Source organism: Mycobacterium paraense, from assembly GCF_002101815.1.
GTDB lineage: Bacteria > Actinomycetota > Actinomycetes > Mycobacteriales > Mycobacteriaceae > Mycobacterium > Mycobacterium paraense.
On sequence record NZ_LQPM01000008.1, the window covers coordinates 1 to 57,671 of the forward strand.

Below are 57,671 nucleotides of genomic sequence, written 5' to 3' on the forward strand. Positions count from 1 at the left end.
CCGGTCGGCCCGACACCCGGCGGCTCACCCGTACCCCGGGCGAACACCACCTGGACGTCCGGGCATTGGGCGGAGGCGAAGGGGATGGCGGGCGCGAGGACCGAGGCGCTGAGCCCGGCCGCCGCGACCGCCGCGGAACCAAGGAAACGAGGGAGTTGACGTGCGATCATGCCGCAATTGTGCCCATGTGAACCGTCGACTAAACAGAGATTTTTCTGACAAATGTTTCAGAGTCGTAAATTGGCCCGCCGGCTCACTTCGCGACGGCCCGGACCGGGCGATATGCGGGCCAAGGGGCGGGCCCGTAGCCCGGTGTGGTCTGCTAGCTGTAGCCCGAGTCGAGGCGCGTGGTCAAGCCAGAGCCGCACCCTCGGCACGCAATTCGGAGTGAATGCGGCAGCGAACGTGAACGTGAACGTGATAGCACAGCCCTTCCAGCGAGTCCTGGCGGCGGCCACCGACCGAGTGGCCAACCCGGCGCGGGTCTCGGACCCCGACAAGCTGCGCGAGACCGTATCGGGCAAGACGGTATTGGTGACGGGCGCGTCCTATGGAATCGGCGAGGCGACGGCCCGCACGATGGCCGCCGCCGGAGCGACGGTGCTCGTCGTCGCGCGGTCGGCGGACAAGCTGGAGGATCTCGCGGCGGCGATCAACGCCGGCGGCGGCCGGGCCATCGCCTTTCCGACCGACCTCACCGACGAGGCCGCCGTCAGCGCGCTCGCCAAGCAGATCACCGAGGACCACGGCCCGCTCGACATCGTGGTGAGCAACGCCGGCAAGTCGTTGCGCCGGTCGCTGCACGACCAGTACGACCGCCCGCACGATTTTCAGCGCACCATCGACATCAACTACCTGGGGCCGATTTGGCTGCTGCTCGGGTTGTTACCGGCCATGCGGGAGCGCGGTTCCGGGCACATCGTGAACGTCTCGAGCGTCGGGGTGCGCGTGGCCCCCGGGCCGCAGTGGGGCGCCTACCAGGCGTCCAAGGGTGCGTTCGACCGCTGGCTGCGCAGCGTGGCGCCGGAGTTGCACGTCGACGGCGTGGACGTCACGTCGGTTTACTTCGCGCTGGTCCGCACCCGCATGATCGCACCCACGCCGGTGCTGGGCCGGCTACCCGGCATGTCTCCGGACGAAGCGGCCGACGCCATCGCCAAGGCGGTCATCGAGCGGCCCCGCACCAACGAACCCCCCTGGGTGTGGCCGGCCGAGCTGGCGTCGGTGCTGCTGGCCGGGCCCGCCGAACGCGCGGCCCGGTTGTGGCACCGCCGATTCTTCGCGAATTCCGATGCGCGCGAGGGCGCCTCGTGACCGGGTTCGCCTCCCAAGAGGGGGTGGTCGCCACCGCGGCGCGGGCGCTGCTGCGGTCCGGACTGCTGGGCCCGCCCTCCCCGGCCGCGGTGGTACGGGTGATCCGCGAGGCGCGGCGCGGCGGCACGAATCCCTACACGCTGTTGGGCGTCACGGCGGCTCGGTGGCCAGACCGGGCGGCCATCGTCGACGACGACGGCGCCCTGACCTATCGGGAGCTGCGCTCGCAAGCCGAAGCGCTCGCCCGGGTGCTCTCCGACGGCGGCGAGGGACCCGGCCGGGCGGTCGGGGTCATGTGCCGCAACGGGCGGGGGTTCGTCAAGGCGTTCTTCGCGATAGCCCTCGTCGGCGCCGACGTCGTGCTGGTGAATACGGACTTCCGCACCGATGCGCTCGCCGCCGCGCTGAGCAGCCACCGGATCACCACGATCGTCGCCGACGACGAGTTCGCCGAGCGGGCGCGCGCCGCCCAGGGATCGGTCACCCTGCTCGATCCGGCCACGGTCGAGACGGGCGACGAGCGACCGCGGCCCCCGGTCGCCGCCCCGGGCCGGATCGTACTGCTCACGTCGGGCACCACAGGCAAGCCCAAGGGCGTGCCCCGCACCCCGCAGCTGCGTTCGGCAGTGGGCGTCTGGGTCACGATCCTCGACCGCACCGGGCTGCGAACCGGCTCGCGAATCTCGGTGGCGATGCCCATGTTTCACGGGCTGGGCCTCGGCATGCTCATGCTGACGGTGGCCCTGGGCGGGACCGTGCTGACGAATCGCCACTTCGACGCCGAGGCCGCGCTGGCGCAGGCGTCGCTGCACCGCGCCGACGCGTTCACCGCGGTGCCGGTGGTGTTGGCGCGCATCCTGGACCTGCCGGAGCGGGTTCGGGCGCGAAACCCGTTGCCCTACCTGCGCGTCGCGCTGTCCAGCGGAGACCGACTGGATCCCACCCTCGGGCAGCGGTTCATGGATGCCTACGGCGACATCCTCTATAACGGCTACGGCTCCACCGAAGTCGGCATCGGTGCGTTGGCGACGCCGGCCGACCTGCGGGAGGCCCCCGAGACCGTCGGAAAACCGGTCGCCGGCTGCCCGGTGCGCATCTTCGACAAAAACGACCGGCCCGTCGGGCCGCGCGTCACCGGACGCATCTTCGTCGGCGGCGAGCTGGCGAGCGAGGGCTACACGGAGGGCTCGGGAGAGGCCAAGGCCGTCGTCGAGAACATGACCAGCACGGGCGACATGGGCTACTTCGACAACGCCGGACGGCTCTTCATCGTCGGGCGCGAGGACGACATGATCATCTCCGGGGGAGAGAACGTCTACCCGCGGGCGGTGGAGAACGCGCTCGCCGAGCACCCCGACGTCGCCGACAACGCGGTCATCGGCGTTGCCGACGAGCGGTTCGGTCATCGACTGGCCGCGTTCGTGGTCGCGCGGCCGGGACGCAGCCTCGACCCATCGGCGCTGCGGGATTACCTGCAGGGCAGGGTGTCCCGCTTCGAGCAGCCCCGCGACATCAACATCGTCGACACCATCCCGCGCAACCCGGCCGGCAAGGTGGTGCGCAAGGAGCTATCGACCTGAGCCCGCCCACGCCTCGAGCTGCTTGGGTTCGAGCGCGGCGACCCGCTTGGCCAGCCAATTGGGCGCCAGCACCGACACCGCGGTGGTGCCGGCCGTCGCGCCGATCACGCCGGACCAGGCGACGGGGCCCAGCGGAGTGCAGCCGAAGAACTGGCTGACGCCGGGGGTCTGCACGATGGCGACCAGGACGCCGGCGCTGCCCAGCGCCGTGGCGATGACCAGCGGGCTGTGGCGCCGCGTCAGCAGGGTCTGCGCGAGCTGCGTGGTGACCAGCGCGGTGAGACCCATTGTCGCCGTGCGGCGTTCGGTGCCCGGGGTCCAACGGCCGATGGCCCAGGCGGCCGTCGCTCCGGCGGCGGTGACGGCGCCGCGGGTGACGATCTGGCGCATGAGGGGCGCGTCGAGGGACGGCGAGGGTTCGGACAGCGCCGCGAGCTGGAAGGCGCGCTGCAATTCCTCGGCGTCGCGGTCCGCGAGCTCCTCGTCCTCCTCGGGCTGCGGGTACTGCGGGGTAACGGCGACCGCGAGCGCGGGAAACATGTCGGTGAGCAGGTTCACCAACAGCAGCTGGCGCGTGCCCACCGGTGCGCGACCGGTCCCCAGCGCGGTGCCGATGATGGTGAAGAGCACCTCCCCCACGTTGCCGCCGACCAGAATGCTGACGGCATCCTTCACGCCGCCCCACATCCCGCGGCCCTCGACCAGCGCGTCGATCAGCACGCCGAGGTCGTTGTCGGTCAAGACGATATCGGCGGCGCCCCGCGCGGCCGACGAACCGCGACCGCTCACGCCGATGCCCACGTCGGCCATCCGGATCGCGGCGGCATCGTTGGCCCCGTCGCCGACCATCGCGACCGCCTGCCCGCTGTGCTGCAGCGCCGCGACGATCTGCACCTTCTGCTCCGGGCTGACCCGCGCGAAGACCTGGACGTCGGCGGCGAGCTTGGCCCGGGCGTCCTCGTCGAGGGCGGTGAGCTCGGCGCCGGTGATCTCGCGCGCGTCCGACGGCAGGCCGAGCTGGCGGGCGATCGCGCGGGCCGTCACCGGGTGGTCGCCGGTGATCAGCACCACCCGGCGACCGGCGTCGACCAGGGTCTCGATCAGGGGTCGCGCCGACGCCCGCGCGGTGTCCGCCAGGCCGACGTAGCCGACCAGTTCCAAGTCGTGCGCGGCGGCGTCGACGTTGTCGGCGTCGGTGTCCTCCTCGGTGGTCCCGCCGTCCCAGCGGCGCTGCGCCACGGCCAGCACCCGCAGGCCCTGTTCGGCCAGGCGCGTCACCAACGACTCCGCGTGGTCCTGGTCGGCGTCCGCATCGGCGAACCGGCAGCGCGGCAAGATCTGCTCGGGTGCCCCCTTGACCATCAACATCGGTCCCGCCGAGTTCGCGCTGCCGATCGAGGCGGAGTAGCCGCGGCTGGATTCGAACGGCACCTCCGCGAGGACCGTCCATTCCGGATCGCCGTGTCCGTCACGGGAATTGGCGGCCGTCAGGATGGCCTCGTCGGTGGCGTGCGCGTGGCCCTGCCCGTTGTGCGGCTGGGTGCACGCCCTCGCGGCGACGCGCAGCACCTCGGCGGCCTGTGGGTCGTCGGCCTCGGGCAGCGGGCCCCGCACGCTGGTCCCGCGCGGCACCGCGGAAACGACGCGCAGGTGGTTCTCGGTGAGCGTCCCTGTCTTGTCGAAACACACCGTCTGGACCCGGCCGAGCGCCTCGATGGCGCGCGGCGTGCGGACCAGCGCCCCGCGCCGTGACAACCGCTGGGCCGCCGCCAGCTGCGCCAGGGTGGCCACCAACGGCAGGCCCTCGGGAACGGCGGCCACGGCGATGGCGACGCCGTCGGCGACCGCTTGCCGCAGCGACCCGCGGTGCGCCAGCGCCAGCCCGGTGACCGCGGCGCCGCCGGCCAGGGTCAGCGGAAGCACCTTGCTGGTCAGTTCCCGCAACCGGGCCTGGACGCCCGCGGCCGACTCGACATCGGCGATCGCCGTCAGCGCCCGCTGCGCGGCGGTGCCGGCCCCGGTGGCGACGACGATCGCCCGGGCGCGCCCGGCGACGATGGTGCTGCCCTCGAACAGCATGCTGGCCCGGTCGGAGTCGGCGGCGGCGACGGGCTCGACCTGCTTGTCGACCGGCAGCGACTCGCCCGTGAGGAAGGACTCGTCGACCTCGAGGTCCTCGGCCACCAGCAGTCGTGCGTCCGCCGGGACCACTTCCGGCGCGGCGAGGTCAATGATTTCGCCCGGGCGCAGCGATTTCGCGCTCACCGTGACGGTTCGCTCGGTCGTGCGCGCCGCCTCGAGCCGGCGGTGCGCCGTCGCCACGGTGGGCAGCACGACGCGGCGCGCGTGCTTTTCCTGCTCGGCGAACAGCTCGGCCACCGCGGCCTCGGCGCGCAACCGCTGCACCCCGCCGGCGATGGCGTTGGCGGTCATCACGCCGGCCACCAGCAGCGCGTCGACATTGCTGCCGACGATGGCCGACGCCGCCGCCCCCACGGCCAGGATCGGCGTCAGCGGATCGGCGAGCTCGGCCCGCGTCGCCGACAGCAGCCGCCCGACCCGGGCCGCCGGACCCCGCAGCGGCGAGATGACCGGGTTGTAGGACAGGTCGTCGAGGACCTGGCGCCAGGGCGCGATTCCGGGTTCGACGGCGAGCGGTCGGGTGCGGCTGGTCAGCCGGGAGTAGACGATCTCGGGGTCCAGGGCATGCCAGGCGGTCAGCGGCTGCGGCGTCGGATCGGCCAGCCGCAACACCCTGCTGGCCGAGAAGGTCCCCTGGATCAGCGCGGCCGCGGCCGCGGCATTGACCGGGTTGAGCCAGCGCTGCAGGGCGAGCGGATTGGCCGAGCCGGGATCACCGGTCACCAGCAGCAGGCCGGCCAGGGTGCTGCCGCCCTTGGCGAGGCGCACCGCGGATTCCGTCGCCTCCCGGGCCACCGGCAGCGCCGACAAGATCCGCACCGCCGCCGCCAGATCGGTGCCGGTGATGATGTCCGCGGTCCACGGCGTCGCCGCCTGCGGATCGTCGAGGGCCACCCCGACGTCGGCGATGGCCAGCGCCGCCAGCGTGTCCGTCGACGCGAAGTCCCGGTGCAGCGCGGTGATCAGCAGCACCGGCCCGCGGTCCGTGCGCAGGTCGCGCACCAGCTGCAGCAACGGGGTTCCCGGCGGGTGACTCACCGCGACGCTGGCGGTCAGGTCTTCGGTGCCGGCGACGTGGCGCAGCACCACCCGCGCCCCCGTCCGGGCGGCGGTCTGCAGCAGCGGGATGGCGAACGGGTCGACCTCCCACCCCACGTCGACGCTGCCGACGCGTTCGCCGTCGACCACCAGGTCGGCGTGCTCGAGCCCCTGCGCGGGCGTCGCCGCCGGGTCCTGCGCGCGGACCCAGCGCAGGCGCGCCCCGGTGGCCGGCAGCTCGTCGGGGTCCGGCTCGGGCGCCTCCTCGCCGTGCAGCAGCGCGTCCGCGACCTCGTACACCCGGTCCTCGTCCCAGCCCGGGATGTCGCCCTGCGCCCGCAACACCGCGCGGTTGTCGCCCCGCAGCGCCGCCCCGTCGATGACGACCACCTTCACGCGATCCATCCGGCGCAACGCGCCGGGGTCGAGGACGAGTTGCCCGGCGTTGGCCAGCCCGCGGCCCAGCACCGCGGCGAACGCCTGCCGGCCCGCGTGGGCGGCTCGCGGCACGCCGGCCAGCAGCGCGCCGGCCGCGTCCTCGGTGCCGCCGCCGGCCAGCAGCGCGCCGGCCGCGGCGATCAACGAGGCGTTCGCCGCCTGATCGACGTACTCCTCCACCGGCCCGGCCATCGATCCCTTCGCGGTGTCGATGGCCGCGTCGATGGCGCCGCCGACCACGACGTGGGAAACCTCACCGGCCGCGGCGGCGGCCCAATTGTGCCGGGGCGCCTGCGTTTTGGGTCCCGCCGAGGAGATGACCGGAACCACCGGGGCTTGCGGCCGCTTCGGGGAGGCCAGCTCGGGCTCGCGCTCGCGCCAGCGCTGCCGGTGCGCCGACGCCTCGGAGATCTGCAGGCTGCGTTGCGCCAGATCGATCAGGGGCGTCCCCACGGCGTGGGTCAGCCCGTTGGCCAGCGCCGTCGAGGCGCTCAGCGCGATGTCGGTGCCGACGCGACCCAGCCGCGATTCCAGCACGGCCACCACCCGCGGCTGATGGTTGAGCAGGGCGGCCGCGGCGCGCGCGCTGCGCGGCGCGACGGGCAACCGGCCGAGCCAGCCGGTGACCGCCGCACCGATCGCCGCGACGTCCATCGCGGCCGCGGTCATCGGGACCAGGATCGCCAGCGGGTTGCCCGGGTCGGCGAACGGCGCGGTCCGGGGTGCCGACTTCGGACCCGTCAGATTCAGATCGGCGGCGACGTGACACACCGTGTCCTGCACCTCGTCGAGCACCGCGTCGCTGTCGGTCTCGCTTTCGAGTTCGACCACGAGCCGGCCGAGCGCGCCCTCGATGTGGGCGGCGGCCACTCCGGGAATCCGGCGAACCGGCTCCTCCACCACCGCCGCGTGTTCGTGCCAGCGGGGGAAAGGCAGCAGCGGATCGAGGTCGAAATGCACCCGCCGCCCGCTTCGCCAGCGCACCGGCGGGGTGACGTCGCGGGAGCCGTCGGATTCGGAGCCGACGCCGATTGCCCGGCCCGTCGTGTGGGCCATCGACTGAACCACCGGGCCGGCCAGTTCCACCACCGGGCTGGCCAGCATCTGCACCGCCCCCGCGGCACCGGCCGCGGTGGAGACGCCGGCCCGCACCACCTGCGCGGCCCCGCCGGTCACACCAGCGACGACGCTGGCCACGCCCGGAATCTTCACTCCGTCACCCTTCACCTACGTCTACCGCGCCTAATGATCCTGGCGCGTCACGGGCCTGTCCACAGCTGGGCTGCGTGGACGGCGCTCGATGACGCCGACGAGTGCGGCGCGTCATGATTCGCTCGGTTACCAGGGGGTGCAAATCGCTTCCTCGCAGAGAGGTTACCGGCTTGGAGCCCGGCCAAACCTGGCAGAACGATCGGGCCTCGAGAGGCGCCGGAGCGGTGCGACGGCGGACCGGCGTCGAGCCGGTCCGCAGCAACGACGGACTTCGCCTGCGACAATCGCACCGATCCCTCCATCGCCGCCTGAGCTCCCGACCGCTCGCGGCCGGATTCTGTTGGCGGAGGCGCTATTTCGAGCACGCGCCAACGGCGCATCGACGGCCCGGCCGAGCTGCGTTGGGGCGGAATCAATTAGCGCGCGCTCGCGGCGCCGGCCATTGCGATCAGCCTGATTCACAACGCTGTTTTGCGCGCGGTCGATCGATACCATCGGACCGTCGAAAGCCTGCCTCCAGCTAACCCGGCCGCGAAAGCGCGTTAGTCAGCGGTGATCGGCGACTTCTACGAGCCCGGTGATGGAGATGGAGGCGGCGATGACAGAGCCCCGGCAGGCGGCGGCGCCTCGGCGCAAACTGCGATTCCGCGTTCCCTGGCTCAACATCGTCGGTGTCCTCGCCATCGTCCTCGCGGCGGGCCTCATCACGGTGAAGAACCTGCAGGGCCACGCGTCGCCGAACCAGATTCTCAATGTCTCCTATGACCCCACCCGGGAGCTCTACGCGGCGCTCGACAAGTCCTTCGTCGAGCAGTTCCGCCGGCAGACGGGCGTCACGGTGGAAATCAAGCAATCGCACGGCGGTTCGGGGCGGCAGGCCGGCGACGTCATCGAGGGCAAGCAGAAGGCCAGCGTGGTCTCGCTCGCGTTGGTCAGTGACGTCGACGCGCTGCGCAAGCGCGGCCTGATCGCCCCCGACTGGCAGAAGCGCCTGCCGAACAACTCGATCCCCTACACGTCGACCATCGTCTTCGTCGTCCATCGGGGAAACCCGAAGGCAATCCACGACTGGCCAGACCTGGTCAAGGACGGCGTCGCGATCGTGTCGCCCAACCCGCGCACGTCGGGCAACGGCAAGTTGAGCATCCTGGCGGCCTGGGGTTCGGTGACCACGCGCGGCGGCACCGAGGCCCAAGCGTCCGACTTCGTCAGGTCCCTGGTGCACCACGTCGCCGTCGCCGACTCCGGCGCGCGCGGCGCCGCCATCAGCTTCGCCGTCGAGAAAATCGGCGACGTCCATCTGACGTGGGAGAACGAAGCCCTGCGCGAGGTCGCCGAAAACCGGGACGAACTCGAGATCGTCTACCCGCCGATCAGCATCCGGGCCGAACCGGCCGTCGCCTGGGTCGACGCCAACGTCACCGACAAGCGGACCGCGTCCTACGCCAAGGCGTACCTGGAATACCTCTACAGCGATGCGGCGCAGGAGACCATCGCCCAGCTGGGCTACCGGCCGGTGAAACCGGAGATCCTGGCCAGGCACGCCGACAAATTGCCCGACATCAAGCTCTTCCCGATCGGCGCGATCGCCGGCGACTGGAACGACGCGCGCCAAAAGTTCTTCGGCGACAACGGCATCTACGACACGGTCTCGGGACCGGCCCAGGCCAGGGCCGTGTCGGCACACTCGCGGCGAAAGGCCAAGCGGCCATGAGCGTTTCGGCGGTCCTGCAGGGTCTGAACTACGACACGACCAAGGCGCGCCGCGACGTCGTCGCCGGGCTCACCGTCGCGGCCGTCTCGCTGCCACAGAGCATCACCTACGCGCTGGTCGCCGGCGTCGATCCCAAATTCGGCGTGTACTCCGCGATCGTGGTGACCTTCGTCGCCGCGATCTTCGGGTCGTCCTCGCATCTCATCAACGGACCGACGAGCGCGATATCGCTTCTGGTGTTCAGTTCCCTGGCGTTTCTGGATCCTGAGAACCGCACCGTTCTCTTCGACGCGCTGTTTTTGCTCGGGGTGCTCGTCGGTGCGTTCCAGATCCTCATCGCCGTGTTCAAGCTGGGCGACCTGACCCGATACATCTCGGAATCGGTGATCATCGGATTCCTGGTGGCCGCCGCGCTCTTGATCGCGCTCGGTCAGCTGGGTAACGCGCTCGGCGTCAAGGACAAGGGCACCGGGCGGATGCCGGTGCTGAAACGCACCTACCTCACCCTGTTCGAGGGCGACGCCGTCAACTACCGCGCGCTGGTCCTCACCGTCACGACCGTGGCGTTGGCGGTCGGCCTGCGCTGGCTGGTCAAGCGGTACGGGCTCCCACAGCTGGACCTGCTGGCGGTGCTCATCATCGCGGCCGTCATCGCCTACGTGGCCGGGTGGTCCACCGCCAACAGTGGCGGCAACACGGCGGTCGCCCTCACCGCGAAAATCCCGCAAAGCCTGCCCACGCCGCACATTCCGGACGTCCAGCTCGGCGTGCTGGGCCAGCTGTCGGAAGGCGCGCTGGCGATCGCCTTCATCGGCCTGATCGAGGCGCTGTCGATCGCCAAGGCCATCGCCCACCAGAGCGGGCAGCGGATCGACTACAACCGGCAGATCCTCGCCGAGGGGCTGGCGAACCTGACCGGCGGCTTCTTCCAGTCGGTGCCGGGGTCGGGTTCGATGTCGCGCTCGCCGATCAACTTCCAGGCGGGCGCGGCCTCGCGGTTCTCCGGGGTGGTCGCTTCGGCCGGCGTCGCCGTGGTGGTGTTGCTGTTCGCGCCGCTGTTGCACTACATGCCGAAGGCCGCGCTGGCGGGCCTGCTGCTCATCACCGCCGCGCGCCTCATCGACTACAAGCGGCTGTTCTACATGCTGAAGGCGTCACGCTACGACGCGGGGCTGGTGGTCGTCACGGCGCTGACCGGCGTGCTGGTCGATTTGGACACGGCCGTGCTGCTCGGTGTCGCGTTGTCCATCCTGCTGTTCGTGCCGCGCGCGGCGAAGCTCAAGGCCAAGGAGTTGATCGTCACGCCCGAACGGGTGGTCCGCGAGCGCGTGGCCGGTGACCCGGTGGACCCGTCGACGATCATCTACGACCTCGAAGGCGAGCTATTCTTCGGCGCCGCACCGGAACTCGACCGCTACCTGGATGCGCTGCGCGACCGCGTCAAACGCGACGGCATCAGCTTCGTGGTGCTGCGGCTCAAGCGGGTGCGCCATCCCGACGCCGTCGTGGTCGAGCGGATCGAGCAGTTCCTGCGCGAGGAAACCGCGCGCGGCGTAACGGTTCTGCTGGCGGGCGTGCAACCCGACATGTGGACCGTGCTCAAGAACGTCGGCCTGGAGAAATGGTTCTCGGGCGAGCACGTCTTCCCCGAGGAGGACGAGGAGTTCTCGGCGACGCTGAAGGCCGTCCGCTACGCCCACGCCCAACTCGGCATCGACGAACCGCGCGAGCCGCTGCCGGCTGCCGCGGTTACGGGCAACGGGGATCGGCAGCGGTACTACTACCTCGTTTGAGTCGCCTCGCCAGTGGTGTTGGTGGACGCCCAAAAACAGGAATGCGCGGTAGCCGTCGACCGGCTACTCGCGCATGAGCGGTGCGGAACCTGCGCTACAAGATCCGGTGGTGCGCCCGGCCCACCTGGTAGCCCGCCGGGAAAGACTTCTCGATGACCTGTAGCTGGTGGTCCACTCTGGACTCGAGCTCGAGCACCACGCAGCTGTCGCTGATGGTTTTCGATTCGAGGACTATGTAGCGCTGACCACAATCGGTGATCGGGTCGCCCGAGTGCAATTTCTCGACCGGCACCGACTCCGGGGTTCCGTCCGCCTCCATCTTTGACACGTTAGGTCAATTCCGGGACTGAGGGAAGGAACTCTTCGCGAGCCGAACGTGGAGTTGTTTGACGGATGGCGCCGAAATCCCGCCAACAAGTCGACGCTCGGCGCATCAGCCCGGGCCGGCCCCGGGTTGCTTGAAGAACACGCTGACGTGAGAGATCAGGCCGTCGTCGTCCTGCTCGAAAAGGATGCATTCGGGCCACGTCGCGGCGACCCCGTCGATTTCGAAAGCCTCGGTCAGCTCGGCGTAGGACACCCGCGAGTCGACGTGCGAGATTCGCTGCACGTCCAGCCGGTGGCCCCGCAGGGTGGTGCAGACCTTGCGCAGGTAGGCGACGTAGTGCTGTTTGCCCTCGACGACGTCGCAGAACGGGCCCTCACGGACCAAGCCTTCGTCGGCGATCGTTGCGGCCAGGCCGTCCCAATCGTGTCCGGCCAAGCAGTCCAGGTACCGCTCGACGACTCCAGTCACGCCGGTGACTCCACGAAAAACACAGTAAGGCACGGCCGGGGCCCGCGAAATACGGCGAACCGGGTGAGAATGAGGCGATGAGCGGACCCAGCGCGCCGGAGTCGCCGGCCGAGGCCCCGAGTTGTTACCGGCATCCCGGGCGCCAGACGTACCTCCGCTGCAACCGCTGCGAACGGTACATCTGCGCGGACTGTATGCGCAGCGCGGCGGTCGGTCACCAGTGTGTGGAGTGCGTTCAGGAGGGCGCCAAAACGATTCGGCAACCGCGGACCCGCTTCGGCGGGCGCGAGCGATCGGGCACGCCGGTGGTCACCTATGCGCTCATCGCCGTCAACGTGCTGGTGTTCATCGTGCAGATGGCGGTGGGAAATCTGGAGAAGCAGCTCTCCCTGTGGCCGCCGGCCGTTGCGGACGGCCAGCTGTACCGCCTGGTGACCTCGGCGTTCCTGCACTACGGCGCGACCCATCTGCTGCTGAACATGTGGGCGCTGTACGTCGTGGGACCGCCGCTCGAAAGCTGGCTGGGCCGACTGCGATTCGGGGCGCTGTACGCGCTGAGCGGGCTGGGCGGCTCGGTCCTGGTCTACCTGCTGACGACCAACTCCGCGACGGCGGGCGCGTCGGGCGCGATCTTCGGCCTCTTCGGCGCCACGTTCGTGGTCGGCAAGCGGCTGGCCCTCGACGTTCGCTGGGTCGTGGCGGTCATCGTGATCAACCTGGTCTTCACGTTCGTCGCCCCCGCGATCAGCTGGCAGGGACACCTGGGCGGGCTCGTCACCGGTGCCGTGGTGGCCGCGGCCTACGTCTACCCGCCGAAGGAGGCCCGCAACCTGATCCAGGCCGCGGCGAGCGCGCTGGTGCTGGGCGTGCTGGTCGCGTTGGTCTGGTGGCGCACAGGCGTTCTCGTCGCGGAGTTGTACCAATGAGCTGGTGGGTCGCCCACACCGAAAAGACGTTGAGCGAAGACGTGCCCGCGGCGCCGGGCGACGTCCGCGATTTCTACGTGGACCTGGACAACATCAAGCTCGTGCACCCGTTGATCGTGTCCGTGCAGGCCACCTCGCGCACCGAAACGCCGGACGGTTACCTGCAGGCATACCGGGTGGTGGACCGGATCCCGTTGGGGCCGTTCACCATGCGGATCACCTACCGGGCGCGGCTGCACGTCCGCGCCGATGGCATCGTGACGACGGAGGCCGATCAGTCACCGGGGGTGCGGTTGCGCGGAACGGTGAGCTTCGCGCCGAGCGGCGGCGGCACCCGGATCACCGAGCGGATACGGATCGCCGCACCGCGGCCGCTTGCGCCGGTCACCAACCGCGAGGCGGTCAAGGCGCACGTCGAGATGCTGGCGGGCATCCGGCGCCACTTCGAATCCCACTAATCGGCTAGCCGCCGTCGAATTCGATGATCCCGCGGATGTTGCGGCCGTCGCGCAGGTCGGCGAACGCCTCGTTGATGTCGTCGAGCCGGTAGTGGCGGGTGACCAGCTCGTCGAGCTTCACCGCGCCGGCCTGATACAACGACAGCAACATCGGCACGCTGGTGCGGGGATTCATCCCGCCGTACAGCGCTCCCCGGAGTTGTTTGGCCGACAGCGTCATCTCCTGCAGCACCAGCGGAATCGGCGGCTCGGTGAACGGGGTGATGCCGGTGAGCACGCAGATCCCGCCCTTGCGCAGCAGCGACATCGCCAGCGGAACCAGCTCCGCGCGCACGACGCCGGGGCAGACGACCACCCGGTCGGCCATGACGCCCGCGGTGATCTCTTTGACCAACGGCATCGCCTCCTCGGCGGAGGCCGCGGTATGCGTGGCGCCGAAGAACTTCGCCGAATCCCGCTTGGACTCCACCGGATCCACGGCCACGACGTATTGCGCGCCGACGGCGCGCGCACCCTGCAGGGCGTTCATCCCGACCCCACCGGTGCCGATCACGACAACGGTGTCGCCGGGCTCGGTGCCCGCCGAGATCGTCGCCGAGCCCCAGCCGGTGCTCACCCCGCACGACACGAGCGAGGCGGCGTGGAACGGGATCGCGTCGTCGATCTTGATGACGGACCGCTCGGAGAGCACCGCGTATTCGGCGAACGTGCCGAGTTGCCCATAGGCCAACAGGTTTTCGTCGCCGAGATGCCGGCGGCACGTGCCATCGGTGGGCATCTCCTTGCTGAACAGGCTGGCGCCGATATCGCAGATGTAGCTCTGACCGTTCACGCAAAACCGGCAATTTCCGCACGCGGGAATGAACGAAAGCGCCACCCGGTCCCCGGGCCGCACCGTCGTCACGCCCGGGCCGACGTCCTCGACGACGCCGGCGCCCTCGTGGCCGCCGAGTAGCGGAAACCAGTCCGGCGCCGGCTGACCGCTCGCGGCCAGCGCCTCCGGCGTCGGCACCACATCGCCGGTGAACAGGTGGTCGTCGGAATGACACACTCCGGCAACGGCCATTCGCACCAGGACCTCACCGCCGCGGGGCGGGTCCAGCTCGATGTCGTGGATCTCCCAATCCCTGCCCACGCCCCGAATCACAGCGGCACGACACTTCATTGCGTCCTCCATTCCGACGTCAACGCAAACTCCGACAGATACTTCGTCGAGCTCCAGCCGCCGTCGACGACGATCGTCTGCCCATTGATGAAACTTCCGCCCGGCGAGCACAGGAACGCGACGGTGCTGGCGATGTCGTCGACGGTGCCCAGCCGCTGGTGCGGGGTCATCTCGGTGTTGATCTTGCGGAATCGCTCGTCCGCCAAGCGTTTCTCGACCATCGGCGTCATCGTCACACCGGGGGCGACGGCGTTGCAGCGGATGCCCGACGCCCCGTACTGGCAGGCGATGTGCGTGGTCAACGCGGTCAGCCCGCCTTTGGCCGCGGAATAGGCGCCGCCGCGAAGCCCGCCGATGACGGCGAACGTGGACGTGATGTTGACGATTCCCGAGCCCGGCCGCATATGAGGCAGCACGTCACGCGCGAGCCGAAATGGCGCCCGCAGCATCAAACCCAGGAAGTAGTCCAGGGTTTCGTCATCGGTTTCGTGCAGCGGCTTGGGGCTGCCGACCCCGGCGTTGTTGATCAGGAAGTCCACGTGGCCCCAGCGAGTGACCGCGAGATCCACGATGCGTTGCGGCGCGTCGTCGTCGGTCAGGTCGACGGCGAGCGTCGCGACGCGATGCGGATCGCCGACGGCCGCTGCCAGCTCGGCCAGGCGGCCTTCGTCGCGGCCCGCTCCGACGATCGCCATGCCCTGCTCGGCGAGCTTCGTTGCGCATCCCAGCCCGATGCCGCTGCTGGCTCCCGTGACGATCGCGACCTGCATCTCACCCATCCTTAGTCAGCCCCACTGAGCGCGGCTCGGATCTGATGCTTCAGTATCTTCCCGGCGTCGTTTTTCGGAAGCGCCTCCCAGATGACAACTTGTTCCGGCGCTTTGAATTTCGCGACGCCCCTGCTCTCCAGGAGCGACAGGAGGCTCGCGACGTCCGGCCTCGCCGTGCCCGCGGGCACGATCACCGCGCAGGCCCTTTCCCCAGTGCGTTCGTCGGGTAGCCCAACGACGGCAATCTCCGCGATGCCAGGGTGCGCGGCGAGCAGATCCTCGACCTCCTTGGCGGAGATGTTCTCGCCGTTGCGGATGATCACGTCCTTGGCCCGCCCGGTCACCACCAGGTAGTGCTCGTCGATCCAGCGCCCGAGGTCCCCGGTGCGGAAGAACCCCGCCGCATCGAACGCGCCGGCGTCGTCCTCGGGATGCCGGTACCCCAGCAGCATCTGCGGGCCGCGCACGCAGATTTCCCCGTCGCCGGGCGGCGCGGCGTCGTGCGCGGTGAGCTTGATCTCGGCGATGCCGGGCCTCCCGTCGGTCGCCGCGGCCCAACCGGCTTCGTCGCGCCGGGGCGCGCCGACCGTCGCCACCGGCACCTCCGTGCAGCCGTACACCCGGGTGACCACCGCCTGCGTGAAATACCCTGCGGCGCGGCGGATCAGCGCGGGCGACACGGAGGCGCCGCCGCAGATGAACACCTTCAGGTCCGGCAGCCGGGTGCCGGCGCGCTCGGCGGCGGACAACAACTGCTGCAGGAACGGCGTCGCCCCGGCCATGTGGGTGCACCGCTCGGCGCTCATCAGCGACACGGCCGCCGCGGAATCCCAGCGCTCCATCAGCACCGCGGTGGTGCCCAGCAGCAGGGGGCATTCGAACGCATAGATCGAGCCGCCGATGTGGGCGATCGGCGAGGGGACCAGGAATGCGTCGCCCGCAGAGATGGCCCAGCTGTCGCTGATCTGACAGATCAGCGCATGCACCGAGTTGTGGCTGTGCAGCACGCCTTTGGGTCGGCCGGCGGTGCCGGAGGTATAGAGGATCATCCGCACGGCGTCGGGGTCCAGCGCCGGCAGCGCCGCGGCGTCCCCTTGATACCCGAACAAAGCCCGGTACGGCGTGTGGTGACCGGGCTCGCCGCGCAGCACCACCACTTCGGGGGCCGGGCGCAACGCGGCGGAGACGCGTTCGAGCATCGCCGCGTAGTCGTAGCCGCCGAAGCGGTGCGGGACGAAGACCATCGCGGGTGTGGCGTCTTCGAGGATCACACGCAGGTCGTGGTCGCGCAGCGACGGCAGGATCGGGTTCACCACCATGCCGGCCAGCGTCGCGCCTAGGTAGATGACGGCGGCCTCGTGCCAGTTCGGCAGCATGAACGACACGACACTTCCGGCGGGCATCCGCGACAGCAGGGCGTGCGCCAACTCGTTGGCCTTGCGGTGGAGCGTGGCGCAGTCCAACCGAGTGTCCCCGTCCACCACCACCGTTCGCTGCGGTGCGGCCTGCGCCGCCGCGCGCAGCGCATCGGCCAGCGTGGTGTGCACCCACAACCCACGGCGGTACGCGTCCGCCGCGAGTGCCGTGTCGTGGTGCGTCCGAGCGATCACCGCCGCGTCGCCTCAGTCCGCATCGTTCACGCGGCGCATGGTCATCGCGTAACGAAAACTCGACGACAGGTGCGTGTTGATCGTCACCTGAGCGACCTCGCCGTCGGAGGTCTTGTACGTCCGGCGCATCTGCAGCGCCGCGGTGCCCGGCTCAACTCCCAGACCGTCGGCCAGCTCCCGGGGGAGCAGCACGGCGGCGATTTCCTGGCGCAACTCGGCGATGCTCACCCCGAACAGGTCCTCGATCAGCGGGAAGATCGGCCCGGTGTGGCGCTGCAGGAGCCTGCCGACCGCGGCGAACGTGCGGTTGATGTAGTACTCCGTTCGGCACAGCGGCACCGACGCGCCGTCGGCCCGCCGGTAGCCGCGCACCGACAGCCACTGGGTGCCGACCTGAAGCCCGGTCCGATCGGCGAGTTCGGCATCGATCGTCACCATCTCGTTGGACTCGATGGTCAACTGCGCGCCGGCGGCGAACGCGAGCAGATCGTCGATCGACATCGTCTCCTGCGCATAGGAACTCGACGCCGGCCGGGGCACCACCCGGGTGCCCGCGCGCGGCCGCGACGCGACGAGGTTGTCCTCGCGCAGCCGGCGCAGCGCCTCGCGGACCGTGTAGCGGCTGACCGCGAATCGCTCACACAATTGGTGTTCGGTCGGTAGTTGCGAGCCCACCGGGTACACGCCGTCGACGATCTCCTTGCGCAGGGTGCGCGCGATCTGTAGATAGCGGTGCTCGCTGGAGAGGGCTTGCGACATCAGCGGCCGCCCCGGGAGCGGCGCAGTGCCAGGACGCTGCCGTCACCGTCGGCCGCGACATAGAGCGTCCCATCGGCGGCGGCGGCGACGCCGGCGAACGGGCCCTGCGGGCCGGAAAACGGCGGCATGCCTTTCAGCGGCTTGGGCACCACGCCCGCTGGGGGGCCGACCGGTAGGCCCGACGCGACGGTCTGCCGGGTCCCGCTGTTCATATCGAACGCGATCAGTTCCTTGGCGCCGGCGTCGACGACGTAGAGGAGGCCGTCGCGCACGCAAATGCCCTGGGGGCGTTGCAAGTCGGTGACCGCGGTGTCCATCCGCGACCCGTCCACCCTGACCACCCGCCCGCCGCCGGCCTCCGCCACCAGGCAGGCCCCGTCCGAGGTGACCGCGACACCGACCGGCTCGCGCAGGCCGGTCGCCAGCTCTTCGACACCTCCCGAGCGCAGCGACAGCAGCCGCCCCGTGCCCAACTCCGCGAACACCACGCCGCTCGGGCTCAGGGCGACACCATAGAGCTGGTCGAAACCGTCCGCCAGCACGTCGGTTTCGCTCGCCTCCGGCCGGTAACGGGCGACCTGGCCGCCCGACGTCGTGACGACGAACTCGCCGGGTCCGCTTGACTCGACGCCGCGCAGAAACCCGGGATAGCCGGGGCTGAACAACATTCCCACGGTGTGCAGGGAGCCGTCGGGCAGGGCGGCGTAGAAGTAGGTGCCGTCGGCGATGAAGAGCCGCCCGTCGTGGCCCACCGCCAGGTCCATCGGCCAGTTGAGCCCGCCCGGCAGCACGGATCGCGTTGTGCCGTCCGGCGATACCTCGGTGATCTCGCCGGTGAAGTTGGATACGAACAGCCGGTCGCCGACGAACGTGCAGTTGTCCAGGCCGGGATTGAGCTGGGCCAGCAGGCGCCGTTCGCCGTTGCGGGGATCGATGCGCAGCACCTGTCCGCTTGCCACCTGCGTCGAGACGATGTGGCCCTGCGCGTCGAACTTGACCGAGTCCGGCACGCCGAGATCGCCTGCGACACAGTGCGGCTCGCCCCCGTCGGGGTCGATTCGCCAGATCTCGTTGGCACCCATCACCGGGAAGTACAGCAGGCCGTCGGGCCCGACCTCCATCGCGTTCGGTGACGGCACGTTCTCCAGGAGCACCCGCGGCGGTCCACCCGCCAGGTCGAACTCGAGCAGCCGCCCACCCTCGCGGCATTCGCCGACGAACAACCGGTCCCGATAAAAGGTGATGCCGTTGGCCGACGGCACGTCGTCGCGCAGCACGCGCGTTCGACCGCCGGTGTCACGCGCGCTGACCCGGCCGTCCATCACCTCGGTCGCGTAGAGATTGCCGGCGGCGTCGAACGCTACGTCGTCGGGCGCGACGATGTCGCCGCCCTTGGGGCTGGCGGTCGTCAGCTCCCCGGTGCGGTGGTCCAGCGCGCTGATCTGACTGCCGGTCACCTGGGCGATGTAAATGCGGCCGTCCGGGCCGGTGCGCAAGCCGTTGGCGCCGAACAGCCGGCTGGGCGGCGTGACCCGCTCGATCTCCCACCCCTCGGCCGCGTCGAGTGGCTGTGCCACCGGATAGCGCGAGGGCTGCGTTGCGCTGGCCCGTGAAATGGACATGCCCTGCCAAGGTCCTTCCGTCAGCCGATTGAGCTGGACGTTATCAACTCCTCGTAGTCCAGACAATAGGTGCCAACTCGGCCGGTCTCGGCCTTGACAGCCACCTTCGCCGATGGGAATAGTGTTCTCCAAACGACAGAACGCAGTATTTTGTCCAGACAAAGCGGCAGGTCTGTGGGCGGCCGGCGTTGTCTGAGGCAGGGAAAGCAGGGCATGGACGATCGCGACGATTTTCTGGGGCTCCGCGGTCGCGTCGTGGTGGTTTCCGGCGCCGGCGGTGGCGGCATCGGCACGACCGTCACGACCATGACCGCCCGGGCGGGCGCCACGGTGATCGCGGTGAGCCGGTCGAAGGAAAATCTGGACGAGCACATCGCCCCGCTGGCGCACCAGGGCCTGGCGGTGATTCCCGTCGCCGCGGACGTGTCGACCGAGGAAGGCATCGCCGCGGTCATCGACCAGGCACGGCGCGTCGACGGCAGCCTGTACGGCCTGGTCAACGTCGCGGGCGGCGCCCAGCCGGCGACGTGGATGCCGTCGACCCGGGTGACGCGAAGCGACTGGCGCAAGATCTTCACCGACAACCTCGAGACGGCGTTTTTCATGAGCCAGGCCGTCGCCGCCGAACTGGTCGAGCAGCAGCTCCCCGGATCGATCGTGTCGATCTCCTCGATCAGCGGCATGAACACCGCGCCGTTTCACATCGCCTACGGGACCGCCAAGGCCGCCGTCGCCGCGATGACCCGCACCATGGCGCTCGAACTGGCGCTGGCGCGCATTCGGGTGAATGCCGTGGCGCCGGGCGTCACCGAGACCGCGGCGTCACGCACCTACGTCGACGACGACCCGGACCGCGACAGGCAGGCGATCGCGATGGGCCGGCGCGGGCGGCCCGAGGAACAGGCCGGCGCGATCCTGTTCCTGCTCTCGGAGCTGTCCAGCTACGTCACGGGCCAGACGCTGCTGGTCGACGGCGGCCTCGACCTGAGATGGAGCCATCTGGCCGCCGACAACACCTCCTTGTTCCTCAAAGACGAGTCCTTCCGCGCGGCAATGAGGAGGATGCGATGACGGATCTGGCCAAAGACGTGAATACCGCGGCGGCCGAGGAACTCTCGAAACCGATGACGATCGGCGTCGACGCGTACATCAGCGAGGACTACGCCCGCGCCGAGCGCGACAAGCTGTGGCGAAAAGTCTGGCAACAGGTAGGCCGCGTCGAGGAGCTGCCCGAGGTGGGCAGCTACCTGACCTACGACATTCTCGACGACTCGATCATCGTCGTGCGCACCGCCGACAACGAATTTCGCGCGCACCACAACGTCTGCATGCACCGCGGCCGGCGCCTCATCGACACACCCGAGGGCGCGAAAAACGCCCGCGGCCGCGCCCGCAAGTCGTTCGTCTGCGGTTTCCACGGCTGGACCTACGGCCTGGACGGCGCGTGCACGCACATCCGCGAACAGCAGGACTGGCAGGAAGCGCTGACACCGGAGAACACTCACCTGGCGAAGGTCCACGTCGACACGTGGGGCGGCTGGATTTTCATCAACATGGACACCGACCCCGAGCCGCTGGCCGACTACCTGTTTCCCGCCGCGAAGATTCTCGACCCGTTCGGGTTGGAGAACATGCGCTACAAGTGGCGCAAGTGGTTGAACTTCGATTGCAACTGGAAGGTCGCGCTGGAGGCCTTCAACGAGACCTACCACGTCTACACAACCCATCCGGAGTTCAACAAGTTCGGCGAATTCAAGGGGTGGGCCAAGGCGCAGGGCAAGCACAGCAACATCGGCTACGACGCGCCGGATGACATGGAGGCCACCAAGTCCAAGATCCGGCTGGGCACGGGCGACCCGCGCATTTCGACCGCAGAGATGCAGATCTACACGATGGAGGAAACCAACACCTCCACCACGGAGACGCTGGTGAACGCCGCCAAGCGGTTGGTGGACGAACTGCCCGAGGGCACGCCGCCCGACAAGGTGCTCGAGCACTGGCTGTCCTCGGCGCGCCGCGACGACGAGGCCCGCGGCGTGGTCTGGCCGACGATCCCGCCCGACATCCTCGGGCAGGCGGGTACGGCGTGGCAGATCTTCCCGAACTTCCAGATCGGTCAGGGCCTGACCGTCGCGCTGTGCTACAGCGCGCGCCCCCATCCCAGCTACGACCCGAACAAGTGCATCTTTGAGGTGTCGGTATTCGAGCTGTACCCGAAAGACCAAGAGCCGCAGACCGAATGGGAGTACACACCGGTGGGCGACCCGCGCTGGCTGTCGGTCCTGCCCCAGGACTTCTCCAACATGGCCGCCGTGCAGCAGGGCATGAAGTCGCTGGGCTTTCCGGGCACCAAGCCCAACCCGTACCGGGAACGCAGCACCGTCAACCTGCACTACCAACTGTCGAAGTACATGGGCACCGGTGAACCGAAAGAGATTCGATGACGACCTTCGACAGCTGCGGACCAACCGACGTCCCGCAAGACATCGACATCGACGCGCTGCGCGAGAAGTACCTGCACGAGCGCGACAAGCGGCTGCGTCCCGAAGGATCCAAGCAGTATCTGGAACTCACCGGCGATTTCGCGGAATTCTCGGAGGTGGATCCGCACACGCCGGTGACCCCGCGCACGCCGATCACCGAGGACATCGAGGTAGCGGTTCTCGGCGGTGGCATCGCCGGCCTGCTGGCGGGCGCCTACCTCAAGAAGTCCGGCGTCGACGACGTTCACGTCATCGAGATGGGCGGGGACTTCGGCGGCGTCTGGTACTGGAACCGCTTCCCCGGGATCCAGTGCGACAACGACGCGTACTGCTACATCCCGATGCTCGAAGAGCTCGACTTCATGCCGAGCAAGAAGTTCGCCGACGGCGCGGAGATCTACGACCACTGCCGCCGCATCGCCAAGCATTTCGGGCTGTACGACGGGGCGATCTTCTCCACCCAGGTCCGCACGATGCGCTGGGACGACTCGATCAAACGCTGGCGGCTGCGCACGAACCGCGGCGACGACATCCGCGCCCGCTTCGTGGTGATGACGCAGGGCTCCTACAACCGGCCGAAGCTGCCCGGGATCCCCGGCCTCATGGACTTCAGGGGCCACGTGTTCCACTCGGCGCGCTGGGATTACGACTACACGGGTGGGGACGCGAACGGCGGGCTGCACAAGCTGCACGACAAGCGGGTGGCGCTCGTCGGTACCGGCGCGACCGGCGTGCAACTGGTTCCGCACCTGGGCCGGGACGCCCAGCACCTCTTCGTGTTTCAGCGGACGCCGTCGTCGGTGGACGAGCGGGGAAACGAGCCCACGAATCCGGACTGGGTGGCCTCGCTGCAGCCCGGATGGCAGGCGGAACGCAAGCGCAATTTCCATCGATGGTCGCCGTTCGAGGGCGTGGTGTTCGACGCGGCGGATCAGGTCTGCGACTTCTGGACCGAGCTGGGGCGCAACATGACTGCGCGGATCGCCGCCAGTGACGACCCCGCGTCGCTGGGCATCGAGCAGATCATGGCGATCCGCGAGGAGGAAGACTACAAAATCATGGAACGGCTGCGGCGCCGGATCGCCGACATCGTCGAGGACCCCGATACCGCCGAATCGCTCAAGCCGTACTACCGGTTTCTCTGCAAACGGCCGTGCTCGAGCGACGAATACCTGCCGACCTTCAACAACCGCAACGTCACGTTGATCGACGTGTCGGAGTCCAAGGGCGTGGAACGGCTCACCGAGAACGGCATCGTCGCCAACGGCGTTGAGTACGAAGTCGATTGCGTGATCTTCGCGAGCGGCTTCGAGATCTCGACCGAGATCAGCCGCCGCTATGCGGTGGAAGCGATCGAAGGCCGCGGCGGCCTGTCGCTCTTCGATCACTGGCGCGACAGCTACAAGACGCTACACGGCATGACCACGCGCGGCTTCCCTAACCAGTTCCACACCGGCTTCCTGCAGGGCGGCGTTTCGGCCAACACCACCGCGATGTTCGAGCAGCAGGCCGAACACATCGCCTACATCATTTCCGAAGCGATCAAGCGCGGCGCGACCACCGTCGAACCGAGTCAGCAGGGACAGGACAACTGGGTCACCACGATCCGGGAACTCGCGATCGACAACTCCGCGTTCGAAGTGACCTGCACGCCGGGCTATTACAACAACGAGGGCGGCGGCGGGGGAGAGGGCATCCGCTCGTTCCTCGGGGAGCCCTACTCGCCCGGCTTCTACGCCTTCGACGACCTGCTCAGGGAGTGGCGCGCCAAGGGCGACCTCGACGGTCTGGTGCTCGAGAACACCGATGGCTGACTTGAGATTCGACGGCAGGGTAGCGGTGGTCACCGGGGGAGCCCGGGGGCTCGGCCGCTCCTACGCCATGCTGCTGGCGTCGCGCGGCGCGAAGGTCGTCGTCAACGACCCCGGCGGCGGCCTCTCCGGCGACGGCGCCGACGCCCGCCCGGCCGACGAAGCGGCGCGCGAGATCGTCGCCGCCGGCGGCCAGGCCATCGCGAGCACCGACTCGGTGGCCACCGCGGACGGCGGCAAGGCGATCATCGCCGCGGCGCTCGATACGTACGGCCGCGTCGACATCCTCGTCCACAACGCCGGAAACGTCCGCCGCGGCTCCCTGAAGGAGATGGACTACGAAGACTTCGACGCCGTGCTCGACGTCCACCTGCGCGGCGCGTTCCACGTGGTGCGGCCGGCGTTCCCGGTCATGTGCGAGGCGGGATACGGGCGCATCGTGCTGACTTCCTCCATCGGCGGCCTGTACGGAAACCAGGACGTGGCCAACTACGCCGCCGCGAAGGCCGGCGTGATCGGCCTGTCCAATGTCGCGGCCATCGAAGGCGCGGCCGACGGCGTGCGGTGCAACGTGATCGTGCCGGCCGCGGTGACCAGGATGGCCGCCGGCATCGACACCTCGGCCTACCCGCCGATGGGCCCGGAACTCGTTGCGCCCGTGGTGGGTTGGCTCGCACACGAAAGCTGTTCGGTGACCGGGGAGGTGTTCATCGCGTTGGCGGGCCGCGTCGCGCGGGCGGTCGTCGCCGAAAGCCCCGGCGTGCACCGGCCGGCCTGGACGGTCGAGGACGTCGGCGAACACCTCGACGCGATCCGAAACATCGAGGCGCCGTTGGTGTTTCCACCCGTTCCCGACGGCCACCAACAGCACATCCGCTACAGTTTCGGCCTCGCGCGGCGCTCCAGCGAGCGGGGCGTGCTCCATGGCTAGCCGAGAGGGCACGGGACCACTGGCCGGTGTGCGGGTCGTCGACCTCACCGCGATGGTGATGGGGCCGTACTGCACGCAGATCATGGCCGACATGGGCGCCGACGTGATCAAGGTCGAACCGCCCCAGGGCGACAACACCCGTTACATCTCGGTCGGCCCCGCACCCGGCATGAGCGGGGTGTTCGTCAACGTCAACCGCGGCAAGCGCAGCGTCGTGCTGGACCTGCACACCGACGCCGGAACGCAGGCGCTGCGCGCGCTCATCGAGACCGCCGACGTGTTCATCCACTCGATGCGCGCCAAGGCGATCGCCAAGCTCGGCTTCGCCTACGACGACGTCGCCGCGATCAACCCGGCGATCGTCTACACCAACTGCTACGGGTACGGGCGGCGCGGGCCCGAACGGGACCGGCCCGCCTACGACGACACCATTCAGGCCGAGTGCGGCCTGCCGGCGGTGCAACAGCAACTGACCGGCGAGGCCGACTACGTCGGAACGATCATGGCCGACAAGGTCGCCGGGTTGACCGCACTGTATGCGACGACCATGGCGTTGTATCACCGCGAGCGCACCGGGGAGGGGCAAGAGGTCGAGGTCGCGATGTTCGAGACCATGGCCTCCTTCATGCTGGTCGAACACGCCAACGGCGCGCTGTTCGACCCGCCGCTGGGGCCGGCCGTCTATCCGCGAACCGTGGCGCCCAACCGCCGCCCGTATCGCACCAGTGACGGCTACATCGCCGCGCTGATCTACAACGACAAGCACTGGGACGCCTTCATGAACGCCGTGCGGCCGCCGTGGGCCAGCGAGCTGTATTCGACGCTGGAACAGCGGGCGCACCAGATCGACACCATCTATGGATTGGTCGCCGAGACGATGAAGCAGCGCTCGACGCGCGAGTGGCTGGAGCTGTTCGGAGAGCTCGAGATCCCGGCCGCGCCGCTGAACACGCCCGGCGCGCTGTTCGACGACCCGCATCTGAACGCCGTCGGCATGTTCCAGACCGTCGACAGCCCACACGGTCCGGTGCGCTTCCCCGGCGTGCCCACCTGGTTCTCCCGGACGCCCGGTCGCGTTGCCGGGCCGGCCCCGGAACTCGGCGCCGACACCGCACAAGTGCTCGAAGAGCTCGGCGCGAGCGTGGTGGCCCCAGCTCGCGATGGAAAGGAATTGTGACCATGGCCGTGCCCGTCTACAAGCGCATCCTCGACCTGTTCGAGGCCGAGGGCGTGAACACGTTGTTCGGCATCCCCGACCCGAACTTCGTGCACATGTTCGCCGAGGCCGACGCCCGCGGCTGGTCGGTGGTGGCACCGCACCACGAACTGAGCGCGGGATTCATGGCCGAGGCGGCGTCACGGATGACCGGTAAGCCCGGTCTGTGCATCGGCACGCTCGGACCGGGAATGGCCAACATGGCCGGTGCGATCCAGTGCGCGCTCGTGGAGAACTCGCCGGTGATCTTCCTCGGCGGCCAGCGCGCCCGCATCACCGAGCGCCGCGTGCGGCGCGGACGCATCCAATTCGTCCGCCAGGAGCCCCTTTTCGCCTCGTCGGTCAAGTACAGTGCGTCCATCGAGTACGCCACTCAGACCGACGAGATCGTCCACGAGGCGATCCGCCGGGCCATGTCCGGCACCCCGGGCCCGGCCTACATCGAGTACCCGTCGCACGTCATCCTCGAGGAGCTCGACGTGGCGGATCCGCCGCCGCCCGACCGCTACCGGCTGGTCAACCAGACCGCGGGTGAGCGCGAGGTGGCCGAAGCGGCGAAACTGATCCGGGCGGCAGAGAGCCCGATCCTGTTGGTCGGACACGCGGTCCACACATCGCGCACCGGCGCGGCGGTCCGGGAGCTCGCCGACCTGATGGCCTGCCCGGTGATCCAGACCTCCGGCGGCACCTCGTTCATCGCCGGCCTCGAGGACCGCACCTTCGCGTACGGATTCTCGCCGGCGGCCGTCGAGGCGGTGGTGCAGTCCGATCTGTGCGTCGCGCTCGGCACGGAGCTCGGCGAGCCCAGCCACTACGGCAGGACCCGCCACTGGGCTGAGAACGACGCACGACGGAAATGGATTCTGGTCGAACAGGATCCGGTGGCCATCGGCGTCAACCGCCCCATCGACGTCCCCCTGGTCGGTGACCTGCGTGGCGTGGTGCCCCAGCTGGTCGAAGCGCTGCGGGGCAGCCCCAGGAAGGCTTCGGCCGAGCTGGACCGCTGGATCAAAGACGACGCGGCGGAGCTGGCACAGCTCGCGGAGAACGCGCCGACCGGCCGCACACCGATCCACCCGGCGCGGTTCGTCGTCGAGGCCACTCGAGCTTTTGCGGCGTTCGCCGCAGATGGCATCCTGGTCCGCGACGGCGGCGCGACCGTGATCTTCCAGTGGACCTACTCGCAGGCCAAACCGCGCGACGTCATCTGGAACCAGAACTTCGGCCACCTCGGCACCGGCTTGCCCTACGCGATCGGGGCGTCGGTCGCCGAGGGCGGCAAGCGCCCGGTCATGCTGCTGACCAGCGATTCGGCCTTCCTCTTCCACATCGCCGAGCTGGAAACCGCCGCGCGGCAGCAGCTTCCGCTGGTCTGCGTGGTGGGGGTCGACCATCAGTGGGGCCTCGAGGTGGGCGTCTACAAGCGCACCTTCCCCCAGCCCTCGCCGCAGCCCGGCGTGCACTGGAGCAAGGACGTCCGCCTCGACAAGGTCGCCGAGGGCTTCGGCTGCCACGGCGAGTACGTCGAGAAGGAGGACGAGATCGGCCCGGCGATCGAGCGGGCCTACGCGAGTGGCAAGGCCGCCGTCGTCCACGTCTGCATCGACCCGAAGGCCAATTCCGAGGAGATGCCCAAGTACGACGAATTCCGCACCTGGTACGCAGAGGGCACCCAGTAGGTAGTTAAGGAGTAGGCATGCGCGAATACCTGAAGTTCTACATCGACGGGCGCTGGGTCGACCCGGTGCGGCCCAACGCCTTCGACGTCGAGAACCCCGCGACCGAGCAGGCCTCCGGGAAGATCTCGCTCGGCTCGGCCGCCGACGTCGACGTGGCGGTCAACGCCGCGCGCCGCGCATTCACCGACTGGTCACAGACCAGCCGCGAGCAGCGCCTCGATCTGCTGGAGGCCATCCTCGCCGAATACGGCAAGCGCTCAGGCGATCTCGCCGACGCGGTCACCGAGGAAATGGGCGCGCCGCCGTCGCTGGCCGCGGGGCCGCAGGTCCAGCTCGGCATGGGGCACCTGGTGACCGCGATCGACGTGCTGAAGAACTTCCCGTTCTCCGAACAACACGGGGCGACGCTGATCTCCAAGGAGCCGATCGGCGTCTGCGGCCTGATCACCCCGTGGAACTGGCCGCTGAACCAGATCGCGGTCAAGGTGTATCCCGCGCTCGCGACGGGGTGCACGATGATCCTGAAACCGTCCGAGGTGGCGCCCTTCTCGGCCTACATCTTCACCGAGATCCTGGATGCCGCCGGCGTTCCGGCCGGGGTCTACAACCTGGTCAACGGCGACGGACCCGGCGTCGGCGTCGCCCTGGCGAGCCATCCCGACATCGACATGGTGTCGTTCACCGGGTCCACCCGCGCCGGCGTCGAGGTGGCCAGGAACGCCGCCCCGACCGTGAAGCGGGTGACCCAGGAGCTCGGCGGCAAGAGCCCCAACATCGTCCTCGATGACGCGGGCTTCGCCGACAGCGTTCGCGCCGGCGTGCTGAACATGATGCCGAACTCCGGGCAGAGCTGTAACGCGCCGTCGCGCATGCTGGTCCCGAATTCGCGGATGGCCGAGGCAATCGAGATCGCGCGCGGGGTCGCCGAGCAGGTGAAAGTCGGCAGCCCCGAAGACAAGACCGCGATCGGTCCGGTGGCGTCGCGGGCGCAGTTCGAAAAGGTCCAGGGCCTGATCCAGCGGGGCATCGACGAGGGCGCGACCGTCGTCGCCGGCGGCCCGGGCCGGCCCGCCGGGCTGAACACCGGGTACTACGTCAAGCCGACCGTCTTCGCCAACGTCACCAACGACATGACGATCGCGCGCGAGGAGATCTTCGGTCCGGTGCTGTGCATGCTCGGCTATGACGACATCGACCAGGCCGTGCAAATCGCCAACGACACCGATTACGGCCTGGCCGGCTACGTCTCGGGCGCCGACCTCGACAAGGCCCGGGAGGTGGCCCGCAAGATCCGCGCGGGCTGGGTCACGATCAACCACGCCTTCGACATGAACGCGGCGTTCGGCGGCTACAAGCACAGCGGCAACGGCCGAGAGTGGAGCGAGTTCGGCTTCCACGAGTACCTAGAGGTCAAGAGCACCCTGGGTTACGCGTCCTAAAAGGCGTCCTAAAAGTCGCGCCCTGGAGGCGCCCGTCCTCGCGTGTCTTCTGCCGAATTCGGCTGCGTCGCAATTAGGCTTGCTCCGATCACGAGGAGGGGCAGCGACGTATCGGCATCAACTTTGGCGCCGGGCGAAAAGTCGGTCAGGGCGCGTTAACGGCGGACACTGAGCCGGGCGGGAGGCACCCCGCGCCGGCGCGTTCTGGTCCCCGGCCACGGTGGGTAGCCCCGGTTCGCCGCGTCGGCCGGCTCGCGATCTGGGATCAACCCGAGCGGCGCAGCGGGATTCCCGCGCTGGACGGGCTTCGCGCGATCGCGGTCGCGCTGGTGCTCGTCGGCCACGGCGGCATCCCCGGCGTGGCCGGCGGCTTCATCGGCGTCGACATCTTCTTCGTCCTCAGCGGGTTCCTCATCACCTCGCTGCTGCTGGACGAGCTGCGGCGCACCGGCCGCATCGAGCTGACCGGCTTCTGGATCAGGCGCGCGCGACGGCTGCTGCCGGCGTTGCTGCTGATGGTGCTCAGCGTGGGCGCGGCCCGCGAGCTGCTGCCCAGCCAGTCGCTCACCGGGTTGCGCGACGACGCGATCGCGGCCTTCCTCTGGGTGGCGAATTGGCGGTTCGTGGCCCAGAAGACGGACTACTTCACCCAGGGCGCCCCGCCGTCGCCGCTTCAGCACACCTGGTCGCTGGGGGTGGAGGAGCAGTATTACTTCGTCTGGCCGGTGCTGCTGATCGCGGTGACCCTGTTGCTGGCCGCGCGCGCGAAGCGCTACTTCCGCCGCGCCACCGTGGGCGGGGTGCGGTTCGCCACCTTCGTGATCGCGACGCTGGGAGCGGTGGTTTCCGCGGCAGTCGCCATCGTCCTCGCCTCCGACGGCACGCGCGACCGCATCTATTTCGGCACCGACACCCGGGCGCAGGCGCTGCTGATCGGCTCCGCGGCGGCGGCGCTGCTGGTGCGGGATTGGCCGTCGATGAACCGGGGCTGGTGCCTGGTCCGCACCCGCTGGGGACGACGGGTGGCCCGCTTCCTGCCGTTGCTCGGCCTGGCCGGCCTGGCGGCGGCGACCCGATACGCGACCGGCGGCGCCGGCGAGTTTCGGCACGGCCTGCTGATCGAGGTTGCCCTCGCGTCCGTCCTCGTGGTCGCCCCGGTGGCCATGGAGCAGCGCGGAGCGATCGCCCGCATCCTCGCCCTGCGCCCCATGGTCTGGCTAGGCACCATCTCGTACGGCATCTACCTGTGGCACTGGCCAATCTTTTTGGCGCTCAACGGCGAACGCACCGGATGGTCCGGGCTGCCGCTGTTCGCCGCCCGGTGCGCCGCCACCGTGGTGGTCGCGGCCGCGTCATGGTGGCTGATCGAACAACCGATCCGGCGCTGGCGCCCGGCGAGGGTGCCGTTGCTGCCGCTGGCCGCGGCGACCGTGGCCAGCGCCGCCGCGATGACGCTGCTGGTGATCCCGGTGGGCACCGGCCCCGGGCTGCGCGAGGGCCTGCCGCCGGGTGTGTCGGCCGTCGCCGCGATCTCTCCATCGCCGCCCGCCGGCGCCCGCCCCGCGCCCCGCGACCCGCACCGGCCGTTCACGGTTTCGGTGTTCGGCGATTCGATCGGCTGGACCTGGATGCACTACCTGCCGCCCACCCCCGGGTTCGCGTTCCTCGACCACACCGTCATCGGCTGCAGCCTGGTGCGCGGCACTCCGTACCGGTACATCGGCCAAACTCTTGAGCAGAGACCAGAATGCGACGGCTGGCCCATCAGGTGGTCGGCGCAGATGGCCCAGGACCAGCCCGACGTCGCGCTGTTGATCATCGGCCGCTGGGAGACGGTCGACCGCGTCAACGAGGGCCAGTGGACGCACATCGGCGACCCGACCTTCGATGCCTACCTCAACGGTGAGCTCGAGCGCGCATTGAACATCGTGGGTTCCACGGGCGTTCGCGTGGTGGTGGCCACCGTCCCCTACAGCCGCGGCGGCGAAAAGCCGGACGGCCGGCTGTATCCCGAGGACCAACCCGATCGCGTCAACCTGTGGAACACCATGCTGCGCAAGACCGTTGCCCATCACCCGGGCGTTTCGATCCTCGACCTGAATAAAAAGCTGTGTCCGGACGGCGTCTACACCGCCAAGGTCGACGGCATCAAGGTACGCAGCGACGGCGTGCACCTCACCCCGGAGGGCGTGAAGTGGCTGACGCCATGGCTCGAGGAATCCCTGCGATAGCCCCTAATCCCCGGTGCGGCAGCTGATTTCCATGCTGTCACTCTCCCGGACGGAGAAGTTGAAGCTGACATACCCGTTGTCCGGGTCGCGCACCCGGTCGAGGTAGGGCCGCATGTCCGCGGCGCTGGCGTTGTCGGCGACGATCAGCGCGCCCGTCGCAAGCCGCGGTTCGAGCAGCTCGAGCACCGGAAGGTACAGGTCCTTCCACCCGTCGAGCAGGACGAACTCAACGGGGCCGTCGAGGTTGTCCAGCGTGGTCAGCGCGTCCCCCTCGAGGATCGTGATCACGTCAGCCAAGCCGGTCTCGGCGAATGTCTGCTTGGCCGCGGCGATCTTGGGGGCGCTGAGCTCGGTGGTCACCACCCGGCCGGCGCCGTTGTCGCGCACCGCGGCGGCCAGGTGCACGGCGGAGATTCCGAACGACATACCGAATTCGACGACCGTCGCGGGCCGGGTGGCGCGCACCAGGGCGTAGAGCAGGCGACCGGCTTCCGGTGTCACGGGAATGTAGAACTCGCTCATCGCGTCGGCGCGTTCCTGTGCGCTCATCGGTCGGTCGAAATCACCAACCCGCTCGCGCAACCGCGACATCTGATCTTTCGTTTCGGCGTACATCCGGTCGAGCACCGTCGCGACGCCGGACGCCTGCAAAGTATTGGCCATGCCGTCGAGGGTAGGCCTCGACCGACGGGCCGAAGGACGGGCCCGGTGGGCGCCGGTTAACGCAAACCCACGTCAAGGTTGCGTAAACGCGTTTGACGAGTACGAGGGCCGCCATGCAAGATGGACGAGCAAGCACCTCGGTAGGTGAGGCGTCTGCATGGATACAGGCCACTGACCCCGAACGTCGAGAGACGCCCCGGGTCAGGACAGCTCTTCCCGGACCCAAGGGTTGAGCCCAAGTGGCTTCTGGACGATGTTCCGGATACGCCGTGCAGTGCCGAAGCTCCGACGAGAGGGGTGCGGCCGGCGGTTTGCCGCCGCCATTCGTGCCTCTCCCGTGCAGGTGAACGCGATGACACCCGCGTGTGTCCCGGCCGTGAGGAGGTGAGGACGAGATGAGTCCCGGCGACAGTCCCTATCCGAATTCCGTCTTGTCCCGATCCGGCTCCGGCATTCCTTCTGCCGCCTGACTTCTCGGGTGCTCATGCGAGACCCCACGCGTGCGAACGCGTTGCGGGGGTCGTTGCGGATGCCACGAGCCGATCGGACCTGCGTCAGGAGAAGATCATGGCTTTTGTTGTTACACACCGCCTTTCCAGCGGCTCAATGCTGCGTGCGGGCCGGCAGTTTGCGGCCAGGCTGGGCGCGCGGAGCGCCCTGACTCCGCAGGAGCGCGCCAACCTGTACGTCTCGCGGATGCCGATCGCGGTGGTCACCGCCTCGCTCGGCGGCCATCCGTCGGACCGGCCGGCCGACCACCGGTGACCAGCTCGGTCCCGACCCGCGGCGGTCCCGGCGACCAGGCCGTGCTGGATTCCGCGCACACCGGCGACATCGTCGGTGCGTTCGGCCGCATCCGGCGCGACGGCACCGGCGCGTCCGGGGCCGCCGCGGGGGGCTGGGCGCGCCTGCGCACCCTGCTCGTCATCACCGGTCCCGGCCTGATCGTCATGGTGGGCGACAACGACGCCGGCGGCGTCGCGACCTACGCGCAGGCGGGCCAGAACTACGGGATGGGCCTGTTGTGGACGCTGGCGCTGCTGATCCCGGTGTTGTACGTGAACCAGGAAATGGTGCTGCGGCTGGGCGCGGTCACCCGGGTTGGTCACGCCCGGTTGATCTTCGAGCGCTTCGGCAGGTTCTGGGGCGCGTTCAGCGTCGGTGATCTGCTGATCCTCAACGCCCTGACCATCGTCACCGAATTCATCGGTGTAGCACTGGCACTCGGCTTTTTAGGCTGCCCCAAGGCGATCGCCATCCCCGCCGCCGCGGTGTTGTTGTTCGCCGTGGTGGCCGGGGGCTCGTTCCGCCGCTGGGAAGGCCTGATGTTCCTGCTGATCGCGGTGAACGTGGTGATCATCCCGATGGTGCTGATGGTGCATCCCAAGCTGAAGGAAACCGCCGGCGGCCTGATGCCGCAGTTCCCGGGTGGGCTCAACTCCACCGTCCTGCTGCTGGTCGTCGCGATCGTGGGCACCACCGTCGCGCCGTGGCAGCTGTTCTTTCAGCAGTCCAATGTCGTGGACAAGCGCATTACGGCCCGCTGGATCTCCTACGCGCGAGCCGATTTGGTGATCGGCATCGTCGTCGTGATGGCGGGGGCGACGGCGTTGATGGCCGTGACGGCGTTCGGGTTCGCCGGCACGGCCGGCGTCAGTGCCTTCACCGATGCCGGGGCGGTCGCGTCGGGGCTGGCCCGGCACCTCGGTAGCACGGTCGGGGTGCTCTTCGCGATCATCCTGCTGGACGCCTCGCTGATCGGCGCCAACGCGATCGGATTGGCCACCACCTATGCCATCGGGGACGCGCTGGGCAGGCGGCACTCGCTGCACTGGAAGATCAGCGAGGCCCCGCTGTTCTATGGCGGCTACGCGCTCCTGCTCGCGGTGTCCGCCGCGGTCGCGTTCAGCCCCGACCACATCCTCGGCCTGGTGACCCAGGGCGTGCAGGCCCTCGCCGGCGTCCTGCTGCCCTCGGCGACCGTGTTCCTCGTGCTGCTGTGCAACGACCGCGCGGTGCTCGGCCCGTGGGTAAACACGGTGCGGCAGAACGTCGTCGCGTGGACCATCGTGTGGTGCCTGGTGTTGTTGTCGCTCGCCCTGACGGCGACGACCTTCTTTCCCGGCCTTTCGACGACCACGATCGAGGCCGGCCTGGCCGTTGGCGCCGCGACCGGCATCGTGGGCGGCGCCGCGACGATTGTCGCCGGCCGGCGCCACCGCGACCGGCGCGACGCCGAGGCGATCGTCGGGACGCTGGGCGGTGGCCTGGACCCCGAGGAGGTCGACGAGCTCGACGACACCCCGTCACTGACCCCCGCCGAACGGCGCGCCGTGCGGCGACAGGACCGGTCGAGGTGGCAGACGCCAAGCCTCGCCACGCTTTCCCGGCCACGCCTGTCGCCCGCCCGCCGGGCGGGACTGCTCACCCTGCGCGGCTATCTGGTGGTCGCGGTCGTATTCGTGATCGTCAAGATCGTGCAGGCGGGGATGGCCTGAGGCGCGGCGACTACGGCGAACCGTTCGGCAGTAGAACGATTTTGCCGCGGGTGTGCCGCTTCTCGAGTTCTTCATAGGCGTCCGCGACCCGGTCCAGCGGGTAGGTGGCGGCGACCTCGAAATCGATGGCGCCCGTGACGATCAGCTCGGCCATCTCGGCGAGCACCTCGGTGGTCGACGCGTCGGCGCTGCCTTCGGTCTTGGCGCCGACCTCGCCGGCTTTCTGAAACGCGATGATCGTGTCGATGCGCTCGGGCGCCACACCGAGATCCACGGCGAGCTGGACGTACTCCGGGCCGAACAGGTCGATGAACGCGTCGATCCCGTTCGGCGCCGCCTCCCGCAGCCGGTCGGCCAGACCATCCCCGTACGCGACCGGGACGACGCCGTGGGCACGCAGCCAGCCGGAGTTGGCGGCTCCCGCGATGCCCAGCACCCGCGCCTCGCGCAGGACCAACAACTGCACGACCAGGCCGCCGACCCCGCCCGCGGCGGCCGAGACGGCGACGGTCTCGCCCGGCTGCGGGTCGACCGCGCGGACGGCGGCGTACGCCGTCACCCCGACCACATAGAGGGAACCGGCCGTCTCCCAAGTCATTTCGGGCGGCTTGCGGATCAGCTGATCCGCCGGGACGGCGGCGTGGGTGGCGTGGCTGGATCGGCGCAAGCTGAATCCCAGCACCTCGTCGCCGACGGAAAACTCCGTCACTCCGGGTCCCGCGGCGGTCACGACCCCCGCGAGGTCGCTGCCCTCACCGGAGGGGAAGGTCGCGGGGAACATATCGTGCAGCGCGCCGCTTCGGATGGCGGCCTCGCCGGGATTGATCCCGGCGGCGCGGACCTCGACGACTACTTCGCCCGGGCCCGGCGACGGCATATCGACGTCCGCCACGTACAAGACGTCACGGCCCCCGTACCGGTCGAACCGTACGGCACGCGCCACCGCAGATGCCATCGTTCCTCCCACCCCCTGCGCAATCGCCCGCACCCGCCAGCATAGGCGGGAACCGGGGCCGACCTGCTTGTGTGTGCAGCCGCCGCGCGGTGGCGCGCCCTTGTTCCCGCCGGCATTTCGCAGTAGCGTCAGGCGGCCGAACTGTGGATTGATCGGGAGGAACGCCATGGAGTTCGCCAGGATTGCCGCCGGCTGGGCGGTCGCCACCGCCGCGGTCGGCACCATGGTCACCGGATGCAGCAACGACCAAACGACGTCGGCCCCGACGTACTCGACCACAGCGGGCACCACCTCGTCATCGAGCGGTTCGAGCACGGTGACCGCCCCTTCGCCGGGCCAGCCCGCCGATTACAGCTCGTTGCTCATCAAGCCCAGCGACATCGGCGGAGACTTCAAATCCCCGCAGCCTCCCGTGCTGAACCCCAACAACGCGACCGGCGTCGCACAGCTTTTCGCCAATCCCGACAACAGCCGCCGCATCGGCGACACCATCCTGATCGTCGCCGACCCGGCGGTGGCAAAGGCGGCCATCGAGAACACCAAAGCCAACTACGCGGGCAAGGTCAGCGGCACGTGGCAGCCGGTCGACGTCGGCTCCAACGGGTTCATGATTTCCGGTAACTCGCCCGACAACTCCCAAGCGGTGACGGTGTTGCTGTTCAGCGAGGGCAAGGCCGTCGTGAACATCGAATTCGACAGCGCGCCCAACGATCCGATCGATCCGGCCATCGCGATCGATGTCGGTCGCAAGCAGGACGCCGCGATCAAAAGCGGGTTACCCGGCTAGGTCTGACGGTCAGGCCACGACCTGAATAGGGTCGCCGACGTTGACCTGGTTGAAATACCATGCGGCGTTGTCGGGGCTGAGGTTGATGCACCCGTGGCTGACGTTGGCGTGGCCCTGCGAGTCGACCGACCATGGGGCCGAGTGCACGTAAACGCCGCTCCAGGTGACGCGGACGGCGTACTGCGCCGTGATCTTGTACCCCTCCGGGGAACTCAGCGGGATGCCGATGGTCCGCGAGTCCATCACGACGGTGCGCTCCTTCTCCAGGGCGGTGAAGTTGCCGATCGGCGTCGGCCGACTGGGCTTACCCATCGACGCCGGCATCGTGCGCAGCACCTCGCCGTTCCGGCTGACGGTGAACGTGTGCCCGGAGAGGCTGGCCACCCCGAGCAATTCGTCACCCGTGTCGAAGCCCGTCGTCAGCTCCTGCACACCCGCCGAGACATGGCTGTGGGCGGGCCAGTAATGGTCGGGAACCCACTGGACGACCTCGTTGCGAACCCACTCGAAGTGTCCCGGTGTATTGCTCGGCGACGAGACGTGGATGGTCCGTTCGGCGGCAACGCGATCGGTGACAGGCGCGGTGAACGTGACGATCAGCGGGTGCGCCACGCCCACCACCGCTCCGTTAGCGGGCGAAACCGAGGCAACTCCGGGGACCGGCTCGGGCAGGGGCGCGGACGCGACGGCTCGAGTGGCGCTGCCCAAGGCGCCCATCCCGGCAATCGCTACCATAACGAACAGATAACGAAACGCTCGGTGCATGGCGCTTACCCTTTGCGATGGTTCAACTGACACAACGATATTCTACTGGCTGTCGGCTCATTACGGTTTTCAGCAAACATCGGCGGCTTCGCTGGCCCGCCACGATAACGGTGCGATCACCGGATGAGCGCGAGTAGAGCAAGGGCAGGTTCGGCAAGGGGTGGAGATGACCGCAAACGATCGCTACACGCGTCCGAGCGCGGATACCGCCGCCCTGGTCCTCATCGACATGCAGTGCGACTTCATCGACGCCCCCGACGCGCCCGGCAATGACGCCCCGATGCCGGTCGCCGGCACGCGTGCCGCCATCCCGGCGATGGCGCGGTTGGCGGCGGCCTTCCGGCGACGGGGACGGCCCATCGTGCACGTCGTCCGGCTGTATCTGCCGGACGGGTCGAACGTCGACCTGGTGCGGCGCCAATCGATAGAGGCGGGCGCCCGAATTGCCGTGCCCGGCAGTGCCGGTTCGCAGATTGTCACCGAACTGTTGCCCAAACCCGTTGAGCTGGACCACGAGTTGCTGTTGGCCGGCGGCGTCCAACAGGTGGGTCCCGCCGAGCACGTGATGTACAAGCCACGGTGGGGTGCCTTCTACGGCACCGCCCTCGAACAACATCTACGCGAAAGCGGCAGCGATACCGTGGTTTTCGCGGGCTGCAACTTCCCCAACTGCCCCCGCACCTCGATCTACGAGGCGTCCGAACGCGACTTCCGGCTGGTCCTGGTGTCCGACGCGATCTCCGGCCTGTATGAGCGCGGCGTCGCGGAATGCCGTGCCATCGGAGTGGACGTGCTGGGCTTGCCGGAGACACTCGATTGGCTGGGGTGCTAGGCGCGCGTTAGCCTCAGCGAGATGCTTTTCCGTCAACTGGAGTACTTCGTCGCGGTCGCCCAGGAGCGCCACTTCGCCCGGGCGGCCGAGAAGTGCTACGTCTCCCAACCCGCGCTGTCCGCCGCCATCGCCAAGCTGGAACGGGAGCTCAACGTCACGCTGATCAATCGCGGCCACAGCTTCGAGGGCCTCACGCCCGAAGGGGAGCGACTGGTCGTGTGGGCCAAACGGATTCTCGCCGAGCATGATGCCTTCAAGGCCGAGGTGCACGCCGTGCGGTCCGGCATCGCGGGAACGCTTCGGCTGGGCACGGTGCCGACCGCCTCGACGACGGCGTCCCTGGTGCTCTCCGCGTTCTGTTCGGCGCATCCGCTGGCGAAGGTGCAGATCCATTCCCGGCTGGCCGCCACCGAACTGTACCGGCGCGTGCGCGAGTTCGACCTGGACGCCGCTATCGTGCACACCGCCACCGACGACGCCCAGGACGTGAACCTGGTGCCGCTCTACGAGGAGCACTATGTGCTGCTGTCGACGGCGAGCATGCTGCCCGCCGGGGCGTCGACGCTGACGTGGCCGGAGGCCGCGCAGCTGCCCCTGGCGCTGCTCACCGCCGACATGCGCGACCGCCAGATCATCGACCAGGCCTTCGCCGGTCACGGGATCACCGTCACCCCGCAGGTCGAAACCGATTCGGTCGCTTCGTTATTGGCGCAGGTGGCCACGGGCAACTGGGCGTGCATCGTCCCGCACACCTGGCTGTGGACCTCGCCGCTGGGCACTGAAATCGGCGAGATCCGCGCGGTGGAGATGGTCGACCCGGTGCTCAAGGCCGAGATCGCGCTCGCCACCAACGCTTCCGGCCCCGGCTCGCCCGTCGCGCGTGCGCTCACCGCGTGCGCTCAGGAGCTGGCGCTGGGCGAGTTCTTCGACGCGCAGTTGCTGGGCATCACGCGCCGGCGCTAGCTGTGGCCGCGCTGGCCGGGTTGAGGCTCGCCAGATGGCCGCTTTCCACGCCGGCCGCCGGGTCGAGTTCGCAGTCGATGACCGACGGCCCGTCGGAGCCGATCGCCTCGGCCAGCGCCGCGCGCAGCTCCGCCGGTGTGGTGACGTGATATCCCTTGCCGCCGAACGCCTCCGCGATCAGCTCGTGCCGCGCCCGGGCGTTGAGCACGGTCGGCGCCGGGTCCGGTCCGGTGGCGGCCGAGCCGGCCGGCGCCTCGTCGCCGCGGTAGACGCCGCCATTGTTAAAGATGACGACGGTCACGGGCAGCCGGTACCGGCAGATCGTCTCGACCTCCATGCCGGAGAAGCCGAACGCGCTGTCGCCCTCGATCGCGACCACCGGCTTGCCGGTCTCCACCGCGGCGGCGATGGCGTATCCCATGCCGATGCCCATCACGCCCCAGGTGCCCGTGTCGAGGCGGTGCCGCGGCTGCTCCATGTCGATGACGTTGCGGGCCAAATCCAGCGCGTTGGCGCCCTCGTTGACCACATAGGCGTCCGGGTTGTCCTGCAGCACAGCCCGAATCGCGCACAGCGCGTTGTAAAACCGCATGGGGTGGGGATCTTCGGCCAGCCGCTCGCGCATCTTGGCCTCGTTGCGGGCCCTGCGCTCGACCAGCTCGTCGAGCCAGTCCGCCGGCGCGACGAGCGGATGCGCGGCCACGGCGTCGCACATCGCCGACAGCACCGAGCCGACGTCGCCGGCCAGCGGCGCCGCGATCGGCCGGTTGTTGTCGAATTCCGCCGCCGCGATGTCGATCTGCACGAACTTGGCGTCGGCGGACCATTGCGGCGACTCCCCGTGGCCGAGCAGCCAATTCAGCCGGGCGCCCACCAGCACGACCGCGTCCGCGCGCGCGATTGCCAGCGAGCGCGCGGCCCCGGCCGACTGCGGGTGCGAGTCGGGCAGCAGGCCCTTGGCCATCGACATCGGCAGGAACGGAATCCCGGTGGCCTCCACGAACTTCCGGACGATGTCGTCGGCCTGCGCGTAGGCGGCGCCCTTGCCGAGCACGATCAGCGGCCGCCGCGCCCGCTTGAGCACCTCCAGCGCGCGATCGATGGCCTCTGGCGCCGGCAGTTGCCGCGGCGCGGGGTCGACGATCCGCCAAATCGTGTCGGCCGCGGCGCAGGCGTCCATGGCCTGGCCCAGGATCTCGCCGGGGATGTCGAGGTAGACCCCGCCCGGCCGGCCGGAGGTCGCGGCCCGAATGGCGCGGGCCACGGCCCGGCCGATGTCCTCGATCCGGCCCACCCGGTAGGCCGCCTTCGCGAAAGGCCTTGCGGCGGCGAGCTGATCGAGCTCCTGATAGTCGCCGCGCTGCAAGTCCACCATCGCCCGGTTGCTCGAACCCGAGATCTGGACCATCGGGAAGCAGTTCGCGGTCGCGTTCGCCAGCGCGGGCAGGCCGTTGAGGAACCCCGGCCCGGAGGTCGTGAGGCACACCCCGGGTCGCCGGGTGAGGAACCCCGCGGCGGCAGCCGCGTTGCCGGCCGAGGTCTCCTGCCGAAAGCCGATGTAGCGGATTCCCGACGCCTGCGCGGTGCGGGCCAGGTCGGTGATCGGGATGCCGACGATCCCGTAGATGGTGTCGACGTCGTTGGCCTTCAGCGCATCGACGACGAGGTGGAAGCCGTCGGTCAAGCGCGTCGCGGTGGACATGGTGGCCTCCTCGGGTGCCTGTGCCGTATCTGCCTCAACCATCACTGTCGTGTCGGTGCGCGCGGCTGTCCAAGACTAAGCCGCTATGCAGCGATTGACGCCGTCTATCGATAGCCCCCGCTTATCGATAGTGAGGGGATCGGTATTGGACGGACACCAGGGCGTCACGGCATGGTTCCACCAGGAGCATTCACCCGCAACGAAAGGGGTTGGGCGATGAGGACGAGCGATCACGTTCTCGCCGATCTGGTCGAGGTGGCGGCGGGGCAGCGGCCGGACGCACCGGCGCTCGTCGCCACCCCCGAGCGCCTGCCGGTGAGCTACCGCGACCTGGTGCGACTCGTCGACGACCTGGCCGGGCAGCTGAAGCGGACCGGGCTGCACGCCGGTGATCGCGTCGCGCTGCGGGCGGGCAGCAACGCCGAGTTCGTCGTCGGCCTGCTGGGGGGTCTGCGCGCCGGGCTGATCGTGGTCCCGTTGGACCCGGCGTTGCCGGTCGGCGACCAGCGCACCCGAAGCGAGGCGGTGGGCGCGCGGGCCGTGCTGGTCGACGGTGACGGGCCCGGCGACGAACGGGACCCGGCCTTGCGCCGGTGGCCGATCGCGGTCACCGTCGGCGGCGACGGCGTGCCGGCGGTGCGCCTCGACGCCCCGACGCCGCCGGAGCGGGACGTCCCGACGCCCGAGGGGCTGCGCGACGACGACGCCATGATCATGTTCACCGGCGGGACCACTGGGGTGCCGAAGATGGTCCCGTGGACGCACGACAACATCGCCAACTCCGTGCGCGCCATCATCGCCGGCTACGGACTGAGCCCCCAGGACGCGACGGTGGCGGTGATGCCGCTCTACCACGGCCACGGACTGATCGCCGCGTTGCTGTCCACCCTGGCGTCCGGGGGCACGGTGCTGCTCCCGGCGCGCGGGCGGTTCTCGGCGCACACGTTCTGGGACGACATCGACGCCGCCGGGGCCACCTGGTACACCGCCGTGCCGACCATCCATCAGATCCTGTTGGAGCGCAGCAGGACTGAGCGGCCGGGAAGCGGCCGGGTGGCGCTTCGGTTTATCCGCAGCTGCAGCGCCCCCCTCACCCCGGAAACGGCCCAGGCGCTGCACGAGACGTTCTCGGCGCCCGTGGTGTGCGCGTTCGGCATGACCGAGGCGACGCATCAGGTGGCGACGACGGGCATCGGCCGGACCGAAAACCCCGCCGCCACAGGCGGTCTCGTCGGCGCGTCGACCGGGCCGGAGATCCGGATCGCGGGACCCGACGGTCAGGCGCTGCCGGCGGAGGCCGTCGGCGAGGTCTGGTTACGCGGGCCCACCGTGGTGCGCGGCTACCTGGGCGACCCGGCGATCACCGCCGCCAACTTCACCGACGGGTGGCTGCGCACGGGCGATCTAGGCTCGCTGTCGGCGGCCGGGGACCTGATCATCCGGGGCCGGATCAAGGAACTGATCAACCGGGGCGGCGAGAAGATCTCGCCGGAACGCGTCGAGGGCGTGCTGGCCACCCACCCCAACGTCCTGGAGGTGGCCGTGTACGGGCTGCCGGACAAGATGTACGGCGAGACGGTGGCCGCGGTGATCGTTCCGCGGGAATCGCCCGCGCCCACCCCCGCCGAACTCGCGGTGTTTTGCCGCGAGCGCCTGGCGGCCTACGAGGTGCCCGCGACCTTCCGGGAGGCCGGCGAGCTGCCGCACACCGCGAAAGGCTCACTGGACCGCCGCGCCGTGGCCGACCGATTCGCGCGCGCGACCTGATCGGTTGTCACGCCGTGGTTTTCACGCGGGCGGCCGCGGTCTCCGGCATGGGTTCGTAGCGGGCGAAGGAGCGGGTGAACGACGCCGCCCCGTGCGAGAGCGAACGCAGGTCGATCGCGTAGCGGGTCAGCTCGACCTGAGGCACCTCCGCCTTGACCACCGTGCGTTCGTGGCCGGCGGTGTCGCTGCCGAGCACCCGGCCGCGCCGGCCCGACAGGTCGCCCATCACGGCGCCGACGTAATCGTCGGGCACCAGCACCGAGATCTCGTCGATGGGCTCCAGCAGGGCGACCCGGGTCGCCGCCGCGGCCTCCCGCAGGGCCAGCGCCCCCGCGGCCTGGAACGCGAAGTCCGACGAGTCCACGCTGTGCGCCTTGCCGTCGAACAGGGTGACCCGGATGTCGACGACCGGGTAACCGGCGTGCACACCCTTTTCCATCTGGGCGCGCACCCCCTTTTCGACGCTCGGGATGAACTGGCGCGGCACCGAACCGCCGACCACCTTGTCGACGAACTCGAATCCCGAGCCCTCCGGCAGCGGCTCCACCTCGATGTCGCATACCGCGTACTGGCCGTGCCCACCCGACTGCTTGATGTGGCGGCCGTGCCCTTTCGCCTTGCCACCGAACGTCTCTCGCAGCGGGACGCGGAGGTCGACCGTGTCCACGGTGACGCCGTACCGGTTGGCCAGCGCGTCGAGCACGACGCCGGCGTGGGCCTCACCCATGCACCACAGCACGATCTGGTGGGTTTCCTGGTTCTGCTCGATGCGCAGCGTCGGGTCCTCGGCGGCCAGCCGCCCCAGCCCGACCGACAGCTTGTCTTCGTCGGTCTTGGCATGCGCCTGAATGGCCACCGGCAGCAGCGGCTCCGGCATCGTCCAGGGCTTGAGGACCAGCGGCTCGGACTTGTCCGACAGGGTGTCGCCGGTTTCGGCGCGGCTCAGCTTGCCGATGGCGCAGATGTCACCCGCCACCACGGCGGCCGCGGGGCGCTGCTGCTTGCCGAGCGGAAAGGACAGCACGCCGACGCGTTCGTCCTCGTCGTGGTCGGGGTGCGAATGCCCGTTCCCGTTGGTCCCGCCGAAGAACGACGCAAAATGGCCCGACACATGAACCGTCGTGTCGGGCCTGATGGTCCCGGAAAAGACCCGGACCAGGCTCACCCTGCCGACGTAGGGGTCCGACGTCGTCTTCACCACCTCCGCCAGCAACGGCGCGTCGACGTCGCAGGCCAGCGTCGCGTGCGTGGCACCGTTCGGCGTGAAGACTTCCGGCAGCGGGTGTTCCATCGGGGAGGGGAATCCCCGCGTGGCGACCTCCAGCAGTTCCAGGGTGCCGACGCCGGTGCCGCTGCACACCGGGATGACCGGGAAAAAGGAGGCGCGGGCGACGGCTTTCTCCAGGTCGGCGATGAGCACCGACTCGTCGATCGATTCCCCGCCGAGGTAGCGGTCCATCAGGGACTCGTCCTCGGATTCCTCGATGATCCCCTCGATCAGAGTGCCGCGCTCCTCCGCGATCCGGTCGGCGTCCGACTCGTCCGGCGGCAGGATCGTCCGCTTGCCGCCGGAATACTGATACCGCTGCTGCGAGAGCAGACCGATCAGGCCGTCGGACGTCGGCAGGTAGAGCGGTAAGACCTTGTCGCCGAACGCGTTTTGCGCTGCCGCCAGCGCCTCCTGGTAGTTCGCCCGCGCGTGGTCGAGCTTGGTGATCACGACAGCGCGGGGCATCCCGACCTGGCTGCACTCCTGCCAGAGCGACTTGGTCGGCTCGTCGACGCCCTCGTTGGCCGCGATCACGAACAGCGCGCAGTCGGCGGCGCGCAGGCCGGCCCGCAACTCGCCGACGAAGTCGGCGTACCCGGGGGTGTCCACCAGGTTGACCTTGATGCCGTCGTGCGAAAGGGACGCGACGGCGACGCCCACGGAGCGCTGTTGCCGGATCTCGGCCTCGTCGTAGTCGCAGATCGTGCTGCCCTCGGTGACCGAGCCCGCGCGGGTCAACACGCCGCCGGCCACCAGCAGGGCCTCGACCAGAGTGGTCTTGCCGCCGCTCGAGGGACCCACCAGGACCACGTTGCGAACATCGCCCGGACCCTTCGCGGTGGGCGCGGCCCCTGCGCCCTGGGAAGCGTTCGCCTTATCCGCCATGACTTTCCTCCAGTTCTGCAGCGCTGCGGCGTGCTGTGGCGCGGTGTGGTCTGGGCCACAGGACGCTGTAGGCAACTTTTCCCCCAACTGCCGCCCAACACAAGGCCACCGGGCGGCCACAATTGGGGCTGTCGGCGTGGCCCGCGTCAGGCGTGCCAGGCCGACCAGCGTCGCACCGCGACCGCGATTACCGGGCCGTCCAGCGAAACGGACTGGTACTGAGGGTATTTGGCGCGCAGCAGCCGAAATCCCGTTACCAGCGGCTCGCCGTCGGAGTGCAGCGTGGCGACCCCGTCGGCCCGAACCCACCACAGCTGCGCCCAGTCATCGTCATAGTGGTCGACGAGCAGGCTGACCTGGGGATTGCGCTCGATGTTGGCCAGGCGCCGCAGCCGCCGGGTGGTCTTGGGCTTGGCGTCGACGGCGGTGTACACGACGTCGGGGTCGCCGCGCGAATCGGCCACGGCGAATACCACCGGCACCAGGTGTGGAATGCCGTCGGGCGTGGCCGTGGCCAGCCGGGCTATCGGGGACTGCGTGAATCTGACCTTCGGGTCGAATTCGCCCACGTTGTCAGCTTAGGGGCCGGACCGCGGCGTTACGTTCAACCGCATGCCGGCGGAGGCCTGAGCTGCCCCCGACGGGGAGCAGGCCAAACAGGGACTGAGCACGGTCCTGCATAGCTATCTGCATTACGGTTATACAGATTGAGTCGTGTCGCCCAGATGCGGAGGCTGGGCCGATTCTGGTTCTGATGGCGAAGCAGGAGGTGACGGGGATGGGCAAATGGCACCACCGCTCAGTCTGGTGGTCATGGTTGGTCAGCGTGCTGGCCGTGGTCGCACTGGGCCTGGGCCTGGCCACGGCGCCGGCATCGGCCGCACCTCCCGGGCCGTCGCATGACCGGCCGATGGCGCCGCTCGACCCGTCGGGCATTGTCGGCAAGGTGGGGCCGCAGGTGGTCGACATCAGTACCAAATTCGGCTACAACAACGCGGTCGGCGCGGGCACCGGCATCGTCATCGATCCGGGCGGCGTCATCCTGACCAACAACCACGTCATCTCGGGTGCCACCGACATCAGCGCGTTCGCCGTCGGCAACGGTCAGACGTACGCCGTTGACGTGATCGGCTACGACCGAACGGCGGACGTGGCCGTCCTGCAGCTTCGCGGCGGCGGCGGCCTGCCCGCCGCCAACATCGGCGGGCCGGTCGGGGTCGGCGAGCCCGTCGTCGCGCTGGGCAACGCCGGCGGTCAGGGCGGAACGCCCAGCGCGGTGGCCGGCAAAGTCGTCGCGCTCAACCAGACGGTCTCGGCCACTGACACGCTGACCGGCGCCGAGGAGAACCTGGGCGGCTTGATCCAGGCCGACGCGGCGATCCGGCCCGGCGACTCGGGCGGGCCCATGGTCAACCAGGCCGGGCAGGTGATCGGCATGAACACCGCCGCCACCGACAGCTACAAGATGTCGGGCGGTCAGGGCTTCGCCATTCCTATCGGTACCGCGATGGGGGTCGCCGGGCAGATCCGGTCCGGCGCCGGGTCGAACACGGTGCACATCGGCCCGACGGCCTTCCTGGGCCTGGGCGTCACGGACAACGGCGGCAACGGCGCGCGGGTCGAACGCGTGGTCGGCAGCGGCCCCGCGGCGGCGGCCGGAGTCTCGGCCGGCGACGTCATCACCGGGGTCGACAACACGCCGATCACCGGGGCCACCTCGATGACCGATGTGCTGGTCCCGCACCACCCCGGCGACACCATCATCCTGCAGTGGCGCGCCAAGGCGGGCGGCGACCGCAGCGGACCGGTGACGCTGGCCGACGGGCCGCCGGCCTGATATCCGCGCGGATAATGCCCGCCTCCCATCCAGTCCGCTTGCGGCACAGCGTGATTCGTCGCCTGGCAGCGGCGGTGATTCCCGATGTGCCACGTCGGGTACACGTGGCATCGTGGAATTGATGAACGACGCACGAGACGCTGTCGAGCACGATCCAGCCGCGGGAAGTCACGTCGAAGACGGCGTGGTCGAACACCCGGATGCCGAGGATTTCGAGAACGCCGCCGCGCTGCCCGCGGACCCCACGTGGTTCAAGCATGCGGTGTTCTACGAGGTCCTGGTCCGGGCATTCAGTGACGCCAACGCCGACGGGCAGGGCGACCTGCGCGGCCTGCTGGACCGGCTGGACTACCTGCAGTGGCTCGGGATCGACTGCATCTGGCTGCCCCCGTTCTACGACTCGCCGCTGCGCGACGGCGGCTACGACATCCGGGACTTCTACAAGGTGCTGCCCGAATTCGGGACCGTCGAGGATTTCGTCGCCCTGCTCGACGCGGCCCACGAGCGGGGGATCCGGGTGATCACCGACCTGGTGATGAACCACACCTCGGAGTCGCACCCGTGGTTTCAGGAATCGCGGCACGATCCCGACGGGCCGTACGGCGACTACTACGTATGGAGCGACACCAGCGAGAAGTACACCGACGCCCGGATCATCTTCGTCGACACCGAGGAATCGAACTGGACGTTCGATCCCGTCCGCCGCCAGTTCTACTGGCACCGGTTCTTTTCCCACCAGCCCGACCTGAACTACGACAACCCGGCTGTTCAGGAGGCGATGATCGACGTCATCCGCTTCTGGCTCGGCCTTGGGATCGACGGGTTCCGCCTGGACGCGGTGCCGTACCTGTTCGAACGCGAGGGCACCAACTGCGAAAACCTGCCCGAGACCCACGCGTTCCTCAAGCGGGTGCGCAAGGTCGTCGACGACGAGTTTCCCGGCCGGGTCTTGCTGGCCGAGGCCAATCAGTGGCCGGGCGACGTGGTCGAGTACTTCGGGGACCCCAGCACCGGCGGCGACGAATGCCACATGGCGTTCCACTTCCCGCTGATGCCGCGCATCTTCATGGCCGTCCGCCGCGAATCGCGGTTTCCGATCTCGGAGATCCTGGCGCAGACGCCCGCCATCCCCGACATGGCCCAGTGGGGCATCTTCCTGCGCAACCACGACGAGTTGACGCTGGAAATGGTCAGCGACGAAGAGCGCGACTACATGTACGCCGAGTACGCCAAGGACCCGCGGATGAAGGCGAACGTCGGGATCCGCCGCCGCCTGGCGCCCCTGCTGGACAACGACCGCAACCAGATCGAGCTGTTCACGGCGCTGCTGCTGTCGCTGCCGGGCTCGCCGGTCCTTTACTACGGCGACGAGATCGGCATGGGCGACGTGATCTGGCTGGGGGACCGCGACGGGGTGCGCACCCCGATGCAGTGGACACCCGACCGCAACGCCGGGTTTTCCACGGCCAACCCCGGCCGGCTGTACCTGCCGCCCAGCCAGGACCCGGTCTACGGCTACCAGGCCGTCAACGTGGAGGCCCAGCGCGACACCTCGACGTCGCTGCTCAACTTCACCCGGATGATGCTGGCCGTGCGGGGGCGGCACAAGGCTTTCGCGATCGGCAACTTCGAGGAACTGGGCGGCTCGAACCCGTCCGTGCTGGCGTTCGTCCGCCAGGCGGGTGGGAACGGCGACACCGTGCTGTGCGTCAACAACCTGTCCCGGTTCCCTCAGCCGATCGAGCTGAACCTGCAGCACTGGAGCGGTTGCACGCCGGTGGAGCTGACCGGGCACGTCGAATTCCCCCGCGTCGGTCACCTGCCCTACCTGCTGACACTGCCCGGACACGGGTTCTACTGGTTCCAGTTGTCCCGCGCTTGTGAGGAGAACGCATGACTGTCCCTGCTGGGGGCCCCGCCAAGCTGCCCTGGTCGGAGTGGCTGCCACAACAGCGTTGGTATGCCGGACGCAACCGGGAGCTATCGGATGCCCAGGCCTCCGTCGTCGTCCCGCTGCGGGATGACCTCGACCTGGTGCTGGTGGACGTCAAGTATGCCGACGGTTCGTCGGAGCGCTACCAGGTGATCGTCGAGTGGGATTCGGCGCCGGTCTCGGAGTACAGCACCGTGGCCACCATCGGCGCCGCGGACGATCGGACCGGCTTCGACGCCCTCTACGACGTCGAGGCCCCGCGGTTCCTGCTGTCGTTGGTCGACTCCTCCGCCGGCCGCGCCGCCTCCGGCACCGAGGTGACGTTCGCCAAGGAACCCGACGTCGAGCTGCCGCTGGACGCGATGCCGCATGTTTCCGACGCCGAGCAGAGCAATACCAGCGTGATCTTCGATCGGCGCGCCATCTTCAAGGTGTTTCGCCGCGTCAGCAGCGGCATCAACCCCGACATCGAATTGAACCGGGTGCTCGGGCGCGCGGGCAACCCGCACGTGGCCCGGTTGCTCGGCACCTACGAGATGGCCGGGCAGCGCGAGGACGCCTGGCCGCTGGGCATGGTGACTGAGTTCGCGTCGAATTCCGCCGAGGGCTGGGCCATGGCCAGCGCCAGCATCCGGGACCTGTTCGCCGAGGGCGACCTGTATGCGCACGAAGTCGGCGGCGACTTCGCCGCCGAGTCCAACCGGCTCGGCGAAGCCGTGGCCTCCGTGCACGCCACGCTGGCCGAGTCGCTGGGGACGGCCGAGATCACCTTCCCGGTGGACACGGTGCTGGCGCGGCTGTCGTCGACCGTTTCGAAGGTTCCGGAACTCGAGGAGTACGCGGCGACGATCGAAGAGCGATTCGGCAAGCTCGCCGGTGAGACGGTCACCGTGCAGCGTGTGCACGGCGACCTGCACCTGGGGCAGGTGCTGCGGACCCCGGAGAGCTGGCTGCTGATCGACTTCGAAGGCGAGCCGGGGCAGCCGCTCGAGGAGCGCCGGGCGCCGGACTCGCCATTGCGCGATGTGGCCGGTGTGCTGCGCTCGTTCGAGTACGCGGCCTACGGACCGCTGCTCGATCAGGGCGGGGACAAGCAACTCGCCGCCCGGGCCCGGGAGTGGATCGAACGCAACTGCGCGGCGTTCTGCGACGGCTACGCGGCGGTGTCGGGGATCGACCCGCGGGATTCGGCGCAGCTGCTGGCCGCCTATGAACTCGACAAGGCGGTCTACGAGGCCGGCTACGAGGCGCGGCACCGGCCCGGCTGGCTGCCGATCCCGCTGCGCTCCATCGCCCGGTTGACGGCCGCGTAGCCAGATGGCGGCGACCCGCAGCGCCCGGCTGCGCCGCGCTTGCGATCGCCGCCCGATGCGGCTGCGCCGGCGGGTCATGTCTGACAACATGTCCCGCGTGGGGAGTCGGATCTTCAACAGCGAGGCGAGGTTGTCGTGGGTGCTGGCCGGGCTGGCCGGCGTGCTCGGGGCGACGGCGTTCACGCACTCCGCCGGATACTTCGTCACCTTCATGACGGGAAACGCCCAACGGGCCGCGCTGGGCTATTTCCGCGGCGACGTGCTGCTCTCGATGACGGCGGCGCTGCTGCTGGTGTGCTTCGTCGCCGGGGTGGTGATCGCGTCGGTGTGTCGCCGGCACTTCTGGGTCGCGCATCCACATGGCCCCACCGTTCTCACGACATTCAGCCTGCTGGCCGCCACCGTGGTGGACGTCCTCGATGAGGGATGGGAAGAGAACCTTCTCGACTTCGCGCCGATTATGTTGGTGGCCTTCGCCATTGGCGCGTTGAACACCTCGTTTGTCAAGGACGGCGAGGTGTCGGTGCCGTTGAGCTACGTGACCGGCACGCTGGTCAAGATGGGCCAGGGCATCGAACGCCACATCGCCGGGGGGACGGCGGCGGACTGGCTCGGCTACTTCCTGCTGTTCACCAGCTTTGTGTTGGGCGCCATCGTCGGTGGCTGCATCAGCCTGGTCGTCAACGGCACCTGGATGCTGGTGGTCGCCACGGCCGTGTCCGCGTTGACGACCGGCTACACCTACTTCCACCAGGACCGGCGCGCGCTGCTGGACGACCGGTCAGAAAAGAAGCATCGGCAGTAGCGCTGACCGGTGCGCTACTGCCGATGCTGGCTTGGAGGGTGTCAGGCCGCCGGTTGCGCCGGTGTCGCCGGTTGCGCCGGCTGCGCCGGCTGGGCGTTGACGGCGTTGAGCACCTGCAGGATGTCGGGCTTCATGGCGACCAGCTGCTGGTTCCAGTACGGCCACGAGTGGGTCCCGTTCGCCGGGAAGTTGAACGTCCCGTTGCGACCGCCCGCGGCCACGTAGTTGTTCTGGAACTGCTGGTTGGTGCGCAGCGTCAGGCCCTCCAGGAACTTCGCCGGCATGTTGTCGCCGCCGAGGTCGCTGGGCGTGCCGTTACCGCAGTAGATCCAGATCCGGGTGTTGTTCGCGACCAGCCGCGGGATCTGGACCATCGGGTCGTTGCGCTTCCACGCCGGGTCGGACGACGGGCCCCACATGCTGTTGGCGTTGTAACCGCCCGCGTCGTTCATCGCCAGGCCGATCAGGGTCGGCCACCAGCCCTCGGACGGGTTGAGGAAGCCCGAAAGCGAAGCGGCGTAGGGGAATTGCTGCGGGTAGTACGACGCCAGGATCAGCGACGAGCCACCCGACATCGACAGGCCCACCACGGCGTTGCCGAACGGCGACACCTGCTTGTTGGCCTGCAGCCACGCGGGCATCTCCTGGGTCAGGAACGTCTCCCACTTGTAGGTGTAGTTCTGGCCGTTGCCCGATGACGGCTGATACCAGTTGCTGTAGAAGCTGGACTGGCCGCCGACGGGCATGATCACCGACAGGCCGGACTGGTAGAACTCCTCGAACGCCGGGGTGTTGATGTCCCAGCCGTTGTAATCGTCCTGCGCCCGAAGGCCGTCGAGCAGGTAGACCGCGTGCGACCCGCCGCCCTGGAATTGGACTTTGATGTTGCGGCCCATCGACGGCGACGGCACCTGAAGGTATTCCACCGGCAGACCGGCCTTGGAGAACGCCCCCGCGGTAGCCAAGCCGCCGCCGGTGGCGACCAGGCCGGACAACAGGGCGGCCCCGACAGCCGCGATAGCCAGCCGGCGCGGCGCACTCGCTACGGCGCCACGCAACTTCCGCACCTCTTCGAAGAACGACATAGCTCTCTACCCATCCCAACTTTCGTCTGCCGCATCACGCGGGCGATTTCGTTCGCCAGCGCAGTGAAACACAGGGGGAGGGCGTAATTCGTCTGTCGCGGCCGCACTCGGAGATCGCGGTTGGCTAACGATTGGGCCTCGGCCCGGAATCGTCACAGTCAGGTCACGATTGGCTGACCGGCAACTAGGCGACGAGGCGGCGCAAAAGCGTTGAGGCCGTGGCGATCCCGACCACCGCTGCCACCACCAACACCACCACGTCGACCGGGTTGAACGGGGTGCCGATCAACAGCGCCCGCAGCGCGTCGACCTCGTAGCTCAGCGGGTTGACCTTGCTCAGCGCGTGCAGCCAGGCGGGCATCACGTCGACCGGGTACAGCGCGTTGGACGCGAAGAACAGCGGCATGGTGATGGCCTGCCCGATGCCCATCAGGCGATCGCGACTGAGCACCAGCCCGGCCAGGGTCATCGACAGGCAGGCGAAGAAGCCCGCGCCGAGCATGACCACGGCCATGGCCGCCAGGATCCGCAGCGGATTGACGGTCAGGCCGACGTTCATCAGGTAGGCCAGCGCCATCACGCCGACGACCTGGGCGACCGATCGCACCCCGGCCGCGAACGCCTTCCCGGTGATCAGCGCGGATGCCGGGGCCGGGGTCACCATCAGCTTGGCCAGCACCCCGGCGTCCCGATCCCAAATGATTTGTATCCCATAGAAAATCGAGATGAACAACGCCGACTGGGCGATGATCCCCGGCGCCAGGAACGCGAGATAGGACACCGGCCCGGTGTGGATGACGTGCAGCTTGCTGAAGGTCGTGCCGAAGATCAGCAGCCACAGCGCGGGCTGCACCATCCGGGTGACGAGCTCCGTCCGGTCGTGCTGCAGCTTCTGCAGCTCGACGATGGCGAACGCGCCGATGCGCGCCAGGGTTGCCTGGACCCGTTGCCATCCGCGCGGGGCGCGGACCAGGGTGGCCGCGGGGGCGTTGCGGACGATGTCAACTGGCACGGCTGGCAACCTTTCTGCTGGAACGGATTTCACGGAAAGAGACGGAAGCCTCCGAGTGGTCGGAGAGGTCGGATGCCGCGTAGTGGCGGAACACGTCCTCGAGCGTGGCGCCCGGTGACACCCGCGATTTCAGCTCGGCGGGCGTGCCCACGGCGCGCAACTTGCCCCGGTGCATCAGCGCGACCCGGTCGCACAGCGCGTCGGCCTCTTCCATGTAGTGGGTGGTGAGCAGGACGGTCATGCCGAACTGGGCCTGCATGCTCTGCACCTGCCGCCAGACACCGTCCCTGGCGATCGGGTCCAGGCCGACGGTCGGTTCGTCGAGCACCAGCAGCGACGGCCGGTTCACCAGCGCCTGGGCCACCTCGAGGCGACGCACCATGCCGCCGGAATACGCTCCCGCCCGCCGGTCGGCGACGTCGAGCAGCTCCATGGCGTCCAGCGCCTGCGCGACCCGTTCGGCCCGGCACGCGCGCGGCACACCGTAGAGCCGCGCGAACCATTGCACGTTCTGCCGACCGGTCAGCGACGGCTCGATCGAAAGTTGTTGCGGGACATACCCGATATTGCTCCGGATGTCCACCGTCTGACTGCGGGCATCCATGCCGAAGACGCGTAGCTCGCCCTGCTGCACCGGCGTCAGCGTGGTCAGCATGCGGACCAGCGTCGTCTTTCCCGCGCCGTTGGGCCCGAGCAGGCCCATCGTCTCGCCGGGCCGGACCTGCAGTGTCACGTCATCGACCGCGGTGAATTGGCCGTAGCGGTAGGTCAGGTTCTGGCAGTCGATCGCCATCGGCAGTCGGTCGCTCATGATCGCCGCTCCTGTAGTCGTCGGGTCATCGTGTCAAGGACCTCCAATCCCTTTGCCAGGGACTCGATTTGGTCGTGGTCGAGTTCGCCGAGCACTTCCGACAGCAACGCCCGCCGCGCGGCCCGAGACGCGTCGACGAGTTGCTGGGTGGGCTCGGCGAGCCGCAGCTGGCCGACGCGGCGGTCCGTCTTGCCGACGGTCCGGATCAGCAGGCCATTGGCGACCAGCTTGGAGACCAGGGTCGACGCGGTGTTAGGCACCAGGCCGAGCTCCGCGGCGGCGACGCTGACCGAGATTCCCGGTCGCCGGCCGACGAGCCACAGCAGCTCCGCCTGCGCCTCGGACAGCCGGGCCGAATCCAGCCCGCGACCGGCCGACCGGCGAAGTTGCCGGCGAAACCTGCCGACGACGCCGAAAACCTCGGCGACCAGATCGGTGCCCACGGTCGCTGCAGCCATATACCTCTGTTTACGAGCTAAATATGTGTGCAGGCTGTGTAGGGGCTAGCTCCCAGCTACTTGTCGAGAAACTGCAGGGCGACGTCGGCCAGCTCCCCGGCCACCACCCGGGCGGTCATGTAGCTGCACCGGGGTTGGCGGCGACGGTCCGTCGGCGACCCCGGATTGAGCAGGCGCAGGCCCGTGTCTGTCGTCGTGTCCCAGGGGATGTGGCTGTGGCCGAACACCAGCACGTCGCTGTCCGGGTAGAGCCGCGACATCCGCGCGTCGCGGCCGGCCGCCGCCCCCGTCTCGTGCACCACGGTCAGGCGCAATCCGTCCAGCGTGGCGTCGGCGCGCTCCGGCAGCCGCGCCCGCAAGGCGGGGCCGTCGTTGTTTCCCCAGCACCCGATCAGCCGCGCCGACCTGGCCTGCAGCTGGTCGAGCAGATCGGTCGACACCCAGTCGCCGGCGTGCACGACGACGTCGGCGCCGGCAACCTCGTCCCACACCCGCGCGGGCAGGTCGCGGGCGCGGCGTGGCACGTGGGTGTCGGCGATCAGCAGCAGCCTCACACGGTCATCTTGCGCTAAGCGCGCCGAGCCTGCGCTGACGGCGCCGAGCCTGCGCGCAGAGTGCGTTTCTCCGCCTCTGGGCAGCGCTGGACGCAATCTCGATCCGCCCGGGTTCTCGCCTCACCCTCGCTGGCTGCGGGCTTCGGCGCCCGTTTCGCCGGCGTCGATGGCGTCGTCGGGACCGGTCGCCCCGACGTACGAGCCGTCCTCGCCCTCCGCGGCGCGCGATCGGGCCTCGTGCACTTCGGGTTCTACGTCTTCCTCGGCTCTGTGGCCCTTGTTCTCCGGCATGGACCCAGGTTTCCCGCGCAGCGGCGCGCGAAACGGCCACGATCGGGCTCCGATAGGGTGCAGGCGGGCATCGTCAGCACCCCCAGGAGGACCAATGCGCACCTTCGATTCAGTGGCCGACCTCGCCGCCGCCACGGGCGAACAGATCGGGCAGAGCGACTGGGTGACCATCACCCAGGAGGACGTCAACCTGTTCGCCGACGCGACCGGCGATCACCAATGGATCCACGTCGACCCGGAACGCGCGGCCGCGGGTCCGTTCGGCACGACCATCGCCCACGGTTTCATGACCCTGGCGCTGCTGCCGCGGCTGCAGCACGAGATGTACACCGTCAAGGGCATCAAGCTGGCAATCAACTACGGCCTCAACAAGGTTCGCTTCCCCGCGCCGGTGCCGGTCGGCTCCCGGGTGCGCGCGCAGAGCTCGCTGGTCAACGTCGACGACCTCGGCGACGGCGCCGTGCAGGCGACCGTGTCGACCACGGTCGAGATCGAGGGCGGCGCCAAGCCGGCGTGTGTGGCGGAAAGCATCGTCCGCTACATCTCCTGAGGCGGTCAGAACTCGGCGATCGAGTGCTCGAGGCGCTCGGCCAGCCGGGCCTGGGCTTCGGCACGCCGGGTCGGTATGTGCTGAGACGGGAAAGGCGTTGCCACGGGCTGGTATTCGCGCAACGTGCGGCGCGCCACCGTCATCTTGTGCAGCTCGGTCGCCCCGTCCGCGATGCCCAGCGACTCGGCGGCGACCATCATCTTGACGAACGGCATCTCGTCGGAGACGCCGAGCGCGCCGTGCAGGTGCATGGCCCGTTGCACGACGTCGTGCAGCACCTGGGGCATCGCGACCTTCACCGCGGCGATGTCGCGGCGTACCTTCTGGTAGTCATGGTGCTTGTCGATCAACCACGCGGTCCGCAGCACCAGCAGCCGGAACTGCTCGATCTGGATCCAGCTGTCGGCGACCTTCTCCTGGGTCATCTGGAAATCCGATAGCCGACCGTGCCTGGTCTTCCGCGACACCGCACGCTCACACATCATGTCAAAGGCGCTGCGCGCCAACGCGATCGTGCGCATCGCGTGGTGGATGCGGCCACCCCCGAGCCGGGTCTGGGCGATCATGAAGGCCTGGCCCTCGCCGCCCAGCACGTGGTCGGCGGGCACCCGGACATCGGTGTAGCGGACGTAGCCGTGGCTGGCCCGCTTCGAGGATTCGGCGCCGACGCCGACGTTGCGCACTATTTCGACGCCCGGGGTCTCGGCGGGGACGATGAACAGCGACATCTTGTCGTAGGTGCGCGAGTCGGGGTTGGTGACGGCCATGACGATGAAGAACGACGCGTGCTTGGCGTTGGTGGAGAACCACTTCTCGCCGTTGATCACCCAGTAGTCGCCGTCGCGGGTGGCGGCGGTGACGAACTGCCCGGGATCCGAACCGCCCTGGGGTTCGGTCATCGAATAGCACGACGTGATCTCGCCGTCGAGCAGGGGTTGCAGGTAGCGCGCCTTTTGCTCGTCGGTGCCGAACAGCGCGAGGATCTCGGCGTTGCCGGAGTCCGGCGCCTGGCAGCCGAAGACCGACGGCGCCCAGCGGGAGCGCCCGAGGATCTCATTGAGCAGTGCGAGCTTGACCTGACCGAAGCCCTGGCCGCCGAGCTCGGGCCGCAGGTGCGCGGCCCATAGCCCCTGGTCCTTCACCTGCTGCTGCAACGGCCGCAGGATGGCCATCATCTCGGCGTTCTTTTTGTCGTACGGATCGAGGGCGACGAGATCGAGCGGTTCGAGTTCGTCCGTCATGAATTTTTCGACCCAGTCCAGCTTCGCCTGGTATTCCGGGTCCGTTTCGAAATCCCACACCGTGGCCAACCGTTCCCCGGCGCAGCGCCGCACCGGACTCGCTGATTACGCCACCTCATCCTAGAGGGCGGCGGCCGGGGATCAGCGGTCGCTGCGGGTCTCGATGACGCGCTCGGCGATGTCGACGAGCTTCGTCTGCCCCTCCTGCGAAAGCGCCCGCAGCATCTCGAAGGCGCGCACATCGTCGACGCCGTAGCGTTCCATGATGATGCCCTTGGCCTGGCCGATGCGATCCCTGCTCGACAGCGCCGACTCCATCTGCTCGCCGTGGCGCCCGGCCATGATGGCCGCCGCCGCGTGCGCGGCGAACACCGACCCGATGGTTTCGGCCTCGGTGTCCCACGCGCCGGCCTGGAAGCTGAACAGGTTCAGCGCGCCAGCGGTGCGGTCCGCCGTGTACAGCTTGAACGACAGGCTGCTCAGCACCCCGTGCTGCACGGCCGCCGGCGCGTACCGGGGCCAGCGGGGTTCCTTGCGAAGGTCATCGGTCCGCACCACCGTCTGTTTGAGGGCGGCGTCGGCGCAGGGACCTTCGCCGAATTCGTGCTGCAGCCTGTCGAGCTCCGCCACGAGACTGTCGGTGTCGGCGAGAGATTCGAAATCGCCGCCCCTTTTCACCAACAACACCCCCGCGATGTCCGTCGCGGGGATCAGCTGGACCGCCGCCGCGGTCACATCGGTGAGGACGTGCTCGAGCGCGCGGGGCGCGGCCATCTCGCGGGAGAGCCTGGCCATCCGCTCGGCCAGCTCGTGCGTGGAGTTCGGATGTGAAGGATCCATGAGACCGGATTTCGTTTGATTTGTCGTGCCTTTGACCCCGCCCAATCTAGGCATGGATGGATCCAGCGGCAAAAATCGTCGGGTTCGAAAATTTGCTGTGGTCGGTGTTTCGGCACATAGCGCAGGGGTACCCGCCGTCGATCAGGAAAATCGCAAACCCGCCGGGGAGGCCCAATGTTCGTGCACAACAAAGATCTTCAATTCGAGGTTCGGGTCGACCGGCCGGACCCACGCTTCGCGACGCTGCTGCAGGAGCAGTTCGGTGGCGCCAACGGCGAACTCAAGGCCGCGATGCAGTATTTCACCCAGGCTTTTGCCCTGCGGGGGAAGAACCCCAAGATGTATGACCTGTTCATGGACATCGCCACGGAGGAACTCAGTCACCTCGAAATGGTCGGGTCCATGATCACGATGTTGCTCGACGGGCTCAACGACAACTTGAAGATCGCCAACGAGAAATGCGACTGGATGCCGGCGGTGGCCAGCAACGACGGCCGCGAGCAGATCATCCATCAAGTCGCGGTCAACCCGCTGTATTTCGCGCTGAACGGGGGCACCCCCGACGTGAGCAACTCGCAGGGGGTGCCGTGGATGGGGTCCTACGTCAACGCCAACGGCGACCCGACGGTGGACCTGCGCAGCAACCTGGCCGCCGAGTCGCGGGCCAAGATCGTCTACGAATACCTCAAGCAGTTCACCGACGATCCCGGTGTGCAGGACACCTTGA

48 protein-coding genes, 1 pseudogene and 1 riboswitch (1 of these 50 running past the window's edge) are annotated in these 57,671 nt (G+C 68.9%); of the genes and pseudogenes, 26 read left to right on the forward strand and 23 right to left on the reverse strand.

The features are described from left to right. Positions 1 to 170: pseudogene (locus AWB89_RS06745) on the reverse strand (cutinase family protein); the annotation flags it as partial. A 241-nt stretch (positions 171 to 411) separates the two neighbouring features. Here AWB89_RS06745 and AWB89_RS06750 point away from each other — a divergent pair. Both AWB89_RS06750 and AWB89_RS06755 read left to right on the forward strand, forming a co-directional pair. Beyond that, the gene (locus tag AWB89_RS06750) at positions 412 to 1,314 is read left to right on the forward strand and encodes an SDR family NAD(P)-dependent oxidoreductase (RefSeq protein WP_241519369.1); all 903 of its coding nucleotides are present in this window, start codon (positions 412 to 414) and stop codon (positions 1,312 to 1,314) included. Next, positions 1,311 to 2,894: an AMP-binding protein gene (locus AWB89_RS06755; protein ID WP_085172422.1), complete on the forward strand. Its 1,584-nt coding sequence runs from the start codon at positions 1,311 to 1,313 to the stop codon at positions 2,892 to 2,894. The genes AWB89_RS06750 and AWB89_RS06755 overlap by 4 nt, the downstream gene beginning before the upstream one ends. Here AWB89_RS06755 and AWB89_RS06760 read toward each other — a convergent pair. Further along, complete coding sequence (locus AWB89_RS06760) at positions 2,883 to 7,724, reverse strand: cation-translocating P-type ATPase (protein WP_085172424.1); 4,842 nt, start codon at positions 7,722 to 7,724, stop codon at positions 2,883 to 2,885. The genes AWB89_RS06755 and AWB89_RS06760 overlap by 12 nt on opposite strands. Before the next feature lie 598 nt (positions 7,725 to 8,322). On the opposite strand from AWB89_RS06760, the gene AWB89_RS06765 reads away from it, so the two are divergent. Continuing rightward, positions 8,323 to 9,438, forward strand: coding sequence for a sulfate ABC transporter substrate-binding protein (locus AWB89_RS06765; RefSeq protein ID WP_085172720.1), 1,116 nt, complete (start codon positions 8,323 to 8,325; stop codon positions 9,436 to 9,438). After that, positions 9,435 to 11,231, forward strand: a complete 1,797-nt coding sequence (locus AWB89_RS06770) for a SulP family inorganic anion transporter (RefSeq protein WP_085172426.1) — start codon at positions 9,435 to 9,437, stop codon at positions 11,229 to 11,231. The genes AWB89_RS06765 and AWB89_RS06770 overlap by 4 nt, the downstream gene beginning before the upstream one ends. Before the next feature lie 94 nt (positions 11,232 to 11,325). Here AWB89_RS06770 and AWB89_RS06775 read toward each other — a convergent pair whose 3' ends face one another. Next, positions 11,326 to 11,550: a hypothetical protein gene (locus tag AWB89_RS06775; protein ID WP_085098217.1), complete on the reverse strand. Its 225-nt coding sequence runs from the start codon at positions 11,548 to 11,550 to the stop codon at positions 11,326 to 11,328. Positions 11,551 to 11,664: 114 nt separating this feature from the next. Further along, entirely contained in the window at positions 11,665 to 12,027 is a 363-nt protein-coding gene (locus tag AWB89_RS06780; protein WP_085098220.1) for a nuclear transport factor 2 family protein, read from the reverse strand. 77 nt (positions 12,028 to 12,104) lie between these two features. Between AWB89_RS06780 and AWB89_RS06785 the strand changes: the two genes are divergently transcribed. Both AWB89_RS06785 and AWB89_RS06790 read left to right on the forward strand, forming a co-directional pair. Beyond that, positions 12,105 to 12,953 carry a rhomboid family intramembrane serine protease gene (locus AWB89_RS06785; RefSeq protein ID WP_085172428.1) on the forward strand — a complete coding sequence of 283 codons (849 nt, stop codon included), beginning with the start codon at positions 12,105 to 12,107 and terminating at the stop codon, positions 12,951 to 12,953. Beyond that, on the forward strand, positions 12,950 to 13,411 hold the full coding sequence (locus AWB89_RS06790) for an SRPBCC family protein (RefSeq protein ID WP_085098226.1): 462 nt from the start codon (positions 12,950 to 12,952) through the stop codon (positions 13,409 to 13,411). Before AWB89_RS06785 ends, AWB89_RS06790 begins: the two co-directional genes overlap by 4 nt. 4 nt (positions 13,412 to 13,415) lie before the next feature. On the opposite strand, the gene AWB89_RS06795 is transcribed toward AWB89_RS06790, so the two are convergent. From AWB89_RS06795 to AWB89_RS06815, 5 genes are read right to left on the reverse strand one after another with little or no spacing between them, the layout of a single operon-like run. Beyond that, entirely contained in the window at positions 13,416 to 14,558 is a 1,143-nt protein-coding gene (locus AWB89_RS06795; RefSeq protein WP_085172430.1) for an NDMA-dependent alcohol dehydrogenase, read from the reverse strand. Between the two features lie 14 nt (positions 14,559 to 14,572). After that, positions 14,573 to 15,355 carry an SDR family NAD(P)-dependent oxidoreductase gene (locus AWB89_RS06800; RefSeq protein ID WP_085172432.1) on the reverse strand — a complete coding sequence of 261 codons (783 nt, stop codon included), beginning with the start codon at positions 15,353 to 15,355 and terminating at the stop codon, positions 14,573 to 14,575. A gap of 2 nt (positions 15,356 to 15,357) precedes the next feature. Continuing rightward, on the reverse strand, positions 15,358 to 16,956 hold the full coding sequence (locus AWB89_RS06805) for an AMP-binding protein (RefSeq protein ID WP_085172434.1): 1,599 nt from the start codon (positions 16,954 to 16,956) through the stop codon (positions 15,358 to 15,360). Between the two features lie 12 nt (positions 16,957 to 16,968). Next, on the reverse strand, positions 16,969 to 17,715 hold the full coding sequence (locus tag AWB89_RS06810) for a GntR family transcriptional regulator (RefSeq protein ID WP_085172436.1): 747 nt from the start codon (positions 17,713 to 17,715) through the stop codon (positions 16,969 to 16,971). Then, positions 17,715 to 19,337: a Vgb family protein gene (locus AWB89_RS06815; RefSeq protein ID WP_085172439.1), complete on the reverse strand. Its 1,623-nt coding sequence runs from the start codon at positions 19,335 to 19,337 to the stop codon at positions 17,715 to 17,717. The genes AWB89_RS06810 and AWB89_RS06815 overlap by 1 nt, the downstream gene beginning before the upstream one ends. A gap of 213 nt (positions 19,338 to 19,550) precedes the next feature. Between AWB89_RS06815 and AWB89_RS06820 the strand changes: the two genes are divergently transcribed. The 8 genes from AWB89_RS06820 (at position 19,551) to AWB89_RS06855 (ending at position 31,127) form a co-directional block, all read left to right on the forward strand. Next, positions 19,551 to 20,408 carry an SDR family NAD(P)-dependent oxidoreductase gene (locus tag AWB89_RS06820; protein WP_085172441.1) on the forward strand — a complete coding sequence of 286 codons (858 nt, stop codon included), beginning with the start codon at positions 19,551 to 19,553 and terminating at the stop codon, positions 20,406 to 20,408. Further along, positions 20,405 to 21,781, forward strand: coding sequence for an aromatic ring-hydroxylating oxygenase subunit alpha (locus AWB89_RS06825; RefSeq protein ID WP_085172443.1), 1,377 nt, complete (start codon positions 20,405 to 20,407; stop codon positions 21,779 to 21,781). Before AWB89_RS06820 ends, AWB89_RS06825 begins: the two co-directional genes overlap by 4 nt. After that, complete coding sequence (locus AWB89_RS06830; protein WP_085172445.1) at positions 21,778 to 23,634, forward strand: flavin-containing monooxygenase; 1,857 nt, start codon at positions 21,778 to 21,780, stop codon at positions 23,632 to 23,634. The genes AWB89_RS06825 and AWB89_RS06830 overlap by 4 nt, the downstream gene beginning before the upstream one ends. Further along, entirely contained in the window at positions 23,627 to 24,562 is a 936-nt protein-coding gene (locus AWB89_RS06835) for an SDR family NAD(P)-dependent oxidoreductase (protein WP_085172447.1), read from the forward strand. The genes AWB89_RS06830 and AWB89_RS06835 overlap by 8 nt, the downstream gene beginning before the upstream one ends. A gap of 19 nt (positions 24,563 to 24,581) precedes the next feature. After that, positions 24,582 to 25,739, forward strand: a complete 1,158-nt coding sequence (locus tag AWB89_RS06840; protein ID WP_085098748.1) for a CaiB/BaiF CoA transferase family protein — start codon at positions 24,582 to 24,584, stop codon at positions 25,737 to 25,739. A 2-nt stretch (positions 25,740 to 25,741) separates the two neighbouring features. After that, on the forward strand, positions 25,742 to 27,457 hold the full coding sequence (locus tag AWB89_RS06845; RefSeq protein WP_085172449.1) for a thiamine pyrophosphate-binding protein: 1,716 nt from the start codon (positions 25,742 to 25,744) through the stop codon (positions 27,455 to 27,457). A 17-nt stretch (positions 27,458 to 27,474) separates the two neighbouring features. Beyond that, on the forward strand, positions 27,475 to 28,896 hold the full coding sequence (locus AWB89_RS06850) for an aldehyde dehydrogenase family protein (RefSeq protein ID WP_085172451.1): 1,422 nt from the start codon (positions 27,475 to 27,477) through the stop codon (positions 28,894 to 28,896). Positions 28,897 to 29,153: 257 nt separating this feature from the next. Continuing rightward, positions 29,154 to 31,127, forward strand: coding sequence for an acyltransferase family protein (locus AWB89_RS06855; RefSeq protein WP_241520447.1), 1,974 nt, complete (start codon positions 29,154 to 29,156; stop codon positions 31,125 to 31,127). A gap of 3 nt (positions 31,128 to 31,130) precedes the next feature. Here AWB89_RS06855 and AWB89_RS06860 read toward each other — a convergent pair whose 3' ends face one another. Continuing rightward, positions 31,131 to 31,790, reverse strand: coding sequence for an O-methyltransferase (locus tag AWB89_RS06860; protein WP_085172455.1), 660 nt, complete (start codon positions 31,788 to 31,790; stop codon positions 31,131 to 31,133). Positions 31,791 to 31,919: 129 nt separating this feature from the next. Beyond that, positions 31,920 to 32,094: riboswitch (M-box (ykoK) riboswitch) on the forward strand. A gap of 263 nt (positions 32,095 to 32,357) precedes the next feature. Between AWB89_RS06860 and AWB89_RS26935 the strand changes: the two genes are divergently transcribed. Continuing rightward, entirely contained in the window at positions 32,358 to 32,555 is a 198-nt protein-coding gene (locus AWB89_RS26935) for a hypothetical protein (RefSeq protein WP_139830682.1), read from the forward strand. Beyond that, the gene (locus AWB89_RS06865) at positions 32,552 to 34,288 is read left to right on the forward strand and encodes an NRAMP family divalent metal transporter (RefSeq protein WP_085172457.1); all 1,737 of its coding nucleotides are present in this window, start codon (positions 32,552 to 32,554) and stop codon (positions 34,286 to 34,288) included. Before AWB89_RS26935 ends, AWB89_RS06865 begins: the two co-directional genes overlap by 4 nt. A gap of 10 nt (positions 34,289 to 34,298) precedes the next feature. Here the strand turns inward: AWB89_RS06865 and AWB89_RS06870 are convergent, their stop codons facing one another. Then, positions 34,299 to 35,243 (reverse strand): NADP-dependent oxidoreductase, encoded by a 945-nt coding sequence (locus AWB89_RS06870; protein ID WP_085172722.1) that lies wholly within the window; start codon positions 35,241 to 35,243, stop codon positions 34,299 to 34,301. Positions 35,244 to 35,559: 316 nt separating this feature from the next. On the opposite strand from AWB89_RS06870, the gene AWB89_RS06875 reads away from it, so the two are divergent. Continuing rightward, complete coding sequence (locus tag AWB89_RS06875) at positions 35,560 to 36,030, forward strand: hypothetical protein (RefSeq protein WP_241520441.1); 471 nt, start codon at positions 35,560 to 35,562, stop codon at positions 36,028 to 36,030. A gap of 9 nt (positions 36,031 to 36,039) precedes the next feature. Here the strand turns inward: AWB89_RS06875 and AWB89_RS06880 are convergent, their stop codons facing one another. Then, positions 36,040 to 36,795: a L,D-transpeptidase gene (locus AWB89_RS06880; RefSeq protein WP_085172459.1), complete on the reverse strand. Its 756-nt coding sequence runs from the start codon at positions 36,793 to 36,795 to the stop codon at positions 36,040 to 36,042. Between the two features lie 166 nt (positions 36,796 to 36,961). Here AWB89_RS06880 and AWB89_RS06885 point away from each other — a divergent pair, with 166 nt between their 5' ends. Together AWB89_RS06885 and AWB89_RS06890 are read left to right on the forward strand one after the other, a co-directional pair. Next, positions 36,962 to 37,627 (forward strand): cysteine hydrolase family protein, encoded by a 666-nt coding sequence (locus AWB89_RS06885; protein WP_085172724.1) that lies wholly within the window; start codon positions 36,962 to 36,964, stop codon positions 37,625 to 37,627. A gap of 21 nt (positions 37,628 to 37,648) precedes the next feature. Next, positions 37,649 to 38,590: a LysR family transcriptional regulator gene (locus tag AWB89_RS06890; protein WP_085172461.1), complete on the forward strand. Its 942-nt coding sequence runs from the start codon at positions 37,649 to 37,651 to the stop codon at positions 38,588 to 38,590. On the opposite strand, the gene oxc is transcribed toward AWB89_RS06890, so the two are convergent. After that, on the reverse strand, positions 38,574 to 40,292 hold the full coding sequence (gene oxc / locus AWB89_RS06895) for an oxalyl-CoA decarboxylase (protein WP_142282477.1): 1,719 nt from the start codon (positions 40,290 to 40,292) through the stop codon (positions 38,574 to 38,576). The genes AWB89_RS06890 and oxc overlap by 17 nt on opposite strands. A gap of 216 nt (positions 40,293 to 40,508) precedes the next feature. Here oxc and AWB89_RS06900 point away from each other — a divergent pair, with 216 nt between their 5' ends. Further along, a complete protein-coding gene (locus AWB89_RS06900; RefSeq protein WP_142282478.1) occupies positions 40,509 to 42,059 on the forward strand; it encodes a FadD7 family fatty acid--CoA ligase in 1,551 nt (516 codons plus the stop codon). A gap of 7 nt (positions 42,060 to 42,066) precedes the next feature. Here the strand turns inward: AWB89_RS06900 and AWB89_RS06905 are convergent, their stop codons facing one another. Both AWB89_RS06905 and AWB89_RS06910 read right to left on the reverse strand, forming a co-directional pair. Then, positions 42,067 to 44,214 (reverse strand): elongation factor G-like protein EF-G2, encoded by a 2,148-nt coding sequence (locus AWB89_RS06905; protein WP_085172465.1) that lies wholly within the window; start codon positions 44,212 to 44,214, stop codon positions 42,067 to 42,069. A 146-nt stretch (positions 44,215 to 44,360) separates the two neighbouring features. Then, a complete protein-coding gene (locus AWB89_RS06910) occupies positions 44,361 to 44,783 on the reverse strand; it encodes a TIGR03668 family PPOX class F420-dependent oxidoreductase (RefSeq protein ID WP_085172467.1) in 423 nt (140 codons plus the stop codon). Between the two features lie 209 nt (positions 44,784 to 44,992). Between AWB89_RS06910 and AWB89_RS06915 the strand changes: the two genes are divergently transcribed. From AWB89_RS06915 to AWB89_RS06930, 4 genes are all read left to right on the forward strand, one after another. Then, on the forward strand, positions 44,993 to 46,051 hold the full coding sequence (locus AWB89_RS06915) for a S1C family serine protease (RefSeq protein WP_085098754.1): 1,059 nt from the start codon (positions 44,993 to 44,995) through the stop codon (positions 46,049 to 46,051). A 121-nt stretch (positions 46,052 to 46,172) separates the two neighbouring features. Then, complete coding sequence (gene treS / locus AWB89_RS06920; protein ID WP_085098757.1) at positions 46,173 to 47,948, forward strand: maltose alpha-D-glucosyltransferase; 1,776 nt, start codon at positions 46,173 to 46,175, stop codon at positions 47,946 to 47,948. After that, entirely contained in the window at positions 47,945 to 49,297 is a 1,353-nt protein-coding gene (locus tag AWB89_RS06925; RefSeq protein WP_085172469.1) for a maltokinase N-terminal cap-like domain-containing protein, read from the forward strand. The genes treS and AWB89_RS06925 overlap by 4 nt, the downstream gene beginning before the upstream one ends. 97 nt (positions 49,298 to 49,394) lie before the next feature. After that, positions 49,395 to 50,102 carry a YoaK family protein gene (locus AWB89_RS06930; RefSeq protein WP_085098760.1) on the forward strand — a complete coding sequence of 236 codons (708 nt, stop codon included), beginning with the start codon at positions 49,395 to 49,397 and terminating at the stop codon, positions 50,100 to 50,102. 41 nt (positions 50,103 to 50,143) lie between these two features. On the opposite strand, the gene ag85C is transcribed toward AWB89_RS06930, so the two are convergent. The 6 genes from ag85C to AWB89_RS27480 form a co-directional block, all read right to left on the reverse strand. Continuing rightward, complete coding sequence (gene ag85C / locus AWB89_RS06935) at positions 50,144 to 51,187, reverse strand: diacylglycerol acyltransferase/mycolyltransferase Ag85C (protein WP_085172471.1); 1,044 nt, start codon at positions 51,185 to 51,187, stop codon at positions 50,144 to 50,146. Positions 51,188 to 51,371: 184 nt separating this feature from the next. Then, positions 51,372 to 52,199, reverse strand: a complete 828-nt coding sequence (locus AWB89_RS06940) for an ABC transporter permease (RefSeq protein ID WP_241520442.1) — start codon at positions 52,197 to 52,199, stop codon at positions 51,372 to 51,374. Next, positions 52,189 to 53,010: an ATP-binding cassette domain-containing protein gene (locus tag AWB89_RS06945; protein ID WP_085172473.1), complete on the reverse strand. Its 822-nt coding sequence runs from the start codon at positions 53,008 to 53,010 to the stop codon at positions 52,189 to 52,191. The genes AWB89_RS06940 and AWB89_RS06945 overlap by 11 nt, the downstream gene beginning before the upstream one ends. Further along, the gene (locus AWB89_RS06950; protein WP_085172475.1) at positions 53,007 to 53,468 is read right to left on the reverse strand and encodes a MarR family winged helix-turn-helix transcriptional regulator; all 462 of its coding nucleotides are present in this window, start codon (positions 53,466 to 53,468) and stop codon (positions 53,007 to 53,009) included. The genes AWB89_RS06945 and AWB89_RS06950 overlap by 4 nt, the downstream gene beginning before the upstream one ends. 56 nt (positions 53,469 to 53,524) lie before the next feature. Beyond that, positions 53,525 to 54,022 (reverse strand): metallophosphoesterase family protein, encoded by a 498-nt coding sequence (locus AWB89_RS06955; protein ID WP_085098311.1) that lies wholly within the window; start codon positions 54,020 to 54,022, stop codon positions 53,525 to 53,527. Between the two features lie 120 nt (positions 54,023 to 54,142). After that, the gene (locus AWB89_RS27480; protein WP_169716582.1) at positions 54,143 to 54,313 is read right to left on the reverse strand and encodes a hypothetical protein; all 171 of its coding nucleotides are present in this window, start codon (positions 54,311 to 54,313) and stop codon (positions 54,143 to 54,145) included. A 94-nt stretch (positions 54,314 to 54,407) separates the two neighbouring features. Here AWB89_RS27480 and AWB89_RS06960 point away from each other — a divergent pair, with 94 nt between their 5' ends. Further along, a complete protein-coding gene (locus AWB89_RS06960; protein WP_085098314.1) occupies positions 54,408 to 54,863 on the forward strand; it encodes a MaoC family dehydratase in 456 nt (151 codons plus the stop codon). A gap of 5 nt (positions 54,864 to 54,868) precedes the next feature. Here the strand turns inward: AWB89_RS06960 and AWB89_RS06965 are convergent, their stop codons facing one another. Together AWB89_RS06965 and AWB89_RS06970 are read right to left on the reverse strand one after the other, a co-directional pair. Further along, positions 54,869 to 56,164 carry an acyl-CoA dehydrogenase family protein gene (locus tag AWB89_RS06965; protein WP_085172728.1) on the reverse strand — a complete coding sequence of 432 codons (1,296 nt, stop codon included), beginning with the start codon at positions 56,162 to 56,164 and terminating at the stop codon, positions 54,869 to 54,871. A gap of 81 nt (positions 56,165 to 56,245) precedes the next feature. Continuing rightward, positions 56,246 to 56,944, reverse strand: a complete 699-nt coding sequence (locus AWB89_RS06970; protein ID WP_085172477.1) for a GAF and ANTAR domain-containing protein — start codon at positions 56,942 to 56,944, stop codon at positions 56,246 to 56,248. Positions 56,945 to 57,118: 174 nt separating this feature from the next. Between AWB89_RS06970 and AWB89_RS06975 the strand changes: the two genes are divergently transcribed. Further along, positions 57,119 to 57,671: the 5' portion of a manganese catalase family protein gene (locus AWB89_RS06975; RefSeq protein WP_085098320.1), read on the forward strand. It continues 341 nt past the right edge of the window; only the first 553 of its 894 coding nucleotides appear in the window; it begins with the start codon at positions 57,119 to 57,121; its stop codon lies off the right edge, out of view.

Bases quoted from the DNA above. Each gene is read 5' to 3' on its own strand.
- AWB89_RS06765 (WP_085172720.1), top strand. From the start codon at position 8,323: ATGACAGAGCCCCGGCAGGCGGCGGCGCCTCGGCGCAAACTGCGATTC.
- AWB89_RS06770 (WP_085172426.1), top strand. From the start codon at position 9,435: ATGAGCGTTTCGGCGGTCCTGCAGGGTCTGAACTACGACACGACCAAG.
- AWB89_RS06775 (WP_085098217.1), bottom strand. From the start codon at position 11,550: ATGGAGGCGGACGGAACCCCGGAGTCGGTGCCGGTCGAGAAATTGCAC.
- AWB89_RS06785 (WP_085172428.1), top strand. From the start codon at position 12,105: ATGAGCGGACCCAGCGCGCCGGAGTCGCCGGCCGAGGCCCCGAGTTGT.
- AWB89_RS06790 (WP_085098226.1), top strand. From the start codon at position 12,950: ATGAGCTGGTGGGTCGCCCACACCGAAAAGACGTTGAGCGAAGACGTG.
- AWB89_RS06800 (WP_085172432.1), bottom strand. From the start codon at position 15,355: ATGGGTGAGATGCAGGTCGCGATCGTCACGGGAGCCAGCAGCGGCATC.
- AWB89_RS06810 (WP_085172436.1), bottom strand. From the start codon at position 17,715: ATGTCGCAAGCCCTCTCCAGCGAGCACCGCTATCTACAGATCGCGCGC.
- AWB89_RS06815 (WP_085172439.1), bottom strand. From the start codon at position 19,337: ATGTCCATTTCACGGGCCAGCGCAACGCAGCCCTCGCGCTATCCGGTG.
- AWB89_RS06820 (WP_085172441.1), top strand. From the start codon at position 19,551: ATGGACGATCGCGACGATTTTCTGGGGCTCCGCGGTCGCGTCGTGGTG.
- AWB89_RS06825 (WP_085172443.1), top strand. From the start codon at position 20,405: ATGACGGATCTGGCCAAAGACGTGAATACCGCGGCGGCCGAGGAACTC.
- AWB89_RS06830 (WP_085172445.1), top strand. From the start codon at position 21,778: ATGACGACCTTCGACAGCTGCGGACCAACCGACGTCCCGCAAGACATC.
- AWB89_RS06835 (WP_085172447.1), top strand. From the start codon at position 23,627: ATGGCTGACTTGAGATTCGACGGCAGGGTAGCGGTGGTCACCGGGGGA.
- AWB89_RS06845 (WP_085172449.1), top strand. From the start codon at position 25,742: ATGGCCGTGCCCGTCTACAAGCGCATCCTCGACCTGTTCGAGGCCGAG.
- AWB89_RS06850 (WP_085172451.1), top strand. From the start codon at position 27,475: ATGCGCGAATACCTGAAGTTCTACATCGACGGGCGCTGGGTCGACCCG.
- AWB89_RS06860 (WP_085172455.1), bottom strand. From the start codon at position 31,790: ATGGCCAATACTTTGCAGGCGTCCGGCGTCGCGACGGTGCTCGACCGG.
- AWB89_RS26935 (WP_139830682.1), top strand. From the start codon at position 32,358: ATGGCTTTTGTTGTTACACACCGCCTTTCCAGCGGCTCAATGCTGCGT.
- AWB89_RS06870 (WP_085172722.1), bottom strand. From the start codon at position 35,243: ATGGCATCTGCGGTGGCGCGTGCCGTACGGTTCGACCGGTACGGGGGC.
- AWB89_RS06880 (WP_085172459.1), bottom strand. From the start codon at position 36,795: ATGCACCGAGCGTTTCGTTATCTGTTCGTTATGGTAGCGATTGCCGGG.
- AWB89_RS06885 (WP_085172724.1), top strand. From the start codon at position 36,962: ATGACCGCAAACGATCGCTACACGCGTCCGAGCGCGGATACCGCCGCC.
- AWB89_RS06890 (WP_085172461.1), top strand. From the start codon at position 37,649: ATGCTTTTCCGTCAACTGGAGTACTTCGTCGCGGTCGCCCAGGAGCGC.
- oxc (WP_142282477.1), bottom strand. From the start codon at position 40,292: ATGTCCACCGCGACGCGCTTGACCGACGGCTTCCACCTCGTCGTCGAT.
- AWB89_RS06900 (WP_142282478.1), top strand. From the start codon at position 40,509: ATGAGGACGAGCGATCACGTTCTCGCCGATCTGGTCGAGGTGGCGGCG.
- AWB89_RS06905 (WP_085172465.1), bottom strand. From the start codon at position 44,214: ATGGCGGATAAGGCGAACGCTTCCCAGGGCGCAGGGGCCGCGCCCACC.
- AWB89_RS06915 (WP_085098754.1), top strand. From the start codon at position 44,993: ATGGGCAAATGGCACCACCGCTCAGTCTGGTGGTCATGGTTGGTCAGC.
- treS (WP_085098757.1), top strand. From the start codon at position 46,173: ATGAACGACGCACGAGACGCTGTCGAGCACGATCCAGCCGCGGGAAGT.
- AWB89_RS06925 (WP_085172469.1), top strand. From the start codon at position 47,945: ATGACTGTCCCTGCTGGGGGCCCCGCCAAGCTGCCCTGGTCGGAGTGG.
- ag85C (WP_085172471.1), bottom strand. From the start codon at position 51,187: ATGTCGTTCTTCGAAGAGGTGCGGAAGTTGCGTGGCGCCGTAGCGAGT.
- AWB89_RS06945 (WP_085172473.1), bottom strand. From the start codon at position 53,010: ATGAGCGACCGACTGCCGATGGCGATCGACTGCCAGAACCTGACCTAC.
- AWB89_RS06950 (WP_085172475.1), bottom strand. From the start codon at position 53,468: ATGGCTGCAGCGACCGTGGGCACCGATCTGGTCGCCGAGGTTTTCGGC.
- AWB89_RS27480 (WP_169716582.1), bottom strand. From the start codon at position 54,313: ATGCCGGAGAACAAGGGCCACAGAGCCGAGGAAGACGTAGAACCCGAA.
- AWB89_RS06960 (WP_085098314.1), top strand. From the start codon at position 54,408: ATGCGCACCTTCGATTCAGTGGCCGACCTCGCCGCCGCCACGGGCGAA.
- AWB89_RS06970 (WP_085172477.1), bottom strand. From the start codon at position 56,944: ATGGATCCTTCACATCCGAACTCCACGCACGAGCTGGCCGAGCGGATG.